At 42.0% G+C, this 42,587-nt stretch carries 37 protein-coding genes and 1 pseudogene; 19 read left to right on the top strand and 19 right to left on the bottom strand.

What is annotated here, in order from left to right:
• Window positions 1-388 (bottom strand): annotated as a pseudogene (locus tag FTT83_RS09275) (IS701 family transposase); the annotation flags it as partial.
• A gap of 233 nt (window positions 389-621) precedes the next feature.
• Between FTT83_RS09275 and grpE the strand changes: the two are divergent.
• The 4 genes from grpE to FTT83_RS09255 all read left to right on the top strand — a co-directional run bounded on the left by grpE (window position 622) and on the right by FTT83_RS09255 (window position 4,749).
• Window positions 622-1,170, top strand: coding sequence for a nucleotide exchange factor GrpE (gene grpE / locus FTT83_RS09270; protein ID WP_086197579.1), 549 nt, complete (start codon window positions 622-624; stop codon window positions 1,168-1,170).
• A gap of 122 nt (window positions 1,171-1,292) precedes the next feature.
• Window positions 1,293-3,236 carry a molecular chaperone DnaK gene (gene dnaK / locus FTT83_RS09265; RefSeq protein WP_180082403.1) on the top strand — a complete coding sequence of 648 codons (1,944 nt, stop codon included), beginning with the start codon at window positions 1,293-1,295 and terminating at the stop codon, window positions 3,234-3,236.
• Between the two features lie 104 nt (window positions 3,237-3,340).
• The gene (locus tag FTT83_RS09260) at window positions 3,341-4,252 is read left to right on the top strand and encodes a matrixin family metalloprotease (RefSeq protein ID WP_180082401.1); all 912 of its coding nucleotides are present in this window, start codon (window positions 3,341-3,343) and stop codon (window positions 4,250-4,252) included.
• A gap of 119 nt (window positions 4,253-4,371) precedes the next feature.
• Window positions 4,372-4,749, top strand: a complete 378-nt coding sequence (locus tag FTT83_RS09255; RefSeq protein ID WP_180082411.1) for a hypothetical protein — start codon at window positions 4,372-4,374, stop codon at window positions 4,747-4,749.
• Between the two features lie 92 nt (window positions 4,750-4,841).
• On the opposite strand, the gene erpA is transcribed toward FTT83_RS09255, so the two are convergent.
• From erpA to FTT83_RS09235, 4 genes are all read right to left on the bottom strand, one after another.
• Window positions 4,842-5,177 carry an iron-sulfur cluster insertion protein ErpA gene (erpA, locus tag FTT83_RS09250; RefSeq protein ID WP_086198910.1) on the bottom strand — a complete coding sequence of 112 codons (336 nt, stop codon included), beginning with the start codon at window positions 5,175-5,177 and terminating at the stop codon, window positions 4,842-4,844.
• A gap of 117 nt (window positions 5,178-5,294) precedes the next feature.
• Window positions 5,295-6,305, bottom strand: coding sequence for a putative solute-binding protein (locus FTT83_RS09245; RefSeq protein ID WP_180174966.1), 1,011 nt, complete (start codon window positions 6,303-6,305; stop codon window positions 5,295-5,297).
• A 235-nt stretch (window positions 6,306-6,540) separates the two neighbouring features.
• Window positions 6,541-7,551: a putative solute-binding protein gene (locus FTT83_RS09240; RefSeq protein ID WP_086197583.1), complete on the bottom strand. Its 1,011-nt coding sequence runs from the start codon at window positions 7,549-7,551 to the stop codon at window positions 6,541-6,543.
• A gap of 235 nt (window positions 7,552-7,786) precedes the next feature.
• Complete coding sequence (locus tag FTT83_RS09235; protein WP_086197584.1) at window positions 7,787-8,794, bottom strand: putative solute-binding protein; 1,008 nt, start codon at window positions 8,792-8,794, stop codon at window positions 7,787-7,789.
• A gap of 240 nt (window positions 8,795-9,034) precedes the next feature.
• On the opposite strand from FTT83_RS09235, the gene FTT83_RS09230 reads away from it, so the two are divergent.
• Window positions 9,035-10,969: an ATP-binding cassette domain-containing protein gene (locus tag FTT83_RS09230; protein ID WP_180174964.1), complete on the top strand. Its 1,935-nt coding sequence runs from the start codon at window positions 9,035-9,037 to the stop codon at window positions 10,967-10,969.
• Window positions 10,970-11,454: 485 nt separating this feature from the next.
• Here the strand turns inward: FTT83_RS09230 and FTT83_RS09225 are convergent, their stop codons facing one another.
• The 5 genes from FTT83_RS09225 to dnaA form a co-directional block, all read right to left on the bottom strand.
• Window positions 11,455-11,766, bottom strand: coding sequence for a hypothetical protein (locus FTT83_RS09225; protein WP_373423526.1), 312 nt, complete (start codon window positions 11,764-11,766; stop codon window positions 11,455-11,457).
• 152 nt (window positions 11,767-11,918) lie between these two features.
• The gene (gyrB, locus tag FTT83_RS09220; protein ID WP_180043241.1) at window positions 11,919-14,387 is read right to left on the bottom strand and encodes a DNA topoisomerase (ATP-hydrolyzing) subunit B; all 2,469 of its coding nucleotides are present in this window, start codon (window positions 14,385-14,387) and stop codon (window positions 11,919-11,921) included.
• Between the two features lie 54 nt (window positions 14,388-14,441).
• On the bottom strand, window positions 14,442-15,524 hold the full coding sequence (gene recF, locus FTT83_RS09215; protein ID WP_180174963.1) for a DNA replication/repair protein RecF: 1,083 nt from the start codon (window positions 15,522-15,524) through the stop codon (window positions 14,442-14,444).
• A 27-nt stretch (window positions 15,525-15,551) separates the two neighbouring features.
• The gene (gene dnaN, locus FTT83_RS09210) at window positions 15,552-16,697 is read right to left on the bottom strand and encodes a DNA polymerase III subunit beta (protein ID WP_180043243.1); all 1,146 of its coding nucleotides are present in this window, start codon (window positions 16,695-16,697) and stop codon (window positions 15,552-15,554) included.
• Between the two features lie 109 nt (window positions 16,698-16,806).
• Window positions 16,807-18,186, bottom strand: coding sequence for a chromosomal replication initiator protein DnaA (dnaA, locus tag FTT83_RS09205; protein ID WP_086197589.1), 1,380 nt, complete (start codon window positions 18,184-18,186; stop codon window positions 16,807-16,809).
• Between the two features lie 661 nt (window positions 18,187-18,847).
• On the opposite strand from dnaA, the gene rpmH reads away from it, so the two are divergent.
• The 5 genes from rpmH to mnmE all read left to right on the top strand — a co-directional run bounded on the left by rpmH (window position 18,848) and on the right by mnmE (window position 22,947).
• Window positions 18,848-18,982, top strand: a complete 135-nt coding sequence (gene rpmH / locus FTT83_RS09200) for a 50S ribosomal protein L34 (RefSeq protein ID WP_000831329.1) — start codon at window positions 18,848-18,850, stop codon at window positions 18,980-18,982.
• A gap of 30 nt (window positions 18,983-19,012) precedes the next feature.
• The gene (rnpA, locus tag FTT83_RS09195) at window positions 19,013-19,402 is read left to right on the top strand and encodes a ribonuclease P protein component (RefSeq protein ID WP_086197590.1); all 390 of its coding nucleotides are present in this window, start codon (window positions 19,013-19,015) and stop codon (window positions 19,400-19,402) included.
• Between the two features lie 9 nt (window positions 19,403-19,411).
• Window positions 19,412-19,732 carry a membrane protein insertion efficiency factor YidD gene (gene yidD / locus FTT83_RS09190; RefSeq protein WP_166171660.1) on the top strand — a complete coding sequence of 107 codons (321 nt, stop codon included), beginning with the start codon at window positions 19,412-19,414 and terminating at the stop codon, window positions 19,730-19,732.
• A gap of 5 nt (window positions 19,733-19,737) precedes the next feature.
• Complete coding sequence (yidC, locus tag FTT83_RS09185; RefSeq protein WP_180174960.1) at window positions 19,738-21,492, top strand: membrane protein insertase YidC; 1,755 nt, start codon at window positions 19,738-19,740, stop codon at window positions 21,490-21,492.
• 99 nt (window positions 21,493-21,591) lie between these two features.
• Window positions 21,592-22,947: a tRNA uridine-5-carboxymethylaminomethyl(34) synthesis GTPase MnmE gene (gene mnmE, locus FTT83_RS09180; RefSeq protein WP_180043245.1), complete on the top strand. Its 1,356-nt coding sequence runs from the start codon at window positions 21,592-21,594 to the stop codon at window positions 22,945-22,947.
• Window positions 22,948-23,238: 291 nt separating this feature from the next.
• On the opposite strand, the gene FTT83_RS09175 is transcribed toward mnmE, so the two are convergent.
• A complete protein-coding gene (locus FTT83_RS09175) occupies window positions 23,239-24,414 on the bottom strand; it encodes an MFS transporter (protein WP_180043246.1) in 1,176 nt (391 codons plus the stop codon).
• A 117-nt stretch (window positions 24,415-24,531) separates the two neighbouring features.
• Complete coding sequence (locus tag FTT83_RS09170; protein WP_086197612.1) at window positions 24,532-24,798, bottom strand: metal/formaldehyde-sensitive transcriptional repressor; 267 nt, start codon at window positions 24,796-24,798, stop codon at window positions 24,532-24,534.
• 54 nt (window positions 24,799-24,852) lie between these two features.
• Here FTT83_RS09170 and dmeF point away from each other — a divergent pair, with 54 nt between their 5' ends.
• Window positions 24,853-25,836, top strand: a complete 984-nt coding sequence (dmeF, locus tag FTT83_RS09165) for a CDF family Co(II)/Ni(II) efflux transporter DmeF (protein ID WP_180176545.1) — start codon at window positions 24,853-24,855, stop codon at window positions 25,834-25,836.
• Window positions 25,837-25,968: 132 nt separating this feature from the next.
• On the top strand, window positions 25,969-26,670 hold the full coding sequence (locus FTT83_RS09160) for a DsbC family protein (RefSeq protein WP_180043248.1): 702 nt from the start codon (window positions 25,969-25,971) through the stop codon (window positions 26,668-26,670).
• Between the two features lie 100 nt (window positions 26,671-26,770).
• On the opposite strand, the gene FTT83_RS09155 is transcribed toward FTT83_RS09160, so the two are convergent.
• From FTT83_RS09155 to FTT83_RS09140, 4 genes are all read right to left on the bottom strand, one after another.
• Window positions 26,771-27,028, bottom strand: a complete 258-nt coding sequence (locus FTT83_RS09155; RefSeq protein ID WP_086197596.1) for a GlsB/YeaQ/YmgE family stress response membrane protein — start codon at window positions 27,026-27,028, stop codon at window positions 26,771-26,773.
• Between the two features lie 177 nt (window positions 27,029-27,205).
• Window positions 27,206-27,733: a hypoxanthine phosphoribosyltransferase gene (hpt, locus tag FTT83_RS09150; RefSeq protein ID WP_092820932.1), complete on the bottom strand. Its 528-nt coding sequence runs from the start codon at window positions 27,731-27,733 to the stop codon at window positions 27,206-27,208.
• 222 nt (window positions 27,734-27,955) lie between these two features.
• The gene (guaD, locus tag FTT83_RS09145) at window positions 27,956-29,272 is read right to left on the bottom strand and encodes a guanine deaminase (RefSeq protein ID WP_180176544.1); all 1,317 of its coding nucleotides are present in this window, start codon (window positions 29,270-29,272) and stop codon (window positions 27,956-27,958) included.
• 216 nt (window positions 29,273-29,488) lie between these two features.
• Window positions 29,489-30,445, bottom strand: a complete 957-nt coding sequence (locus tag FTT83_RS09140; protein WP_086197599.1) for a TerC family protein — start codon at window positions 30,443-30,445, stop codon at window positions 29,489-29,491.
• Window positions 30,446-30,825: 380 nt separating this feature from the next.
• Between FTT83_RS09140 and FTT83_RS09135 the strand changes: the two genes are divergently transcribed.
• Window positions 30,826-31,110, top strand: coding sequence for a GNAT family N-acetyltransferase (locus tag FTT83_RS09135; RefSeq protein ID WP_086197600.1), 285 nt, complete (start codon window positions 30,826-30,828; stop codon window positions 31,108-31,110).
• A gap of 189 nt (window positions 31,111-31,299) precedes the next feature.
• On the opposite strand, the gene FTT83_RS09130 is transcribed toward FTT83_RS09135, so the two are convergent.
• Window positions 31,300-32,385, bottom strand: coding sequence for a zinc-dependent alcohol dehydrogenase family protein (locus FTT83_RS09130; protein WP_180176543.1), 1,086 nt, complete (start codon window positions 32,383-32,385; stop codon window positions 31,300-31,302).
• 229 nt (window positions 32,386-32,614) lie between these two features.
• The gene (gene mpl / locus FTT83_RS09125) at window positions 32,615-33,985 is read right to left on the bottom strand and encodes a UDP-N-acetylmuramate:L-alanyl-gamma-D-glutamyl-meso-diaminopimelate ligase (protein ID WP_086197602.1); all 1,371 of its coding nucleotides are present in this window, start codon (window positions 33,983-33,985) and stop codon (window positions 32,615-32,617) included.
• A gap of 256 nt (window positions 33,986-34,241) precedes the next feature.
• Between mpl and FTT83_RS09120 the strand changes: the two genes are divergently transcribed.
• From FTT83_RS09120 to FTT83_RS09105, 4 genes are all read left to right on the top strand, one after another.
• Entirely contained in the window at window positions 34,242-34,580 is a 339-nt protein-coding gene (locus FTT83_RS09120) for a DMT family protein (protein ID WP_180174993.1), read from the top strand.
• 399 nt (window positions 34,581-34,979) lie between these two features.
• Entirely contained in the window at window positions 34,980-35,492 is a 513-nt protein-coding gene (gene purE, locus FTT83_RS09115; protein WP_092820923.1) for a 5-(carboxyamino)imidazole ribonucleotide mutase, read from the top strand.
• 27 nt (window positions 35,493-35,519) lie between these two features.
• The gene (locus tag FTT83_RS09110; protein ID WP_180176542.1) at window positions 35,520-36,641 is read left to right on the top strand and encodes a 5-(carboxyamino)imidazole ribonucleotide synthase; all 1,122 of its coding nucleotides are present in this window, start codon (window positions 35,520-35,522) and stop codon (window positions 36,639-36,641) included.
• Between the two features lie 663 nt (window positions 36,642-37,304).
• Window positions 37,305-38,594 (top strand): lytic murein transglycosylase, encoded by a 1,290-nt coding sequence (locus FTT83_RS09105; protein ID WP_180176541.1) that lies wholly within the window; start codon window positions 37,305-37,307, stop codon window positions 38,592-38,594.
• An 81-nt stretch (window positions 38,595-38,675) separates the two neighbouring features.
• Here the strand turns inward: FTT83_RS09105 and FTT83_RS09100 are convergent, their stop codons facing one another.
• Entirely contained in the window at window positions 38,676-39,803 is a 1,128-nt protein-coding gene (locus FTT83_RS09100; protein WP_180176540.1) for an anhydro-N-acetylmuramic acid kinase, read from the bottom strand.
• Window positions 39,804-39,866: 63 nt separating this feature from the next.
• On the opposite strand from FTT83_RS09100, the gene tyrS reads away from it, so the two are divergent.
• Entirely contained in the window at window positions 39,867-41,099 is a 1,233-nt protein-coding gene (tyrS, locus tag FTT83_RS09095) for a tyrosine--tRNA ligase (protein ID WP_180176539.1), read from the top strand.
• Between the two features lie 525 nt (window positions 41,100-41,624).
• Complete coding sequence (locus FTT83_RS09090) at window positions 41,625-41,918, top strand: hypothetical protein (RefSeq protein WP_180176538.1); 294 nt, start codon at window positions 41,625-41,627, stop codon at window positions 41,916-41,918.
• The last annotated feature ends 669 nt before the right edge of the window (window positions 41,919-42,587 follow it).

The raw sequence follows: 42,587 nt of genomic DNA, 5'->3' as shown, positions 1-42,587 counted from the left end.
CATAAATTCGGAAATTAATTGGAATATTTTGACCATTTTGATCTGTCGCATACAAGGTAATGAGATTAATACCCTTGACGGATCGGTGGTGTTTGCCTGACCAAAAATAGCTAACTAAGTCCATATGTTGACTATATGGTTTATCTAAAACAGTATCATCAATACTGACTATAAGTATATTATTATCAATATGTTGAATTGCTTCTTGATATAGGTCGTGAGGTGTGTAGTCTTCACGCTCTAGAAAGCGATTTACACTATCATGCGAGATGTTATAAGTCTCGGCAAGTTGTGTACAGCTAATAGAGTTCGGTTCTGTCATGAGAAAGCCCATATAAATGGGTAATGTACAAGTTGCTATAGAAGCATGTTTAATTCGTCTGATCACAGATACTTTATAAAGCATTTTAATACTTTTTTGAATCTGTCAATGCGTAAGTCCTATAATTTTAATCAAATTAAACAGATTTAATTGCTTGTCTCGCTTGAATTTTTAACGTCTGCCCCGAACTCTGTATTAATCATGAATTTTATCACTCATGGCAGTTCAGGATTAACGCAGTTAGCACTGAGGCCAAAAGGACTGACATGTTTAAAAACCCATTCAAACGGAGTAAATCTATGGCAACTGAGCAGAATCAAGACGCTCAAGATCTAGGGCAAGAGCAAGCTGAGCAACAAACAGTAGAATCTCAAGCTGAACCTGAACAGTCAGAAGTTACCGTTGAATCTTTACAAGAGCAGATTGCACAGCTTGAAGGTGACTTGAAGTTAGAAAAAGCCCGTACAGCCAATGCAGTTTATGAAGCACAAAAAAGCGTAGAACGTATTCAACGTGAAGCTGAAAAGCATAAAGAGACCGTGATTGAGAAGTTTGCTAAAGAGCTGCTCGACACTGTCGATAATTTAGAGCGTGCCATTCAAGCGGCTGGGGATATTGAATCGCCATTACTTGAAGGCGTTCAACTGACCCATAAATCATTACTCAGTACGCTGGAAAAATTTAACGTTGTAGAAGTCAACATGAATAATGGTTTTAATGCTGATTTACATCAGGCCGTCGGTATTGCACCTGACGTCAAAGCTGGTGAAATCGGTACCGTATTACAAAAAGGTTATGCCCTTTCAGGCCGTTTACTGCGTCCAGCAATGGTCCTCGTAGGTCAATAAGGTATAGAAATTCGAGAGTTTTTCTATTTTTTTCATGCAAACAACTTGAAAAATTTTGAATGGCTCTCATATCGGATAACAAGCAAAAACATTGCAAAAAATAATTTTGAGGAAACATCCAAATGGCTAAAATCATTGGTATTGACTTAGGTACAACAAACTCTTGTGTTGCCGTACTTGAAGGCGACAAAGTTAAAGTCATCGACAACGCTGAAGGCGCGCGTACAACTCCATCTATTATTGCCTATAAAGATGGCGAAATTCTGGTTGGTCAATCTGCGAAACGTCAGGCAGTGACTAACCCTAAAAATACATTATTCGCGATCAAGCGTTTGATCGGCCGTAAGTATCAAGACCAAGCAGTGCAAAAAGACATCGGTTTAGTGCCTTACAAAATCATCCAGGCAGACAATGGCGATGCATGGGTGGATGTAAATGACAAGAAACTTGCACCACAACAAATCTCTGCTGAAATCTTGAAAAAGATGAAAAAAACTGCAGAAGACTATTTAGGTGAAACAGTTACTGAAGCGGTCATTACTGTGCCTGCTTACTTCAACGATGCACAACGTCAAGCCACTAAAGATGCAGGTAAAATTGCCGGTTTGGACGTTAAACGTATCATCAACGAACCAACTGCTGCAGCTCTTGCGTTCGGTATGGACAAGAAAGAAGGCGACCGTAAAATCGCGGTTTATGACTTGGGTGGTGGTACTTTCGACGTATCCATCATTGAAATTGCTGACTTGGATGGCGACCAGCAAATCGAAGTATTATCTACAAACGGTGATACTTTCCTAGGTGGTGAAGACTTCGATAATGCTTTAATTGAATTCCTGGTTGAAGAATTCAAGAAAGAACAAAGCGTGAACTTGAAACAAGATCCTCTTGCATTACAACGTTTAAAAGAAGCCGCTGAAAAAGCAAAAATCGAGCTTTCTTCTTCTAATGCAACTGAAATTAACCTTCCATACATCACTGCAGATGCGACTGGTCCTAAACATTTAGTGATCAACGTGACTCGTGCAAAACTTGAAGGTTTGGTGGCTGATCTGGTCGCTCGTACTATTGAACCATGTAAGATTGCACTTAAAGATGCCGGTCTTTCAACTTCAGACATCTCTGATGTGATTCTGGTTGGTGGTCAGTCTCGTATGCCACTGGTACAACAAAAAGTACAAGAATTCTTTGGTCGTGAGCCACGTAAAGACGTGAACCCTGACGAAGCAGTAGCAATTGGTGCTGCGATTCAAGGTGCTGTGTTGTCTGGTGACAAAACTGACGTATTACTTCTTGACGTAACTCCATTGACTCTAGGTATTGAGACTATGGGCGGCGTGTTAACTGCAATTATCGAGAAAAACACCACGATTCCTGCGAAGAAATCTCAAGTGTTCTCAACTGCTGCAGACAACCAGCCTGCTGTAGACATTTCGGTTTACCAAGGTGAACGTAAAATGGCGCAGCAAAACAAATTGTTGGGTAACTTCCAATTAGGCGACATCCCACCTGCTCCACGTGGCGTGCCACAAATTGAAGTATCGTTCGATATCAATGCTGACGGTATCTTGAAAGTGTCTGCAAAAGACAAGAGCACTGGTAAAGAGCAATCGATTCAAATTAAAGCAAACTCAGGTTTGAGCGATGCTGAAATTGAAGCGATGATCAAAGATGCTGAAGCGAATGCGGAAGAAGACCGTAAGTTCGAAGAACTGGCTAAAGCTCGTAACGAAGCTGATGCTTTAGTTTCTAGCGCGCAAAAAGCAGTAAAAGATCTGGGCGAACAAGTGACTGCTGACGAAAAAACTGCGGTTGAAACTGCGGTTTCAGAACTTGAAGCTGCAACCAAAGAAAATGACGTTGAAGCCATCAAAGCAAAAACTGAAGCATTACAAAACATCATCATGCCGATCACTCAACGCGCTTATGAAGCTGCGCAAGGTGCTCAAGGCGGTGCGCAAGGTTTTGATCCAAATGCATTCCAAGGTGATGCGGGTCAACAACAAAAAGCAGATGACGGCGTTGTAGATGCTGAATTCACCGAAGTTAAAGATGACAAAAAATAATTTGTCGAATTAACAGAAAAAAGACCGCGCGCAAGCGCGGTTTTTTTATTTTTATTTCAGCTTAATTGTTATACAGTATAGAAAAATAATGATTTTAAGCTTTTATGCGCTTAGTGCTACTCAGCCTGTTGGTCATATTTCTGTTCGGCATGACCTATCAAACCCGAAATCATCCTCAAATTCGCCACAATACCCTGTTGGATCGTATTCAACATCCTTTCGATACCCGCTTACGTTACCGTATTGCTGAGGTTGATTCACGTTTTGGTGTTACTGAAAATGAACTGAAACAGATTAGCCAGCAAGCCACTGACATCTGGAAAGCGGGTACAGGCAAAGACTATTTTGTTTATGATCCCGATGCCCGGCTCACCATCCATTTAATTTATGATCAACGTCAAGACGAATCGGTGCAACGTCGGCAGCAATTAGGCCAGATTCAACACAACCAGCAAGTGTGGGTCAATAAAAATCAACAACTGCAGCAATTTAAAGATGAACTAGACCGTACCAATACTCTACTCGATGCGAAAAAAGCCCAACTCAATATACAAATAAATCAACATAATCAATATATTGCCATTATTAATCAAAGTGGTGGAATCCCGGCTTCACAACGGGAACAGCTCATGCAGCAGCAAAACCAGTTACAACAGCACATTTTGGTACTGCAGCAAGAGATCAATCTTTATAACCAGAAAATTCAGCAACTTAATCTGGAGGTTGATGAACTGAATCAGCTGAATCAACGGATTGATAGCTCGGTAAAAAGCTTTAATCAGTGTTTTCAGCCACGATTATTTGATAAAGGTTCATTTAATGGCAAGCAAATTAACATTTACGAATTTGAATCGATTGAGGATTTACGCTTGACGCTGGCGCATGAATTTGGCCATGCACTGGGCTTGAAACATAATCAGGACCCGCAAGCACTGATGTATCCACTGATGAAAGAGCAAAACATGCTAAATTTCCGCTTGTCCGCTGCTGATCTTGCCCTGTTACAGGCGCGTTAGGCTCAACTTGAGATACAATGCAAAAAAACCTTACTTTTTATAAGTCTATGAATAGTAAGATATCGGCAATCAGGCAAATTTCGTGTTATGGTAATAACCAGAAATGACAACAGAAACCTCTGGAGATGCGTGTGAGTTACTACCATATTCTTATTGAAGTAAATGATCACATCAGTACGATTGAACAGACTCGTGATATTGAAATTTTTGATATTATTGAGATTCAACCTTATCTCCATTCCATTCTTTTGCCGTATTTCAATGAGCAACTGATTGAACTTGAAGATGAAAATATAGAATTTAAAGATATTCTACATTTACAAGTCAAACAGACCCTGTTGCCTATTCAAGATTTGATTGAAGAAGAACAACGTTTACTGCCAAGCGATACCGATATCACCATTAGTGCTTATGAAATTTTTAACAATCGCGATTTAAGCCAAGATGTGACTACGGTTATTTTTGATATTCTAGAAGCAGCAAAACTGCAAGCCTAATAATTTAAATAGCTTGCAACAGCAAATCAGCATGCTAATCCGCAATAAAAAAGCCCCCATTTTTGGAGGGCTTTTTATATTTGATTATTCGATTAAATTGAAAAAGATGAACCACAACCACAGGTTGTTGTTGCATTAGGGTTGTGCACGATAAAACGTGAACCTTCCAGGCCTTCTACATAATCTACTTCTGAACCGACAAGATATTGATAGCTCAATGAATCGACCAGCATTTTCACATCACCATTAATAAATTCAGCATCATCTTCATTCATGCTTTCAGCAAAGTTAAAGCCATAAGAGAAACCGGAACAACCGCCACCTGTAACATAAACGCGTAACATTAATTCTTGGTTGCCTTCGCTATCACGCAATTGGCGTACTTTATTCGCAGCATTGTCGGTCAACACCAGAGCTTGGGCATTCATGTGGGATTCCTCTGTTCAATTCAGCTGTCTTGAAATATAAAAGACCATATATTAAGTATAGCATACCCAATATATGGTCAGTATTTACAGATTTAAAGTTAAATCAGACTATTTTTCTCAAGATTTTTTATAATTTTCATCCTGCAGACTACATTCAAAATTCTTTGGATCTTGCTTACAACGGAATTGCCACAGTAATTTCATCATACGTTTATCATAAACGCCGCGTTTGGTTAAATCGACCCGCGACTCGCGCATCAATTTTTGATAGCCCACTTTATCTGCTTCAGGAATTTGCATCCAGTATTTTTGCGGAATATCGGCTTTCATTTTGCCTAAAATCCCGAAGGCACGAGGTAACTGGCTTTTCACCCATTCACGTGACTTTTGCCCATATCCTGCCGGAAATTTATCTGGACGGATAATCACATTACCGGTGACTTGTAAAATAGGATAATTCACAATTGCACCCTTATTGCCTAAACCCTTATACAGTTCTAAAGGTTTAAATACGGCAGCAGGTGCACCAATAATATCCACCTGACCATTGTTAAATTTAGCGCCAAAATTGGTGACATCTGCACTAATCGCCTGTGCACCCACTTGCTGAACCATAATTTTTTGCGCTTCATCATAATCAAGCACGGCAATTTTTTTGCCTGCAGCTTTCGCCACGGTATTGATATTACGATCATTAACCATTAAAAAGGCATCGCCGACTGGAATCACACCCACCACTTCATATTTGCTATTCAGCATATGTTTGGCAAAAGTTGGATTGGCTAAACCCTGCATCACTTTTACTGCCAGTTTTAAATCGGGAATCGCACCAATAGCATCCAGTGAACCGGTAAAATGGTTAAACTGACGACCGCGCATACCGGTCACACTGATCCCGTCACACTTTCCAGCTTTAAAATCTTCAGCGATGACTGCTTCATTTTGGCCTACACGTAATTCAATATCGGCGCCCCAATTTTTGGCTGCCAATTGATAATCTTTCATCAGGGCAAAAACATCCCCACTTTTACCTACTAAATCAAATACGCAAATCACCTGTTTGGCTTGAGTAATACTAGCGACAGCACACAAACCTAGACCAAGCAGCAGTGTTTTAGAGCATGGCATCATGATTTTTTCTTCCTTGTGTCATTATTTTATTCAATCTTGAATTGAATCGTTTTTGCTTTTTTTATTCATCAGCCAGCAGCCGATTTGAAGACTTGTTTTTTGGGCTGATAAAATTTCACTGTTATTTTTTTAAGATTACGCCTTTTTTCACTCATCTCAATGGCAAAAATGACAAAATACTAGTGACAAAAAAGCCTAGATTTAATCTAGGCTTTCTTTTTAAAAATCAATACTATTCACCACCAAGTGAACATTCAAAATTGGCTTTATCGACAGAGCAGCGAGCCTTTTTCAAAACCCCCATCATGCCTGGATCATAAATACCGCGGTTGGTCATATCCATACGGCCTTCACGCAATAATTTTTGATATTTGGTTTTATCTTCTGCAGTCAGGTTCAATTTAAACTTGGCCGGAATATTGGCTTCCAGACGATTAATTAGGGCAAAACTTTTTGGTAAGTTTTTCACAAACCAGTCACGTGATTTTTGACCAAAGCCTGCCGGGAATTGGTCTGGACGGATCACAAAATCTGCGGTCACCTGGAGTACAGGGAAATTAAACATCGCACCATTAGAACCTAAACCTTTATAAATTTCTAAAGGTTTATAGGCATAGGCAGGTGCACCTACCATATCGACCTGTCCATTATTGAATTTTGCGACAAAGTTAGATACATCAGAGATCACCGCTTGCGCACCTACACGTTGCACCATAATTTTTTGTGCATCGTCATAACCTAATACCGCAAATTTTTTACCTGCTGCTTTTTCAATCGAGTCAATTTTTTTATCGCGTACAAAAATAAAAGCAGAACCTAAAGGTGAAATACCCGCCACTTCATATTTTTTGCCGCCTAAATTACTGACCATTTTCGGCGCATTACGTTTATCCAAAGCAAAAGTGATGGCACGCTGAGCAATCGCATTACTTGGTGCACCACCGAGAGCATCAATAGAGCCTACGAATTTATTGTATTGACGAGCACGCATCGCGGTCATAAACACGCCGTCACATTTACCGGCTTTAAAGTCATTATCAGCAACCGCTTCGTCTTGACGTGGAATAAGATTAATTTCTGCCCCCCATCCTTTGGCAGCCAATGCCCATTCCTGAGCCATTTGAAAAGATTCACCCGATTTACCCAGTAAATCAAATACACAGACATCGACTTTAGCAGCTTGTGCTGTACTCGCTAAGCCTACAGCAGCAAATGTTGTTAATGTGAAAATCATTTTTTTCATTATTTCGGTCCTTTTAGAATCTTGTTGTTTGACGAGTATCCGTTCACGCCACAAATATTAAGCAAGTTCATTCTAAAAAAATAGAGTATTTACTCCAATTAATCAGGCTTAAAATGCCAATCGTTTTTCATTTTTTTAAGTTAGCAATAAAAATCATAAACTTATGTAACAGCGATTTTTAGGTATAATTTATGAAATTTGCGCTATTTTACAAATGAATACAATAATGATGGATTTATTCACCGCTTAATGAACACTCAAAGTTGGTTCTCTCTACCGTACAACGGGCTTTTTTCAGCACCGTCATCATGGTCGGTTCATAAATTCCTTGCCTAGTCAGGTCTAAACGTCCATCTCGTAATAATTTTTGATATTTATCATGATCTTCCTTAGTTAAATTGACTTTATATCTGGCGGGAATTTCCGCTTCCAGGCGTTTCACCATAGCAAAGCTTTTCGGTAAAAGTTTTACGAACCAACTCCGTGACTGATCTGCAAAACCTTCAGGAAATTTCTCCGGGCGAATCACCAGATCGGCAGTCACATTGACGACCGGAAAATTAATCATTGCCCCGCTAGAGCCTAAACCTTTGTAAATTTCTAGCGGCTTAAAGGCATAAGCGGGTGCCGCAATCATATCGACTTCACCATTGTTGAATTTCTTCACAAAATTAGAAATATCAGCCATCACCGGCACTGCACCAATACGCTGGACAACAATTTTTTGCGCCTGATCATAGTGCAGAATGGCAAATTTTTTACCTTGTGCCTTCTCTATAGAATTAATTGATTTATCACGTACAAAAAGATAGGCAGTACCAATTTGCCCAATTCCTGCCACCTCATATTTCTCATTGGCAATGCTACTGGTCAGCCGCTTTTTATTACGTTTGTCCAACACAAAAGCAATGGCTTTTTGTGCAATCTGATTACTTGGAACGCCACCAAGTGCATCAATTGAACCGGCAAATTTGTTATAGGCGCGGGCACGCATTGAGGTCATGTAAAAAGCATCACAGACACCGACCTTAAAATCTTTTTCAATTTTGGCTTCGTCTTGATAGGGCATTAGATTGACCTCGGCTCCCCAGTTTTTACTGGTTAAGGCCCATTCTTCAATTAATTTATAAGACTCACCTGCTTTCCCAAGTAAATCAAATACACAGATATTCTGTTTTGCCTGCGCTAAGCTGGAAAAACTCAAAAGTGTGAGCATAGATAAAATAAAAGTCTTTTTTTTCATGATGTGCCTTATTCTTTTTCGCTTATTTATCTTAGAAAATTACTATAATTTTGTTTTTATACTAAAAATAGAGCTGCTGAGGCCTTTCTGACGAAAGGCTGTTTTTTTGCACAATTTGTCACATTTTTATTCATCTACTTAAAATCATGCTTTTATAAAAAAGAATCATGCACTGCCTTTTTCTTTTCTGAGTGGCTTCCTTTAGAATACGCACATTATTCTTCTCATTTAGATATTTCAATGATTCAGTTAGATCAACTTTCTATACGTCGCGGTGGGCGTGTTTTATTTCAAAAAGCGTCTATGCAGCTACATCCAGGATGGAAAATTGGCCTAACCGGTGTCAATGGTGCAGGAAAATCGACCCTGTTCGCCGCATTATTGGGTGGCATGGAATCAGATGGCGGTTCTTTGACCCGTCCTGCTGCCTGGACGGTGGCTCATATGGCTCAGGAAATTAAAGCGCTGGAGATGAAGGCCATCGATTTTGTCCTGTCTGGAGATGAAGAATATTGGGACATCCAGCATAAACTGGAACATCCTGAAGCCCTTAATAACGATGAGTTAGCACATTTATATGGCCGCTTTGACGAAATTAATGGCTACTCTGCTCCATCAAAAGCATCACAATTGATGGCCGGTTTGGGCTTCTTTGAACATCAGTCACAACTGGATGTTTCCAGTTTCTCGGGTGGCTGGCGCATGCGTTTAAATCTGGCCCGCACCCTGATGAGCCGTTCAGACTTGCTGTTACTGGATGAACCGACAAACCATCTCGATTTGGATGCAATTTTATGGCTGGAAGACTGGCTAAAAGCCTATGAAGGCACCCTGATTTTAATTTCGCATGACCGTGATTTTCTTGATGCCGTTACCGATCATATTTTACATATCGAAAATCAGGAACTGATGCTCTATACCGGAAATTATTCTACCTTTGAACGTACACGTAGTGAACGTCTGGCACAACAACAACAAGCGTATGAAAAGCAGCTTGAAACACGGGCACATTTACAAAAATTTATTGACCGCTTTAAGGCCAAAGCCACCAAAGCCAAACAGGCACAGAGCCGGATTAAACAATTAGAACGTATGCAGGAACTTTCTGCTGCACATGTCGATACACCGTTTACCTTCAGTTTCCGTGAACCGACTAAAATGAGCTCACCTCTGCTGCAACTGGAACATGCAGATATTGGTTATGGTGACAAGCTGATTGTAACCAATGTCAATTTGCAAATCACACCAAGCAGCCGGATTGGTTTACTCGGGATGAATGGGGCCGGTAAATCGACACTGATCAAATCTTTGGTTGGTGACCTGAAACTGCTCAAAGGGACGCGCAAAGATTCTGAATTGCTGAATATTGGTTATTTTGCCCAGCATCAAATGGATGCCCTGGATGGTAGTGCCAGTCCAATGCTGCAATTGTCACGAATCGCGGACAAAAAAATCAGTGAAGCAACTTTACGTTCATTCCTCGGTAGCTTTGGTTTTAGTGGCGAACGTATGGACACCCCAAGTGAAGGCTTCTCTGGTGGTGAACGTGCGCGCCTAGCTTTGGCTTTAATTGTATGGCAACGTCCAAACGTGTTGATTCTGGATGAACCGACCAACCATTTGGACCTTGATATGCGTCATGCCCTGAGCATGGCCTTACAGGACTTTGAAGGTGCTGTGGTGTTGGTATCGCATGAGCGTCAATTGATTGCCAGCGTCTGTGATGAATTATTGCTAGTCCACAATGGTCAATGCCGTGAATTTGATGGTGATTTGGTTGCTTATGCAGACTGGTTACGTCAGGCACGGATTGACCTCATGAAAAATGGTCAGAAACCCGCTGCACCAGTTCAGTCACAAGTTGACGTTAAAGCGACAATTTCAAAACTTGATAAAGAGGCGCAGCGTAAAGAAACTGCGCGTCGCCGTGAACTGAGTCGCCCGATTCGTAAAAATATTGAAAAAAATGAAGCACAGATTAGCAAGCTGCAACCCCGTTTAGCTGAAATTGAAGTCTTACTGGGTGATACGGCAATATATGAAGCCAGTCGTAAAGATGATTTACTCAAGCTGATGAATGAGCAAACTCAGTTAAAAAGCCAGCTGGAAACGGCGGAAGAACAAATGTTAGAGTTAATGATGGAACTGGAAGAGCTTGAAAGTTCTTTTGAATAAGGCATTTTTCCATTCTTAAGTAAAGCTAAAGTGACGTTTATTTTATGATCGCAGCACAATATTTAAGGTGTGCTGCGATTTTTTAATTTTTCTACACAACCATTCTATTCTACACAACCACTCTATATAGCCATTCTACCCAGTTATGACGAGCTATTTTAAATCAAACAACATGATCAGGTTTTAAATTCAAAAACTACCTTTAAATGAATTTAAATTCAAAGTCAGGTTTTAAATTTAAAAAATTTATCCACAACCACTCAAAATTCAAGTTTAAATTTAAAATAAAAGATCATTTTATGCTATGGATAAGTTAATTTTCACTTTTCTATTGAGCTAAAATGACAGTTTAAAAACTTATCCACACAAAGATTTCTATCTATGTTGATCATTTAAAATTAGTTTTTTGACTTATCCTGAGCTGTTTTTTTGCGTTTTAAAAACCTGAGTTCGATAATCTTCCAAGCACCCTCATTGACCCATAATTACCGAATTTGTTTATGATTCTGCAAACCAATCCAGACCTGGCAATGCTTTAAATCTTCATCATAATCAAATTCTGCAAACTCAACTGCGAGTTTTTGTGGCTTCCAGACACCATTTTTCACGGCATGAGCAATGCGGTCATAACGGACAAAATTGCTTTCCACGCGACCCTCCTGCTCGTAGACCACTTTGAACTGTTCATGTTCATACTGGGCCAGCACCTCATAATTTCCGCTAAAAAAGGCCTGAGTCCAGATATCGCGGATCTGTTCCAGTTCTTGATCCATAGTGCTCACCTCGTCATATTGCATGATGATTTCCTCTTTATTTGGAATCATCATGACAGAAGAATACGTCATTTTAATAAAAATAAAGATGGCTAAAAATTAATCAAATTAAAATAAAAACAGCATAAAAAAAGCATCCCGAAGGATGCTTTTTTACAATTTCACTCATCAATGCATCAAGCGTCAATATCCGCATTTAAGGCATTTTCCTCAATAAAGGCACGACGCGGTTCCACATCATCGCCCATCAAACACGAGAACATGCGGTCTGCCTCAATGGCATCGTCAATGGTCACCTGCAGCATGTTACGGTTTTCAGGATCCATAGTCGTTTCCCACAGCTGTTCCGCATTCATCTCACCCAAACCTTTATAACGCTGGATCATCATGCCGCGACGTGAGTCAGATAAAATGTGCTGCCAAACCTGATGGAAGGTCGACACCTGAATCTTGCGATCACCTTTCTGCAAATAAGCGCCATCTTCAAGCAAGGTAAACCAGCTCTTCGAATTTTGCAGTAAACGCTTGTATTCACTTGAACCGAGCAATCCGGTATCCAGTAAATAATGATGCGGCAAGTTGTGCACATACACCGTTACACGTGGCCAGTAATGCACCACTTTGCTACCGTCTGCATGTTCTTTCTCAAACACTTCAAGCGTGATTTCAGGACGTAAACTTGGTTGATACGTTTCAATAGCAGCACGCAACTGTTCAGACCACTGTTTCACATAGTCTTCATCATGACTATGGTCTAACTTGAACGCATCTAGGCCCAGTAAACCATCCAGCAAGCTTGCTGGATAACGTAGCGTTAAACGCTGCAAGCTCTTTTGTGAAGTCTGATAGTCAGCAATGACTTTTGCTAAAGACTCACCACGAATCGCAGGTGCATCGGCGCTGACATGCAGTTCCAACTCATCAATTGCGTTAGAAATCAGGTAAGTCTCAAGCGCATCATTATCTTTAATGTACTGCTCTTGCTTGCCTTTTTTCAGTTTATATAACGGTGGCTGTGCAATATAGATATAACCGCGTTCTACCAGTTCAGGCATTTGACGGAAGAAGAAGGTCAACAGTAGCGTACGGATGTGCGAACCATCAACGTCAGCATCGGTCATGATGATGATTTTGTGATAACGTAATTTGTCCGGGTTGTACTCTTCACGACCAATACCACAGCCCAACGCTGTAATCAGCGTACCGACTTCCTGACTCGAGATCATCTTGTCGAAACGTGCACGTTCTACGTTCAGGATTTTACCTTTCAGTGGCAGAATGGCTTGCATCTTACGGTTACGGCCCTGTTTGGCAGAACCACCCGCAGAGTCACCTTCGACCAGGTACAATTCAGACAATGCCGGATCTTTTTCCTGACAGTCCGCCAGTTTACCTGGCAAACCGGCAATATCCAGCGCACTCTTACGACGGGTCATTTCACGCGCTTTACGTGCAGCATCCCGCGCACGTGCAGCATCGATAATTTTTCCGGCAATCGATTTTGCTGCTTGCGGATTTTCCAGCAGGTATTCCGAGAATGACTTGTTCATCGCCTGCTCTACAGCAGGTTTCACTTCACTTGAAACCAGTTTTTCCTTGGTTTGTGAAGAGAATTTAGGATCAGGCACTTTTACCGAAACAATCGCGGTTAAACCTTCACGTGCATCATCACCCGATACAGCAACTTTCTCTTTTTTGAGCAAGTTTTCGCTTTCCATATAGCTGTTTAAGCCACGGGTTAAAGCAGCACGGAAACCAGCTAAATGTGTACCACCATCTTTTTGTGGAATGTTATTGGTAAAACAACGCACGTTTTCTTGATACGTGTCATTCCATTGCAAGGCAACTTCTACACCAATGCCATTGTCTGCTTGCACAGTAAAATGAAAGATATCATTCAGATGGGTTTTGCCCTGGTTGATATATTTTACGAATTCAGACAAACCACCTTCATAATCAAACACATGTTCTGCATTGATACGTTCATCACGTAGCACAATACGCACACCGGCATTCAGGAATGAAAGCTCACGCAAACGGCGCGCCAAAATATCAACATTGAAAATAGTTTGACTAAAGGTCTCGGCACTTGGCCAGAAACGAACAGTAGTCCCGGTTTTGTCGGTATCACCCACGACTTTGAGTGGATAGACAGGATCACCATGTTTATATTCTTGTTGATGAATATGACCGGCTCTGTAAATGGTCAATTCCAGTTTGCTGGATAAGGCATTGACGACCGAAACACCTACACCGTGCAAACCACCAGAAACTTTGTAGCTATTATCGTCAAACTTACCGCCGGCATGCAGAATGGTTAAAATCACTTCAGCTGCAGATACGCCTTCTTCAGGATGAATATCTGTCGGAATACCACGACCATTATCGGATACGCTGACTGACTCATCTTCATGGATGGTGACCAGGATTTCGTCACAGTGACCTGCCAAAGCTTCATCAATAGCATTATCGACCACCTCAAACACCATGTGATGCAAGCCTGAGCCATCGTCTGTATCGCCAATATACATACCTGGACGCTTACGCACAGCATCGAGGCCACGTAATACCTTGATACTAGAGGAATCATAAGCTTTTTCATGGGTTGGTTCTGTTTGAGAAGCAGCTTGATCTTCTGAACTCATGGTTTCTCCCTAGTGAAATATAGGTCTATCCAAAGATGGGTAAAATTTAAAAAGTTATTGCACAACAACCTGAACTTGACCATTTTCAACTTTGAATAATTGATATGAAATAGACAAATCATGTAAATGTTTTTTGACCGATTCATGCTCTAAAGTGGTAATAAAAACTTGACTACCCAGCTGGCTTAATCGCTCAATTAATCGTCGTTGTGCAGTTAAATCTAATTCTGCTGTCAGATCATCTAATAATACCACAGTTTCCTTATTACAGGCATGTAGCATTGCAATCTGTGACAGTTTTAGAGCCATAATCAAGAGCTTTTTCTGACCGCGTGAAAGCACCACATCAGCATCGCCCAACGTTGTTTTTAAACGTAAATCGGCACGATGTGGACCGTATTCAGTATAACGGCGATCCACATCTTTCTGATGATGCACAGTCAGGTCATGCAGCAAGCCCTGTTCGGTATGAAAGCCAGGCATATATTCCAGTTCCACCGTAAGATTGGGCAGCAAGTGCTGCAAATCCTGCTCAAAATAAACTTTCCACTGCTCGACAATGCCGCTACGCTGCGCATTCAGCATTTCGCCGTATTCTGCCAGCATTTTGTTCCATGGTTCCAGATCATGCAAACCGAGATTTCTGCTCGATTTCAACAAGCTGTTACGTTGCTTTAAGGCACGTGCATAGTACTGCCAGGCATGATAAAAATCCGGTTCCACGTGGAACATCAACCAATCCAGCAACTGCCGGCGTGGTTTGGCACCATAATCGATAATGTCGGTACTTTGTGGATCAATATGCTGTAAAGGCAGTATTTTGGCCAGTTGCCCTTGGGTCGCAATATGATCGCCATTGACCTTAATCAGCTGTTCACCAGAGAGCAGCTTTTGCATGCCAATTTTTTCCGTTGCCGATTGTGCAAACACAATCGCATCGCCGGTTTCATTCTGAATATAATTTTTCGGGATATGGGTACGAAAAGAACGCCCGGTCGCCAGCAAATGAATGGCTTCCAAAATCGAGGTCTTACCTGAACCATTTTGCCCATAAAAGACATTAAACGGCTGCAACTCATGGAGTGCAACCGTCTTTAAGTTTCGAACACGTTCTATATTTAAACGCGTAATATGCATGGTTAAATCTGATTCAATATCGGTAAATTAAACACGCATTGGCATTACAACATAGGTCTGGTCCTGTTGTGCCGGATCATGCACCAATACCGACTGATTCGCTTCAGTCATGGTCATCGATACATCTTCACCATCTAACACACTCAGCACATCAAGCAGGTATTGGGCATTGAAAGACATTTCCATCGGTGCATCTGCATACTGAATGGCTAAATCTTCAATCGCTTCATCTTGCTCCGGGTTATTGGCACGCAGCTGCAAAGAATCGGCACCAAAATTCAGGAACACGCCACGTAATTTTTCATTACTGAGAATGGCCACACGTTGCAAGGATTGCTTGAATACATCATGCGCGATCAATACGTTTTTATCGCCACCACGTGGAATCACGCGACGGTAATCCGGGAATTTTCCATCAATCAGTTTCGTGGTGAAACGAACGGTAATATCGCCCTGCTCTTTATCACGACTCGGGGTACTGATGGTCACATTTAACAGTTCACGACCAATCAATAAAGACAATTGCTCATCTTCAATGCTAAGCAGACGCTGTAATTCTGCTACCGCTTTACGAGGCACAATCGCCTGAATCGGCTGAGTTGCAGTAGATTGTGCAACGGTTTCACACAGCGCTAAACGGTGACCATCAGTCGTTACAGCACGCAATTGATTTTGGTCAATTTCAAGTAAGGTACCAGTTAAATAGAAACGGACATCCTGCACAGCCATTGCAAAAGCCGTTTTTTCAAACAGTCGTTTTAACTCGCGCTGAGTCACGGTCACTTGCGTACCTTGGGCATTTTCAGTACTTAACAATGGATAATCTTCAGCTGGCAAAGTACCCAGTACAAAGCGGCTATTCCCTGATTTTAAAATACAGCGATCTTCAGTAATTTGCAGGTCAATCAATGCCGCGGCAGGCAAGGATTTACAGATATCCATCAGTTTACGTGCAGGTACAGTGGTTTCACCTGCCTGCAAGCAAGCCCCTTCAGCCAGTGTGGTACTGGCCACCAGTTCCACTTCCAGATCGGAACCGGTAATGGTCAAGGATTCATTGTTTACTTGAATTTTTACGTTAGACAGAATGTTTAAAGTATGGCGACGTTCAACCGCTCCTACGACATGTGACAGAACATTAAGTAAGCTTTCTTTCGCGATTTTCAAACGCACGGTACATTCCTCTAACAACTGAAGATGAAAATAAATAAATGTGTTTTTTAGCAGTGTACTATGCGGCAGAATATGCCGCATTGCAAGAATAGAATTTGATCAAATCAGATCAGCTTTGCAACAGACGTTGCAGGTTTTTATAGTCTTCATTAAAGATCGGATCTTGTTCACGCAGACTGATGACTTTTTCACAGGCATGCATCACGGTACTGTGGTCACGACCACCAAAGGCCATGCCAATTTCGGGGAAACTGTCCCCGGTCAGTTCACGTGCCAAGCCCATGGCCAGCTGACGTGGACGGGCATAAATCCGGGTACGTTTGGGACCGACAATTTCCTTTAAAGGAATACGGAAATATTCACTCACCACCCGCTGGATATTTTCAGTACTGATGGTACGGGCACGAATGGCCAGCACATCTTTTAACGATTCACGTACCACATCCAGATCGATCGGTGTGCCTTTAAAACGGGAAATCGCCACCACTTTGTTCAGCGCACCTTCCAGCTCACGAACATTGGCTACCACTTGCTGGGCAATAAACAGGGCACAGTTACGCGGCAACTCCACCCCACTGCTTTCGGCTTTTTTCAACAAAATTTCAATTCGGGTTTCAATATCCGGTGGTTCCACCCCGACCGATAAGCCCCAGGAAAAACGTGAAACCAGACGTGCATCCAGTTCAGTCAATTCTTTGGGATAACGGTCGGAAGTCAGGATAATCTGTTTTGATTCATCCAATAGCGCGTTAAAGGTATAAAAAAACTCCACCAGACTGGCTTCTTTACCGGCCAGCAAATGAATATCATCCACCAACAACAGATCAAGCGAGCGGCAATTCTTTTTAAACTCTTCCACTTTGCCTTGCTGTAAAGAACTGACAAAATCTTGTACAAAACTCTCGGCCGTCATATACATCACCCGTGCATTGGGTTTGGCCTGTAACAGGGCATTACCGACAGCTTGCATGAGATGGGTTTTACCCAAACCGGTCGGTCCGTATAAAAATAGCGGGTTATGCTGTGAAGCCCCCAACTGGGTTAACACTTTACGGCAGGTTTCAGCTGCCATCTGGTTGGAACGGCCTTCAACGAATAGTGAAAAAGTAAATAAGGGATTGAGTAAACGTTTACGGCTGTTTTTACTGCCCGTTTCATCTTTTTCTTTTTTCGGTTTGGAAACAACTGCCGGAACAGATTGCAATGCAGCCGTGGTGGTTGCTGGCTGTTCATTGGCTGACAAGATTGCACCCGGACGTGAATCCACCAGAATCTCGACTTTACGTACCCGGCCTTCAGACATCTGTTCAGCCAAAATCGTAATCAGTTCCAGATGATGTTCCTGAATATAGCGGGTCCAATACGGATTGGGTGCATAGAGTCTTAAAGTATCGTTTAGCTCTTCAGCAACCAGAGGGCGAATCCACATGGTAAAGACATTTCCCGAAAGCTCTTGTCGCAAACGAGTTAGACAGTCTGTCCAAAGCATGTGAAACCCCTATTCATTCCATTGTTAGTAAAAAAATCATGCGAGCCCGACCGAGCGGGTCGCCATTCTATCGAAGTTATCCACATCTGTCATGGCAAAATTCAGGAAATATCATTCAAAAAAGCAAATTTCCGATTAAATTTAAATTTAAATCACAATGTGGATAAGTTTATCCGCAAGCTGTGGATAAAATATAACATAAAGTTATCCACAATTTAATAAAATTATAAAAACATAGATATCCACAATTTAAATTTATGTTTATTAAAAATAAAATAGCCTTTTCCACAGAAAAACACCGCCCTAATAGTAATAAATTTAAATTTATAAATTTGAATTTATTTATAAGAACGCCATTCTTTGGGGATAACTCGGAAAAGTTATAAATTTAAATTCATTTCACAACACAAGCATTTCATTCACAGTAAGATGTGGATAAGATTGTGAATATTTCTGTTTATAACTTATGTTGTTTTATTAATCAATAATTTACACTGTGTATAAAATAGATACAACTTTTAATTATCTAAATGCATGTTCAACATATCAATCTTCTAAAAACCGGTTTATTTTGAAAGAAAGTTTGTTTTTGATTGACAGCTCATTGAATGAACACTAAAATCGCGAACCTTCATAGAAAGATCATTTTTGGAGTTTCAATATGAAACGTACATTCCAACCATCAGAATTAAAGCGTAAGCGTGTTCATGGTTTCCGTGCTCGTATGGCTACTAAAGCTGGTCGTCAAGTATTAGCTCGCCGTCGTGCAAAAGGTCGTCATAGCTTAACTGTTTAATCTGTTAACGCTATTACGATTTTGGGTGTTATGACACTTTATGGCTTCAGCACAGATGTACGCATACACTGTGCTGCCGATTATAAAAGTGTGTTTGATGGTGCGCTTTTTAAAGTGCATCAACCCCATTTCTTATTTCTTGCTAAAAATTCCGAGCAGCCGAAAAGCCGTTTGGGTATTGTTGTTGCCAAGAAAAAAGTGCGTCGCGCACATGAAAGAAATAGAGTAAAGCGTCTTGCTCGTGAAAGTTTTCGCCTGCATCAGCAGCAATTAGATTTATTAGATATTGTGGTCATGCCTAAAATGGGTATTGAAGCAATCCCTAATGCGGAATTGCAGCAGCAATTACAATTTGCTTGGCAGAAATTGCAACGCCTTGCCAAAAAGCATAAAAAGATAGCTCCCTCCCCACAAAAGTAGAGAAGGCCAATGGTACGTTTACTGCATTGGTTGATTCGATTCTATCAGATCGCGATTAGTCCTTTATTGGGACCCCGCTGTCGTTATATTCCCACATGTTCTCAATATTCTTTGGAAGCAGTCCATTGTTATGGTGCTGTGCGTGGTGTGTGGTTAGCTACTAAGCGTATTTGTCGTTGTCATCCTTGGGGGGGCTCGGGATATGATCCGGTTCCGCCAAAGGCAATTCGTTTTATTTCATTTCAGCAAATAGATTCTCAAACGCTTCACGTTGTTGTACCCTTTCGTGATCGTTTATTGAACCGAAATCACTCTAACTACTTGGGATAATAGATATGCAACAATGGGCCAGGTTTGCAATTCTAGGGGCCATGTTTGTCGTCGCATATTTGCTTATTTTGGCTTGGCAAAAGGATTATGGTCATGCAGAAACTAAACCGCAGCAAGAAGCTGCCGTGGTTTCACATGAAGTATCTGCAGATTTGCCAAATGGTCAAACCGCTGCTACTGCGTCTGACATGCCTCAAGCGAATATTGCGACTCAGCAAACTACAACAGATGCCACTGCACCTGTAAGTCAACAGCTTATTTCAGTACAAACTGACCTTTATCATCTTTGGATTAATCCTAAAGGGGGTGACATTGTTCGTATTGAATTATTGAACCACGATAAAGACAAAGACAGTAATGCTCCGTTCGTGATGCTTGAAAGCGATGCACAACGGACTTATGTTGCTCAGTCTGGATTGATTGGTTTAAATGGACCAGACAGTAACCGCAATGGTCGTCCTGTATATGAGATTGAAAAAGCATCTTATACACTGGCAGATGCCAAAGCGGAAAAGAACAAAGATGGTCAAGCGGTTAAGGTTTTATCGGTACCGATGGTCTACAAAACTGCTGACGGTGTAGAGATCATTAAGACGTTTACCTTCAAGCAGGGTGAATATCCGGTTATGGTCAGCCACAAAGTGGTCAACCGTAGTAACCAGAACTGGCAAGGCCAGATGTTTGGTCAGATCAAACGTGACAATTCGGATGACCCGGGTAAATCTTCCCAAGGTATTTTCACACTTGGCACATTCCTGGGTGGTGCGTGGGGAACGCCAGATGAACATTATAACAAGCTGAAATTTGCCAACTTCAACGATGAAAAGTTGAATGTTGAAGCCAAAGGTGGCTGGGTTGCTGTAGTGCAGCATTATTTTGTCAGTGCCTGGATTCCGGGTGATCTTAAACTGACTCAAGCCAATGGTCAGCCTTATAGTGCCAAACTGGAATCTCGCCAATCTACCGATAATATGAACATTATTGGTTTCACTTCACCGACCATGAATGTACCTGCAGGTACTGCGGCGGAAGTAGATGCGACATTCTATTCAGGTCCTAAAGTACAGTCTGAATTAAAAGACTTGGCTGTCGGCTTGAATCAAACGGTTGATTATGGCTGGTTATGGCCAATTGCCAAATTATTGTTCTTGGGCCTTCAATTCTTCCATAACATTGTTGGCAACTGGGGCTGGTCAATTATCATGTTGACTGTACTGGTCAAACTGATTCTTTGGCCATTGTCGTCCAAGAGCTACCGCTCTATGGCGAAAATGCGTGTGATTGCACCTGAAATGCAACGCATGAAAGAAGAATTCGGTGAAGACCGTATGCGCTTCTCGCAAGAAATGATGGCGCTGTATAAACGTGAACAGGTCAATCCATTATCGGGTTGCTTGCCATTGCTGTTACAAATGCCGATTTTCCTGGCCTTGTACTGGGTATTGATGGAATCAGTAGAACTGCGTCATGCACCCTGGTTGGCTTGGATTCAAGATTTATCTGCAATGGATCCGTGGTTTATCCTGCCGTTACTGATGGGCGCGACCATGTTTATTCAACAGTCTTTAAATCCGCAGCCGGCTGATCCGATGCAGGCAAAAGTCTTTAAGATTATGCCGATTGTATTCACCGTATTTATGTTGTTCTTCCCTGCGGGCTTGGTGTTGTACTGGATTGTCAACAACAGTATTACCATCTTGCAGCAAAGCCTGATCAACAAAGGTGTTGCGAAAGAACGCGAAAAACGCGACGTTGTTTAAGTAACGACTGATTGCGAATAGCTGAATAAATCCGCTTAAGATGGTAATCTTAGGCGGATTTTTCTTTGGCTGTGATTTGGGATTTTTTAGGTGAATTTTATGCAAAACCTTACTACGATTGCTGCGATTGCAACTCCGCCTGGGCGCGGTGGCGTGGGGGTAATTCGTCTGTCGGGTCCAAAATCTTATGCCATTGCTGAAGCTTTAACCCGAAACGCTTTGCCTAAGGCCCGTTTCGCCGGTTTCCGTCAGTTTTATGATGCATCTGGTGAAGTCATGGATGAAGGCCTGGCCATTTGCTTCCCTAACCCACACTCGTTTACCGGTGAAGATGTGGTGGAGTTACAGGGGCATGGGGGCCCAGTGATTCAAAATGCCCTGCTCGGCCGACTACTGGAGTTGGGTGCAACCTCTGCCAAAGCCGGTGAATTTTCCATGCGTGCCTTTGAAAATGGTAAGCTGGATTTGGTCCAGGCCGAAGCGATTGCCGACCTGATTGATGCCACCTCTCAGGCCGCGGCACGTTCTGCAGTCCGTTCACTGCAAGGGGCTTTTTCTACCCGGGTTAATACCGTGCTGGAGAAATTGATTCATCTGCGTTTACATGTGGAAGCTGCGATTGATTTCCCGGAAGAAGAAATCGATTTTTTGGCAGATGGCAAAATTTTAGCCCTGCTGGAAGATGTGCAAAGTTCGGTCGCTGCCGTGCAAACTTCGGCACGACAAGGCCAGCTATTGCGCGAAGGTCTGCAGGTAGTGATTGCGGGTAAACCGAATGCAGGTAAATCTTCCTTGTTGAATACCCTTGCGGGTAATGAACGCGCCATTGTGACTGATATTGCTGGTACCACCCGTGATGTCTTGCATGAAAAAATCACCTTGAATGGCTTGCCGATTACCCTGACCGATACCGCTGGTTTACGTGAAACTGGCGATGTCGTGGAAAAAGAAGGCATTCGCCGCGCGATTAAAGAAATTGAACAAGCCGATTTGTTGCTGCTGGTTTATGACTTAAGCCAAGGGGAAGATCCGCTGCAATTGGCACAAAACTATTTTGCCGAACATTTGGAACCACGCCGTTTAATGCTGATTGCCAACAAGTGTGATTTAACCGGTGCAGCTGCTGAAATAGGCGATTATCAGGGATTCCGTCATATTACCGTTTCTGCCAAGCAGGAAACTGGGGTGCAGTCGCTCATAGATGCGATTACAGCGCATGCAGGCTTCCAGCCGGAAGAAGATACCTTTATTGCCCGTACCCGCCATTTAGACGCAATGAAGCGCACTCAGCACTATCTGGCAGAAGCGCGTGAACAACTGGTGGTGTTCCATGCCGGTGAGCTGGTGGCGGAGTCATTGCGACTTGCCCAGAATGCCTTGGGTGAAATTACCGGGGACTTCAGTGCAGATGACTTATTAGGCAAGATCTTTGGGTCGTTCTGTATCGGAAAGTAATTTCAATTTACCTTTATATTTCAGTAAATTCTAATAAGTTATAGTGTTAACTTAAAAGCATTAAGTTTTAATGGCTTAGTGCTTTTTTATGTCATTGACTGCTTCAGTGTATGCTCAAAATCCATCTGATGGCATGATATTATATTCGGTTATTAATCACCAGATATAAGAAAAGTTGAATTAGAATTTGAGCATTTCCATTCTGTCGATGAGGAATAAAATGGATTCAATATTATTGAGAATGAGCGTATAACCTAAACTTCTGGGCAAGATCATTAAAGCTGAGGATGATTATTTATCATTTATTTTTTTATGCCAAATTAACAAAAACAGACACAGTAAACAGAACGCAGCACAAAAACTGAGTACGCTTGCGGTTAAACCAAAATGATCGGCAAGATAACCCACTGCAAGAATGGGTAAAATGGTGCCTAAATAGGCTACAAATAAATAAGTCGACATGACTGCAGCCCGGTTGTGCAGGTTGGTCATGGCATGAATTAAACCAAATGCCCCGATCAGCGCTAATCCATGCCCAACGCCAACCATTACATCACTGATAAAAAACAGAAAGCTCCAGTGTAGATAGATACATAAACCCAGGATCAATAAACTGAACAACAGCGTATACAGCCCATAATTCAGGCATTTTCTTGCAGGAATCGATCTGGAAAAATACTGTACCATGGCAGAAATTAGCAAAATACAGGTAATGGCTAATCCACTGACCAAAGGACCATGCCAGGGAATGATGAACTGTACAAATGAGGGAGAAAGTGAAGCGAATAGGCTAAACGCTGCAAAGGCACAAAAGGCAGTCAAACCGGTAATATAAAATTCAACATGAAATTGTGCTTCAGGACGTTCTAAATGCGGTGCAATCGAGAATGCCTGTGCGCTAAATTCAGGCTGTGGCAGACGTAACAAACCTACGAAGCACAACATTGCCCCAACAATGATAGGAATATACGGGGTAAATAGCGGTGTAGCAGAAAACTGGGCAATCAGTCCACCGACCAATGGGCCTAAACCAAAACCAACTGCGGTAATTACTGAACTGAGCTGGGGTGCATGGCTTTTATGTGATTCAGGAATGCTCCACATCAGACCAATCAATGCTGATGTAGTCATCAATCCCGAGGCAATTCCGATAATAAAACGCCCCAAAGACAGCCATAGCACATTATTCGCAAACATGGACAGTAGAAGCCCAAGTGTGATGATGACCAAACCAAGTTCTAAGGTTTTTAAAAAGCCAATGCTGTTACTGGTACGGCCTAAAAACAGGAGCGTGGCTAAACAGCCCAACATATAGGTGACAAAAATATAGGTGATATGACTCGGCAACAGATGCCAAAGTTGCTGATAGATGGGATATAAAGGGCTGGCCAGTGCCGTCCCCATCGTTCCAATACAAAGAGCCAGGCTCACCATCAAAAACGGGCGCCAGGATTGTTGATTTGTCATAGAGTGTCGCAAAAATATTTGCCACAGCGTTCAAAATGGCAAATAGGGGGGGGAGAAAAGGAGAATTTAGCGTACTGGTTATCGATCTATAGCGTCAATGGATAAAATGTAAGAAGTTTAGCTATAACGCTTTAATAATTTAAGAAATTCTTCCAGTTCTGTTTCATTAATTGCTGTCTGTTCTCCAATCACGTGATGACGCAAATGTGCTTCAATAAGCTCATTTATCAGACCATTCACCGCACCTTTAATCGCGGCAGCCTGCTGCAATATTTGAATACATGAAGCATCAGGTGTATTTAAAGCCAGATCCACTGCATTAATCTGACCTTGTAAACGTTTGACCCGATTCTGAATTTTCTTGTCCTGATATAAATGACCCAACATTATTCTCCAAAAATAAATATACTATGGGGGAGTATATTGAAAATCTAGATTATGCAAGACGCCCCATTGACCCGAACCCATAGTCATCAGTTTGATGAAGGCAACCCGCTCGCACAAAAACGCATTTTATTGGCGACCATTCTAACGGCAGTGATGATGTTATTAGAAGTGATTGGTGGCTGGATTTACAACTCTATGGCCTTGCTGGCCGATGGCTGGCACATGAGTTCGCATATGCTGGCGCTGGGACTGGCTTATTTTGCTTACCGTTCTGCACGTCGTTATGCGCAGGATCATCGTTTTAGTTTTGGCACCTGGAAAATTGAAATTTTGGCAGGCTATAGCAGCGCCATCTTATTGATGGTGGTGGCGGTGTTTATGGCCTTTCAATCGATTGAACGACTGCTCAACCCGGTTGATATTCTTTATAATCAAGCCATTCCGATTGCAATATTGGGCCTGGTGATTAATTTAATCTGCGCATGGTTACTGCATGATGATCACCATCACCATCACCATCACCATCACCATCACCATCACCATCACCGTCACCATCACCATCACCATCACCATGATCATGATCATGATCATGAAAATGAGCATACTCATACCGAGCATGACTTAAACCAGAAAGCCGCTTTTATGCATGTGGTTGCCGATGCTGTGACTTCAGTTTTTGCCATTATTGCCCTGTTTGCTGCCAAGTATTTGAATTGGACTTTTCTGGATGCTGCACTGGGCATCATCGGATCCATTCTGGTGGCGAAATGGGCTTGGGGCCTCATTCAAGAAACTGGAAAAACCTTACTGGATGCAGAAATGGATCATCCGGTCGTAGAAGAAATTCGCGAGGTGATTGCAGAATTTCCTCTAGTAGAAATTACTGACCTGCATGTCTGGAAAGTCGGCAAAGGTAAATTCTCCTGCATTTTAGCTTTAGCCACCGATTTCAATTTGAATGCAGACCAGATTCGTGCAGCCTTGTCCATTCATGAGGAAATCGTACATGTTTCGGTAGAAATTAATCCACGCTAAATCCATGTTCCACGTGAAACCTTGCTGGGTAAATATGTGTATTTTCAGTAAGGCGAGCTAAAATTTTAAGATTACCTGGCTGGTTTTTGAGTAGAATCAGCGGGAAAGATTTTAAAGCGATGAGCAAAATAGATGATTAAAAAAACATTGGTATGTGCCTTGGTGAGTTTTATTTCCACTTTAACTTTGGCAAATGTCGATACAGTGAAAACCAACCTGAGTAAGCAACATCCCAAACTAAACATTGAAAATATTCAAACCACCGAAATGAAAGGGATTTATAGCGGCTCAATGGATGGCCAAGTGGTATATTTGGGGGAAGATGCTCAACATATTCTGGTCGGTTCCATGTTCCGATTAAGTGATCAGAAAAACCTGACCAAAGATTTAATACTGAAGCAGAACAGTGTTGACTGGAAAAAATTGCCGTTACAGGATGCAGTCAAAACCGTGCGAGGTAATGGTAAACGCCAGATTGCGATCTTTTCTGACCCAAATTGCCCGTATTGTAAACAGCTTGAGACTGAACTAAGCAAATTAAAGGATGTGACTATTTACACCTTTATTTACCCTATTAAAACTCAATCTGTGGCGGTTTCAAAACAGGTATTTTGTGAGAAAGATCCAGCTTTGGCCTGGTCAAATTTGATCGCTAAAGGCATTCAACCCAATGCTAATAAAAGCTGTGCCAATCCGATTGAGCGTAATTTAAGTTTAGGTAAAACTTTAGGTTTAACCGGGACACCAGCCATTGTTTTCTCCAATGGCTTTAAAGTCATGGGGGCCTACCCTGCCCAGGAAATTGAAAAAATCTGGAAAGAACTGGGTTTATAAAATAGATCTGCGCTGATGCGAGGAACTATAAAAAAGTAACTATAAAAAAGCACCGTGTACGGTGCTTTTTTATGACTTATTCCATGATTCGACAGGACATTTAACCCCTGGAATTCTTGGTCACCAGGTTATAAAGAAACAGAATAATGATGGCCCCAATCACCGAAGCAATAAAACCTGCTGCAGAGTTTTCACCATACAGTCCGAGTAAGCGCCCACCATAAGTGGCCAATAAAGAACCTGCAATACCGAGCAAGGCAGTAATAAAAAATCCTGCCTTATCATTACCCGGATGAATAGCGCGTGCAATTAAACCTGCAATAAAACCGACCACGATTGCAACGATCAGTGACCACATCAGTCTTCTCCTTTTGTTATCATTTATTTACTTTCAATTCGCTTTCATTTTTATAATTAATCATTTATCCAACACGAAACAGATGAATCCTGCTAATAACTGTTGTTTTTTTGTGCCTGTTGTACTTTAAAGCATAAAAAAGTGGCCTTCGGCCACTTTAAGTATCTTGGGGCAGTCTTATAAACCAATTTCACCAATAAATGGAATATGGCGATATTTTTGATCATAGTCCAAGCCATAACCGACAATAAATTTATCTTCCACTTCAAAGCCCAGGAATTTCACTTCAAGTTCAATTTCACGGCGTGAAGGTTTGCTGATGAGCGTACACAGTTCAATAGAGTTGGGACCGCGCGTGCTCAAGATTTCCAGGACTTTGCTCAGGGTATTACCAGAGTCGATAATATCTTCCACAATCAGTACATCTTTACCGCGAATTTCACCATCCAAATCTTTTAGAATTTTGACATCACGGCTTGAAACCGTACCGCCACCGTAACTGGATACGGTCATAAAATCGAGTTCATGCGGTTTGCTGATTGCACGACATAAATCCGCCATAAAAATGACAGAACCGCGAAGTAAACCAATCAGCACCAATTCTTTGTCACTATTGGCATAGTGAGCATCAATTTTTGCACCAAGCTCTTTGACTTTGGCTTGAATTTCTTCAGTTGAGATCATCACACTCATATGAACGGTCATGGGGAGATACCTAAAAGCAAATCAAAAAATAAAAAAGGTGTTGACCAGCAACACCTCTAAAGTTGTTTTAATTTTAATACATCTGTTTAAGAGATGCATCTTTTTTGCGCTTGTAAATATAATCAGACCTTGTGCTGCACCGTATCGCGTTTCAGTAAAAATGCACACACCAGGGCAATTCCAGTCCACACAATAATCTTTTTAGCAGATTTTTTCCTCACTTCACTTTTTGACATAGGCTGCTGCTCCATAAATATAGGTGGCATGGATATTACGATCATCGCCCATGGTCATCAGTGCAAATAAAGCATCTTCAATGCCTTTGGCATGTTCCTGACGCAGTGCCTGCAGTGCAGTGGCTTTTAAATCCAGTACAATAAAATCTGCTTCTTTGCCCAGGTTAAAGTTACCCAGTTTATCCTCCAGATCCAGCGCTTTGGCGCCGCCCAAGGTGGCGTGATACAGAGACTCAAATGCCGAGAGTTTATCGCCCTGAAGCTGCTGTACTTTGTAGGCTTCATTCAAGGTTTGCAGCTGACTGAAGGACGTCCCTGCCCCAATGTCTGTGCCTAAACCGACTTTAACCTGTTTTTCCCAGGTTTTTTTCAAGGGAAATAAACCACTGCCCAAAAATAGATTTGAGGTCGGACAAAAGGCAATGGCCGAGTCGGTGGCATGCATACAGTCCCACTCAGCATCTTCTAAATGTACGCAGTGGGCAAATACCGAACGTTGCCCGGTTAAACCATAATGGTGATAAACATCCAGATAGCCTTTTTGCTCAGGAAATAAGTCTTTGACCCAGGCAATTTCATTTTTGTTTTCACTTAAATGGGTATGCACATACACATCAGGATACTCGGCTTTCAGCTGCCCTGCTTTAGCCAGTTGCTCTGGTGTAGAGGTTGGGGCAAAACGTGGGGTAATGGCATACAGGTTGCGGCCTTTGCCATGCCATTTTTCAATCAATGCCTTAGAGTCCTGATAAGCAGTCTCTGGCGTGTCACACAAATCTTCTGGTGCATGACGGTCCATCATCACTTTGCCGGCAATTAAACGCATTTGATACTGTTCTGCGGCTGCAAATAAGGCATCGACCGATTCCGCATGGACTGTACAAAAAACCAAAGCTGTGGTGGTGCCGTTTTTTAATAATTCCTGGATAAAAAACTGCGCGATTTTGTCGGCATAGGCTTTGTCTTTAAACTGCAATTCAGTCGGAAAGGTATAGGTGTTCAGCCATTCAAGCAGCTGTTCCCCATAGGCCCCGACCATCTCGGTTTGCGGAAAATGGATATGGGTATCAATAAAACCCGGTACAATCAGCTTGTCGGGATAATGATGAACTTCAACATCAGCCGGAATATGCTGCTGGCCGCTTTGCCAGTCGCCAAACCAGCGAATTTTGCCATTTTCGGCAATCAGTAAACCATCTTCTACATATCGCACTTGGTCGTGAATATCACGCGCTTGGGCAACCGTATTCTGAATATCTAGGAAGCGACCGCGAACCGCCGTCGTTGCAACTACAGAAGACATTGAAAACCTGCGATTTTGAATTTTTTCGATTGATTGTACCTGATTTTTTCCCTTAAACCCGATCTGATGGGCTTAATCCTCTCCCCTGTGCGATGCATTGAGCGGCATGCTAAAGGATGAAAAACGCCATTGATAAATATCCAGTCGCTTGAAATAGGGGGGCATAAAAAAGCCTTCCATTTATGAGATGAAAGGCCGAATCATTTTATTTAAAAATTAAAGTGACTGTTGTTGCTTGTTGTAGCGAATCGATAACCATGCGGTAATGGACAGGACAATCACAATAAAGCCGAGTGATATCCAGATTGGCATATGGAACACATCCAGCATCAACATTTTGAAACCAATAAACAGCAGGATAATACCCAGACCATACGGCAGATAATGCATTTTGGATGCTGCACCTGCCAGCAAGAAAAACATGGCACGTAGACCTAAAATGGCCATTAAGTTTGCAGTTAATACGATAAAGGGATCACTGGTGACCGCGAAAATAGCCGGAATGGAATCTACTGCAAAAATGACATCGGAAGCTTCAACCAAAATCAAGACCAGGAATAACGGCGTGGCCCATAACAGACCGTTTTGACGGACAAAGAATTTATCTCCTTCCAGCTGCGGAGTAATACGCATATGTTTACGTAACCACTTGAGTAAGGCCATATCTTCAATATTGGGGTCTTCGTCATGACCTTTAAGAAATTTAAAGCCGGTATAGACCAGGAAAGCACCGAAGATATAAAGTACCCAAGAGAACTCCTGAACGAACCAGGCACCAATAAAAATAAAGATGGTACGTAATACAATGGCGCCGAGTACCCCATAGAGCAATATTTTACGTTGCAATGCCGGAGGAATAGCGAAGGCAGCAAAAATCATCAGCCATACAAAAACGTTATCAATCGCGAGGGATTTCTCTAATAAGTAACCTGCAAAATACTCCATGACTTTGGTATTTGCGATGGCTACCCCAGCTGTCTGTTGCAGGTAAAACCATAAGCCACCACCAAATAGTACGGCGACAGAAACCCAAGCCATACTCCAGTACGCTGCGGTTTTAATTTTGACTTCTTGGCCCTGTTTTTGTCTAAAGCCCAAGAAGTCGATGATGAGCATAACGGCAACTAAACCGAAGAATGCTAAATACAGCCATAAATTGCCAATGGATTCCATAAAAATCTCCACACCTGACAACTGGCCATAAAAAAACCTTGACCTGTTGCCAGATGATTTAAACATCTCTGTCAACATGATCAAGGTCTTGCCTACATCTGAATATTCATATTATGTAAATTCAGATGCTCAGATACCGACTTTTTGCAAAGTGTAATGACGATATTCTGACACCTGATCATTTTAAAACGGCATCATGATCAGGCTTGGAGGAGGCTACTCCCCTTGTTCAACTTAATTTTGTTTTGGATTTCATCCAAATATGGCTGAAGAATCGCATATTTATTGTAATTGTGCAAATTTTATCTATTCACACTGTTTTAAAATAATCTACTTTTAACGTATTCTGGTTTCAGTCAAATAAAAAGTGAGGACTAGCGATGCAGTTTCAACACAAGGATAATGGCCAAAAAGGTGAGTTTTTTACTTTGAATGATGCAGGTCAACGAATTGCAGAAATCAGTTATGTTTGGCGCAATGAAAATACCATAGTGGCTGATCATACCTGGGTGGATGATTGTTTGCGTGGTCAAGGCGTAGCACGAAAATTGTTAGATGTTTTAGTTGAATTTGCACGTGAAAAACAGTTAAAAATTATTCCCACCTGTTCCTATGTGGAGGTAATGTTTAAACGTGATCAGAGTTTTACAGATGTTGTAGCCTAAGTTTAAAGATGCTGGCCGATAGAGAGATTGTCTGTCATTTGGCTTTTAAATCTGGCAGATCAAGGCTTTGCAGTAGGGTATAAAATTCAGAACCTGCCTTCAGGCCAATAGCGGACCACTTTCCTATTTCTGATGCAGGTTAAAATAAAAAAGTCCGCGATGCGGACTTTTTTATCGAAGACTTAAAGTTTAAGCCATGTCGATCATCACCTTCAGTGCCTTTTCATCAGCGGCATGCTTGAAGACATCATAGGCCTTTTCAAATTCGTTAAATTTAAAGTGATGGGTCGCCAGTTTTTCCAGTGGCAGTTTGCCGGAACAGCAGGTTTTCAGCAGCATGCCGGTGGTGTTGGCATTGACCAGACCGGTGGTGATGGTCAGGTTCTTGATCCAGAGCTTGTTCAGTTCAAAGTTGACGGGTTTGCCATGCACACCCACGTTGGCAATATGGCCACCCTCTTTCACCACATGTTGGCAGATATTCCAGGTCGGTTCCACACCCACTGCTTCAATGGCACAGTCAACACCACGACCACCGGTCAGCTCTAAAATCTTTGCAATGGCATCTTCTTTAGCAGAGTTGATGATATGGGTAGCCCCTACAGTCTTGGCAAATTCCAGTCGGTTATCATCTGTATCCACCATAATAATATTGGCAGGTGAATAGAATTGTGCGGTGAGCAGACAGCTCATTCCAATCGGGCCAGCACCGACAATTGCCACGTTATCGCCCGGTTTAACATCACCATACTGCACGCCAATTTCATGTGAAGTTGGTAGAATATCAGACAGGAAAACTGCGACATCTTCATTCAGGCCTTCTGGCAAATGATAGAGTGAAGTATCGGCAAATGGAGTGCGGACATATTCGGCATGGGTGCCATCAATCATGTAACCCATAATCCAGCCCCCTTCATTACGGCAATGCGCGTACAGCTGTTTCTGGCAGTTTTCACAGGTACCACAGCGGCTGACACAGGAAATAATTACCCGGTCGCCTTTCTTGAAGTTTTTTACGGCTGAACCGACTTCTTCTACAATGCCGATGCCTTCATGACCGAGAATGCGGCCATTAAAGCTGCCGGTTTTTTCTTTTTCCACCTGTTCAATTTCGGGGTTTTTACCTTTCCAGATGCCGAGGTCGGTTCCGCAGATTGTGACTTTTGTGAGTTTGATAATCGCATCATCGGGATGCAGGATGGTAGGAATGGGACGTTCTTCGAAACGGATATCATTGGCGCCGTAGTAAACCATTGCTTTCATTGTATTTGACATGGGGACCATCCTTCTTAATGTTTATTGTAAAAGACATCCAGCCGCCTGGCTTATATAGCAACAGTCATGTTGGCGGGATGCTATCCAGTTAAATTAACAAGTCTTGATGACAAGGTCATTAGCAAAATAGTTATTTGAATAAAAAATAATATATGATTTATTAACTTGTTAATGAAGGACCGCAGAACGATTGGCTACGGTCCTGATCAAGTTCAGGCTGAAAAGAAGTTTAAGCGTTTTGCTGTAAGGCACTAATCAATTTCTGGTGTAATCCACCAAAACCGCCATTCGACATAATCACCACAGCATCGCCCTCACCTGCCTCAGAGACAACCGTTTGAATGATGTCATCTAAGCTACGTGCCACCACGGCTTTGTTTGGTGCGGCATCAATTACCGGCTGTAGATCCCAGTCCAGCCCTTCCGGTTGATACCAGATTACTTCATCCGCCAGACGTGCGGAATGCGCCAAACCATCTTTGTGGCTACCCATACGCATGGTATTGGAGCGCGGTTCAATAATGGCCCACAGTTTACGTTCACCCAGGCGTTTGCGTGCGCCGTCAAGCGTGGTTTCAATGGCGGTTGGGTGATGGGCAAAATCATCATACACCTCAATGCCTTTTACCGTATCCAGCAATTCCATACGGCGCTTGACGCCGCCAAAGTTGGAAAGTGCTTCACATGCAGTTTCGATCGAAACGCCCACATGTTCCGCCGCTGCAATGGTCGCCAAGGCATTGGCCACACTGTGCTGTCCGGTCATGTTCCATTTCACGATACCTTTAACGATACCATTTTCCAGTACTTTAAAATGTGAACCATCATTTAATAACTGTTCGGCAGAAAGTAACGCTTTGTCATTGGCATCCAATGAAGTGCGAACCACAGGTGTCCAGCAGCCCATCTGCAAAACTTCATCAATATTGGTTTCGGTAATTGGCGCAATAATGCGGCCTTCACTTGGAATGGTCCGTACTAAATGATGGAACTGTTTTTGAATCGCAGCCAGATCATCAAAGATATCAGCATGGTCAAATTCAAGGTTATTCAAAATCGCGGTTTTAGGATGGTAATGCACGAACTTGGAACGCTTGTCGAAGAAGGCAGAATCATATTCATCCGCTTCTACACAGAAGTATTTGCCGCCGCCTAAACGTGCACTTTCACTAAAACCCAAAGGTACGCCGCCAATCAAAAAGCCCGGATTTAAACCGGCCTGATCCAGTACCCAAGCCAGCATAGTGGTTGTGGTGGTTTTACCATGGGTTCCTGCAACGCCCAGCACATGTCTGCCTTGTAAAACATGATCGGCCAAGAACTGTGGACCTGAAATATAAGGCAGACCTTCATTGAGCATGTATTCCACCGCATCAATGCCGCGCTTCATGGCATTCCCGACAATCACCAGATCGGGATGTGGCTGCAAATGACTGCGGTCATAACCCTGCATCAAGCCAATGCCTGCATTTTCTAGTTGGGTTGACATGGGTGGATAGACATTTGCATCCGAACCCGTCACTTTATGTCCTAAATCACGTGCCAATAGTGCGAGCGAACCCATAAAGGTGCCACAAATACCCAAAATATGCAGATGCATGCGTTTTAACTCCACTGCTTTTTAGACACATCACGTTGTTATTGGTGGTGTTGTCATTATTGATTCAATTTGAAAGCAACGATATCAAGGGTTTTGCGGAAAAGATAGTCTTTCTTGTATCTATTCCCGGCATTGCATCCGGTAGTTTAGGGGGCTGTTGGATCGGGATTTCTCCGCGCTAAAATCCGTCTGGAAATCACATGCTTTTTTACTGGAAAAACGTAAAATATTTGCAGTTATTCCAGATCAATTGACTATGTACTTTGCCCTGCTGCTTTTAATTATTTCCAACTGCTTTATGACTTTGGCCTGGTATGGTCATCTTAAATTTTTACATGGTGCACCCATCTGGCAGGCGATTTTATTCGGCTGGCTGATCGCCCTGCTGGAGTACAGCTTTATGATTCCCGCCACCCGTCTGCTTGCACAACAGGGCTGGGCCGTGGGACAAATGAAAATTACCCAGGAAGTGGTGACCTTGCTGGTCTTTGTACCTTTTATGATTTTTCTGTTTAAACAGCCCTTTAAACTGGATTATTTGTGGGCAGGATTGTGTCTTTTAGGTTGTGTATATTTTGTTTTTAGAAGTCAGTAAAACTTGATAATTTTATTTGGAATTTGAGTTACTTCATCGCCTTCTTCTCAAGTTATGATCCAAAATAATTTGTGGAGGCATTGTTTTACTTTTGAGGGATCAAAAGTAATAAAAATCCTTTGTTGATCTGATGATACTTCCTTGTATCACAGCTCAACGGCGACCTCCATGTCGCCTTTACGCGATAGCATCGTTGGAAATAATAATTTAATACTTTTTTAGAATTGATGATGATTTCTTTATTATTTACCTAAAAAGCAGCGGAAATACAGCAGTAAAGTATCTGTTAAATTTTGGTGAGATGAAAAATCAGTCTATAATAGCGAGCTTGTGATTCATTTAAAACTTGGCTCTTGTCGAGATTTATCCTTCCTTACATTCGTTTATGGAACATTTGCAATGAATGCGGCTGCTGCAGACACTCAACCTCTCGTTGGAATTATCATGGGTTCCCAATCTGACTGGGCAACTCTGGAACACACTGCCAATATGCTGAAACAGCTTGGCGTCCCATTTGAAGCGGAAGTTGTTTCTGCACACCGTACCCCAGACCGTTTATTTGAATATGCTGAAACAGCACGTGAACGTGGTATTCAGGTGATTATTGCCGGTGCTGGCGGTGCAGCGCATCTTCCAGGCATGTGTGCAGCAAAAACCGATTTACCGGTTCTGGGTGTACCAGTGAAATCTTCTATTCTTAATGGCGTAGACTCATTGCTTTCAATCGTGCAAATGCCTGCCGGTATTGCAGTCGGTACATTGGCAATTGGTCCTGCCGGTGCAACCAATGCCGCCATTATGGCAGCACAAATTTTAGGTTTAACACGTCCTGAAATTGCAAAAAATGTTGCTGAATTCCGCGCTGCGCAAACTGAAAAAGTGGCAAGCAAAAATATTCCAGGCCAAAACTAAAGCCAAGCTTAAAACGGGACACATGTTATGGATAAAACCATCGGTATTTTTGGTGGTGGTCAACTCGGCCGTATGATGGCGCAAGCTGCTCTACCGTTGAATATTCAATGCACCTTCTTTGAAGCCAATACAGATTGCCCTTCTGCAGCGCTGGGTCAGGTCATCTCAAGCCAAGTTGAAAATGGTTTAAATGAATTTATTCAAAGTGCAGATGTATTTAGTCTGGAGTTTGAAAATACCCCGCTTGCAGATGTGGATATTTTAACCCAGCAAAAACAATTACACCCGCCGCGTCAGGCTTTGGCTATTGCGCAAAACCGTTTGCTGGAAAAAGCTTTATTCGATCAACTCGAGATTCCAGTTGCGCCTTATAAGGCAGTCGATTCGCTAGAAACCTTACAAGTGGCTGTTGCTGAACTGGGTTTGCCAATCGTCTTAAAAACGGCAACAGGTGGCTACGACGGTAAAGGTCAGTTTGTGCTGCGTTCTGTAGATAAGGTTGATCAGGCATGGGCTGAGCTTGGTCCGGCTGGTTCACTGATTGCAGAAAGTTTTGTGACCTTTTCACGTGAAGTATCGATTATTGCGGTACGTGGTCAAAACGGTGAGGTGAAAACCTGGCCATTAGCAGAAAACCACCATCATAATGGTATTTTGTCGCACTCAATTGTGCCTGCACCTAACAGCGCCGATTTACAGCCTGTGGCACAAGACTACATCACTCGCTTGCTGAATCATTTGAATTATGTCGGTGTGTTGACGCTAGAACTGTTTGTGACCGATAAAGGTTTATATGCCAACGAGATGGCACCGCGTGTGCATAACTCGGGGCACTGGTCAATTGAAGGTGCTGTTTGCTCACAGTTTGAAAACCACATTCGTGCGGTGGCGGGCTTACCTTTAGGTTCAACTGAAGTGGTTCGTCCAACGGTGATGATCAATATTATTGGTCAACATCCTAAATCTGAAGATGTCTTGGCTTTAAATGGCGCTCATTTGCACCTTTACAACAAGACTGAGCGTGAAGGTCGTAAAATTGGCCATATCACCTTGATGCCAAATGACAGTGCTGAACTGACTACTTTATGCCGTGCATTGGCGAAAATTTTGCCGAATCCACTGGCACTTAGCGAAGATATGAGCATTTAAACCCAAGTTTGAATGATAAAAAAGCGGTCATGCCAATGATCGCTTTTTTTATGCCTGCACTTCGGGCATGATTGCGCCTCTTTTCGAGAATGCGCCATTTATCGGAACAGAATAAAAATAATTGTGTGTAATTTATACAATGCTTTATAAATATACTGCATAAAAAACAAACAAATAGAATGGTTCTGTATTTTAGTTTTATTGTCGTAAAACAAATGCAGAAATTTTTAAATTCAAAAGATAAAAATAAATTCAAAATATGAATTTAAATTTAAACTCGTGCATTTGAATTTAAAAAATATGAATTCAAAGTATTTAAGGAAGAAATGAATTTAAACTTTAAATTTAAAAAGTAGGATTTTAAATTTAAAGTATGAGCTTTCTAAGATTATAAAAACGGTCAGAATTAACTTGTTCACAAGCCGTTTGAATTTAAAACTTTGCTTTAAATTTAAAATAATGAATTTAAATTCATATTTCCTTATGTTTTAAATTTAAAAAATTCTAAAAATAAAGGCTGTGGATAAAATTTTTAAATTCAAAAGTAAAATATGAATTTAAAATGAAGAAAATGAATTTAAATTTACGATTTGATTCAGAAACGATGTGCTGATGGTGGTATGGTAAAAGCATAATTTAAATTCAAAGATCGTAAAGGATACTATGCAGCGCTTAGCTTTCGTTTTAGGTTCAGTTTTCCTTGCCATGACTCAAGCCAATGCTGAGCTGATTATTAATGGTCAACCTGTCACAGTCACTTCAACCCCACCAGCCGATCAAATTTTTAGTTCGCAAAATAATTTTCAGCAATGTCTGGCAAACTTACGTAGTCAAGCCATAACTTCGGGTGTGAGTGGCTCTACCTATGATCGCTATACGCAAAATTTAACGCCTGATTATTCTGTGATTGATAAATTGAATTATCAGCCTGAATTCTCGACCCCGATTTGGGACTATTTATCCGGTCTGGTCGATGAAGAGCGGGTACAGTTGGGACAACAAAAACTGGCCCAGCACCGAGAGGTGTTAAATCGTGTTGCAGCCACCTATGGGGTACCGGCTGAAACCGTGGTGGCGGTTTGGGGTGTAGAAAGTAACTTTGGCGATATTTCCGGAAGCTATCCTTTATTGCAGGCTTTGGGCACTTTAAGTTGTGAAGGGCGTCGCCAGGGGTATTTCCGTGGCGAATTTTTTACCACCATGCGAATTTTGCAGCGCGGTGATTTAAGCGAACAGCAAATGAAAGGCTCGTGGGCAGGGGCATTTGGCCATACCCAGTTTATGCCTTCTACTTATGATGAGTTGGCTGTCGATTTTGATGGCGATGGACGCCGTGACCTGGTGTCCAGTACTACAGATGCTCTGGCTTCAACCGCCAATTTTCTGAAAAAACGTGGCTGGCAAACTGGCATGCCTTGGGGCTTTGAAGTGAAAATTCCGGAAGGCATGTCTATTGCGGGTGAAAGCCGTCGCAATAAAAAGGCTTTAAGCAGCTGGATGAGTCGTGGTGTAGTTCGTGCGGATGGCAGTCCTCTGATTCAAGGCAATTTATCTGACAGCAGTGCTGCAGGTTTAATGACACCTGCGGGTGCAAATGGCCCGGTATTTTTAGTCTTTAAAAACTTCGATGCCATATATAGTTATAACGCTGCGGAAAGTTATGCTCTGGCGATTGCGCATTTGTCTGATCGCTTACAGGGTCAGAGTGCCGGCTTTAGTAAAATCTGGCCCACCGATGATGCAGGAACATCACGTGCAGAACGTCGTGAAATTCAGCAATTCTTGATCAATCGCGGTTATGACATTGGTACTGTAGATGGCCTGATTGGGGATAAAACCCGTCAAGCGATCCGTCAGGAACAGATTCGTTTGGGGCTTAGCCCAACCGGACGAGCTGGACAACAAATTTTAAATGCCTTGCGCAGTGAAAATGCTAAAAAAATGATGCAATAGATAGCGCTATAAACGTATAAAAATAAAAAGGTCTGCATCAAGCAGACCTTTTTTATGCTGAAGCTTTGCATTAAAAAATATTTAGACGGCCGTTATGCTTCCCAAAATACGATAGCCAGCCGCACCGGTGACTGCAGGCAGATTACCACTTTGCTGATTGACAAAGCGCATAGCCAGCCAGGCAAAAGCAGTTGCTTCTACCCAGGTTGGGCTCAGCCCTAAATCTGCTGTAGTTTGTACTGTCCATTCGTGTTTGCGTAAACGCCAGCGCAATTGTTCAAGCAGGTTCGAGTTATAGGCTCCGCCACCGCAGACATAAACTTCACCGGTATCCATGTCGGAACGGTAAATGGCTTTTTTAATGGCGCGGGTGGTCAGTTTCATTAAGGTCGCCTGAACATTTTCAGGGGTATCTTCTAACTCGTCATATTCAAGGTCATTACGCCAGTCGAGAATTTGTTCATCCAGCCATTCCAGGTTGAAGTCTTCGCGGCCGGTACTTTTCGGTGGTTCTTTGGAGAAAAACTCATGCGCTTGCAAGCGGTCCAGCAGGCTGCGAATGGGTTGTCCGTAGGTTGCCCAGTTGCCATTTTCATCATAGGGCTGACCGGTATAACGCTGACACCAGGCATCCATAAGAATATTGGCAGGGCCGGTGTCAAAACCAAAAACAGCTTCGGGTTTGCCGGCCGGCAGCATGCTGACATTGGCAATCCCGCCCAAATTCAGAATCACACGATGAATGCTGTCATGCTGAAACAAAGCTTGATGAAATGCGGGAACCAGAGGGGCACCTTGACCGCCAGCCGCCATATCACGACGACGAAAATCTGAAATGACCGGAATTTGCGTCATTTCGGTAATAATGTTGGGATCACCAATTTGCAGGGTGAAGCCATGTTCAGGACGGTGGCGTATGGTTTGTCCATGCGAACCGATGGCTTTAATTTGCTTGCGATCTAAATGGTTCTTTTCAATGAGTGTATTAATGCCTTGACCAATCATGCTGGCTAAAGCAACGTCAGCTTTACCCATACGGTCAATTTCATTGTCGCCCGGTAGGGTGAGCGCCATCAGTTCGTCACGAAGATCGGGATCAAATGGCAAAGTGAGGGTCGCATGAAGCTGTAAGGGATCAAAAGAAGCAGCAACAATATCGACACCATCCATGCTCGTGCCGGTCATTACCCCAATATAGATCGCTGTCATGATTATTCTTAAGCCTGCAATGTGCTGAAAAAGTGTTAGTATATCGCACAAATTGAATAACTGATGTGTTTGGGTTTTGTGATGTCAAATTTCCTGCCGGCTGAAGAACAACTTGCCCTCATTCAACGAGGCACGCATGAAATTATTTCTGAAGAAGATCTTCTGAAGAAATTAAAAGAAAATCGTCCGCTTAAAATTAAAGCGGGTTTTGACCCAACTGCACCTGATTTGCACTTAGGTCATACGGTTTTAATTAATAAATTGAAAGTGTTCCAGGATCTGGGGCACGAAGTTTATTTCCTGATTGGTGACTACACCGCCATGATCGGTGATCCAACAGGTAAAAGCGCGACTCGTCCACCTTTGTCACGCGAAAAAGTATTGGAAAATGCAAAAACTTATCAAGAACAAGTCTTTAAAATTCTTGATCCGGCTAAAACCAAAGTGGTGTTTAACTCTGAATGGTTTGCTCAAAAAACTGCGGCTGATTTAATCCAGCTGGCTTCACAGCAGACTGTAGCACGCATGCTGGAACGTGATGACTTTACCAAACGTTATAACAGCCACCAACCGATTGCGATTCATGAATTTTTATATCCATTGGTGCAAGGTTATGACTCGGTCGCATTACATGCTGACGTAGAGTTGGGGGGGACAGACCAAACCTTTAACCTGTTGATGGGGCGTACTTTGCAAGGTCGTTATGACCAGGAAGCACAAGTCTGTATTACGGTACCGATTCTTGAAGGTTTAGATGGCGTGAATAAAATGTCTAAATCTTTAGGTAACTACATTGCCGTGTTTGATGCACCGGGTGCGATGTACCAAAAAGTCCTTTCAATGCCCGATTCCCTGATCGAGCGTTATTTTGATTTGTTAAGCTTCAGGTCGATTGAAGAAATTCAGCAGCTGTTAAAAGAAGTGGCTGAAGGTCGTAATCCGCAAGAAGTGAAAAAGATTCTTGCACTTGAATTGGTTGAGCGCTTCCATGGCGCCGAAGCTGCAGCAACTGCACATAAAGGTGCGGGTAACCTGATTACTGAAGGTGAATTGCCAGAAGGAACACCTGAGGTGACCATTTCACGGGGCGAATTTGGTGGTGAAATCTTTATTACCTCTATTTTACGTGCTGCGGGTTTAACTAAAAATGCGGCTCAAGCCAAAGATGCGATCGGTCGTGGTGCTGTTAAAGTAGATTGGAATGTGGTTGATGCTAATTTTTCTGTGAAAGAGAACGTGACTTTGATCGTTCAAGCCAGCAAAAAAGCAATTGCAAAAGTGACTTTTGTAGACTGAGTATTATTCTAAGTTGTTGAAATAAAAGCAGGCTTCGGCCTGCTTTTATTTTTTTAGTTATATATGAATTATATAAATATATAAATTCAAAAAAAAGCTTATAAAAACAATACTTAAATTTTTCCAATTGTCTTGATTTTGTCATATTTTATGTTTAAGATTTATTCATCTAGACATTGTGTAGAAACATATCTAGAGGGTATATAAAAATAACTCCACAATTTTTAAGTCTCTTCCCCAAGAGGCTTTTTTTAAATTTTTGTAGATAACTATAATAATGACACGATGGATCGCATAAAGATTCAACTCCAGGGAAGAGATTTTGGGAGAGATCTCTTCCTTTTTTATTTCTGAATTTCCACGATTCCTGCTGATTTTTTATTGGACTGTTGCGTTTTTCATTTGCTTGAAATACGGGCTAGACTGCAGTATGAATGCTGAGATTGAATCCCATCATTAGCATGCTTGAGATATGGAATCTCAAAAATATTTATAAAAGTCATAAAAAGAGGGTAAGCATTATTTATGTATCATTACCAGACTCAGGATATTTTTGATCAGGAAATCGATTTTATTTTACGTTTTCTATTTGAATACGATACGCCTGAACAGAAGCAGGAATCTTTTGAGCAAGCCTATGCTTTATTACAGCGATTAGATATTGCCTCTCACTATCTTTTATTTTCATTGGTCAAAGAACGTTTACCGCGTCGGGCTAAATTATTATTTGCTGCTGAAGACTATAGGGGTAAGAAAGAAATGATTGAAGAAGTCATGTGTTACTGGTTGGGGCGTAATGACTCACCCTATGTGGCTTAATTCATCTGAATAGGCTGTTCAATCTTTATGAGCTCTTAATTTTTTGTGGTTGAAAAGGGGGTGGAGAGATAACGGATTCATTTTAAATCGCAAAAAATCTGTCTAAAAGTAGAAAGCTGCTTTGAATAAAGTGTTGTATATCTATAAGTCGGATGGAAAAGAGCAAAATATCGTCTGTAATCAGAGAAAGCTTTAAAAAATCCTTTATAGCGAAAAGGAATTTTAGGATTTTATTGGAATTCCGTAGTTTTTTGATCGCTATCAGGTCTTAAAAAAAATGGGTTGTTTTTATTTGAATCACAATGAATCCGCTATTTTTTTAAGAAAAATGCTCAAAATTTAGATAAAAAAGCGATTTTTTGGCAATTTTCGTAGAAAAAAGAGACATACGTGAAAAATATAGTGAATTGGGGGTTGCAATGATTCTGAAATCCTCTAGAATGCACCCCATACCGACGAGATAGACGGAAACGAACGAAGCACGAAGTGCTAAGTTGTTAAGTTTATTAAAGTCCAGCTTCTAATACTGACGAGGTATTAGAAAGATCATTAAGAGATTATGAAGAACAACTTGTGTGGATTTTTACTGGTTGATTGATCGAAATTATTTTCATTGATTGATGGTAGAAATTACTCGAAGTTTATTTGAGAAATATTTGTCAGAAAATT

This window comes from Acinetobacter sp. YH01018 (genome assembly GCF_013420295.1).
In the GTDB taxonomy this organism is placed as follows: Bacteria; Pseudomonadota; Gammaproteobacteria; order Pseudomonadales; family Moraxellaceae; genus Acinetobacter.
The sequence above is the reverse complement of the archived record's forward strand: the minus strand, read 5'-3'. Positions and strand labels throughout refer to the sequence as shown.

Coding starts and splice junctions, on each gene's coding strand:
- mnmE (WP_180043245.1), top strand. CDS start 21,592: ATGCAAAACCTTACTACGATTGCTGCGATTGCAACTCCGCCTGGGCGC.
- purE (WP_092820923.1), top strand. CDS start 34,980: ATGAATGCGGCTGCTGCAGACACTCAACCTCTCGTTGGAATTATCATG.
- FTT83_RS09225 (WP_373423526.1), bottom strand. CDS start 11,766: ATGCAATATGACGAGGTGAGCACTATGGATCAAGAACTGGAACAGATC.
- FTT83_RS09140 (WP_086197599.1), bottom strand. CDS start 30,445: ATGGAATCCATTGGCAATTTATGGCTGTATTTAGCATTCTTCGGTTTA.
- gyrB (WP_180043241.1), bottom strand. CDS start 14,387: ATGAGTTCAGAAGATCAAGCTGCTTCTCAAACAGAACCAACCCATGAA.
- erpA (WP_086198910.1), bottom strand. CDS start 5,177: ATGAATGCCCAAGCTCTGGTGTTGACCGACAATGCTGCGAATAAAGTA.
- FTT83_RS09245 (WP_180174966.1), bottom strand. CDS start 6,305: ATGCCATGCTCTAAAACACTGCTGCTTGGTCTAGGTTTGTGTGCTGTC.
- FTT83_RS09130 (WP_180176543.1), bottom strand. CDS start 32,385: ATGTCAAATACAATGAAAGCAATGGTTTACTACGGCGCCAATGATATC.
- yidD (WP_166171660.1), top strand. CDS start 19,412: ATGGTACGTTTACTGCATTGGTTGATTCGATTCTATCAGATCGCGATT.
- FTT83_RS09120 (WP_180174993.1), top strand. CDS start 34,242: ATGTACTTTGCCCTGCTGCTTTTAATTATTTCCAACTGCTTTATGACT.
- hpt (WP_092820932.1), bottom strand. CDS start 27,733: ATGACCGTTCATATGAGTGTGATGATCTCAACTGAAGAAATTCAAGCC.
- FTT83_RS09240 (WP_086197583.1), bottom strand. CDS start 7,551: ATGAAAAAAATGATTTTCACATTAACAACATTTGCTGCTGTAGGCTTA.
- FTT83_RS09160 (WP_180043248.1), top strand. CDS start 25,969: ATGATTAAAAAAACATTGGTATGTGCCTTGGTGAGTTTTATTTCCACT.
- FTT83_RS09110 (WP_180176542.1), top strand. CDS start 35,520: ATGGATAAAACCATCGGTATTTTTGGTGGTGGTCAACTCGGCCGTATG.
- FTT83_RS09135 (WP_086197600.1), top strand. CDS start 30,826: ATGCAGTTTCAACACAAGGATAATGGCCAAAAAGGTGAGTTTTTTACT.
- FTT83_RS09175 (WP_180043246.1), bottom strand. CDS start 24,414: ATGACAAATCAACAATCCTGGCGCCCGTTTTTGATGGTGAGCCTGGCT.
- rpmH (WP_000831329.1), top strand. CDS start 18,848: ATGAAACGTACATTCCAACCATCAGAATTAAAGCGTAAGCGTGTTCAT.
- rnpA (WP_086197590.1), top strand. CDS start 19,013: ATGACACTTTATGGCTTCAGCACAGATGTACGCATACACTGTGCTGCC.
- dmeF (WP_180176545.1), top strand. CDS start 24,853: ATGCAAGACGCCCCATTGACCCGAACCCATAGTCATCAGTTTGATGAA.
- FTT83_RS09090 (WP_180176538.1), top strand. CDS start 41,625: ATGTATCATTACCAGACTCAGGATATTTTTGATCAGGAAATCGATTTT.
- tyrS (WP_180176539.1), top strand. CDS start 39,867: ATGTGTTTGGGTTTTGTGATGTCAAATTTCCTGCCGGCTGAAGAACAA.
- FTT83_RS09100 (WP_180176540.1), bottom strand. CDS start 39,803: ATGACAGCGATCTATATTGGGGTAATGACCGGCACGAGCATGGATGGT.
- FTT83_RS09235 (WP_086197584.1), bottom strand. CDS start 8,794: ATGAAAAAAAAGACTTTTATTTTATCTATGCTCACACTTTTGAGTTTT.
- dnaA (WP_086197589.1), bottom strand. CDS start 18,186: ATGCTTTGGACAGACTGTCTAACTCGTTTGCGACAAGAGCTTTCGGGA.
- mpl (WP_086197602.1), bottom strand. CDS start 33,985: ATGCATCTGCATATTTTGGGTATTTGTGGCACCTTTATGGGTTCGCTC.
- grpE (WP_086197579.1), top strand. CDS start 622: ATGGCAACTGAGCAGAATCAAGACGCTCAAGATCTAGGGCAAGAGCAA.
- dnaK (WP_180082403.1), top strand. CDS start 1,293: ATGGCTAAAATCATTGGTATTGACTTAGGTACAACAAACTCTTGTGTT.
- recF (WP_180174963.1), bottom strand. CDS start 15,524: ATGCATATTACGCGTTTAAATATAGAACGTGTTCGAAACTTAAAGACG.
- yidC (WP_180174960.1), top strand. CDS start 19,738: ATGCAACAATGGGCCAGGTTTGCAATTCTAGGGGCCATGTTTGTCGTC.
- FTT83_RS09230 (WP_180174964.1), top strand. CDS start 9,035: ATGATTCAGTTAGATCAACTTTCTATACGTCGCGGTGGGCGTGTTTTA.
- FTT83_RS09105 (WP_180176541.1), top strand. CDS start 37,305: ATGCAGCGCTTAGCTTTCGTTTTAGGTTCAGTTTTCCTTGCCATGACT.
- FTT83_RS09260 (WP_180082401.1), top strand. CDS start 3,341: ATGCGCTTAGTGCTACTCAGCCTGTTGGTCATATTTCTGTTCGGCATG.
- guaD (WP_180176544.1), bottom strand. CDS start 29,272: ATGTCTTCTGTAGTTGCAACGACGGCGGTTCGCGGTCGCTTCCTAGAT.
- FTT83_RS09155 (WP_086197596.1), bottom strand. CDS start 27,028: ATGTGGTCACTGATCGTTGCAATCGTGGTCGGTTTTATTGCAGGTTTA.